The following is a 57,292-nucleotide window of genomic DNA, read 5'->3' as shown; positions in this document are numbered from 1 at the left end:
CTAAGCCAACTCCTTTTTTCTACCCGAACGCTGCGTCTATCGGGTGAATTATCTGCTGAATCAGTCAGTGACTATCTCTCCGGTTTACTGATCGGATTGGAGTTTTCCACTGACAACATCAGTCCTGTCTGGCTGGTGGGTAGTGCGGCATTAACTCGCCGCTATCAGATGGCTGCCAACGCATTTGGTATTCAGACACGCTGCGTCGAGGGCGATCGCTGTTTTATCGCCGGAATGCAGTCTCTTCAACAACGTCTAACAGAGAAACGCTATGGATAGTTTTGACTTTGCCACGATGTGGCAGAAAACGCCGCTTCCGATGATCGCGATTTTACGCGGTCTGAGGCCAGAGGAAGCAGCGGAAATTGGTGATGTATTGCTGGAGGCGGGCTTTACCTGGCTGGAAGTACCGCTAAATTCACCGCGCGCGTTGGATTCTATCTCGCTGCTACGCGAACGCGTCGGCATGCGTGCTATCGTCGGCGCGGGTACGGTACTGACGACAGAGCAGGTTGATAGCGTCGTCGATGCGGGCGGGCAGGTAATTATCTCGCCAAATATGAATCCCTCGGTGATCCGCCGCAGCAGAGATCGAGGGGCTATCAGTTTACCGGGCGTCGCCACGCCGAGCGAAGCGTTTACTGCCCTGGACGCTGGGGCCAGCGGTCTGAAATTTTATCCTGCGGAAATGATCTCCCCGGACATACTGCGGGCTATGTGCGTGGTATTACCGCCTCACGTAGTTTGTATGCCGGTTGGTGGTGTTTCTGCCGAGGCGCAACAACTACAAAGATGGTGCGAGGCGGGCGCGAAAGGTTTTGGCTGCGGCGGAGGTTTATACCGCGCGGGCACAGAGTGCGAACAGGTTCGGCATAACGCGTTGGCCTATGCTCAGGCATGGCAACAGGTTAATAGCAGAGCGCAGCGCCAATAACAACTTAAGAGGCTGAAAGATGAATACGCGTACCCTCGATATTGAAAATAAAAATGCGGTTTATCGTAAAGTGACCCGACGGCTGATCCCGTTTTTAATCCTGTGTTATTTTTTCGCATATCTCGATCGTGTAAACGTGGGCTTCGCCAAACTCCACATGCAGGATGCGCTTAATCTTAGCGATACAGTGTATGGAATTGGCGCAGGTATCTTTTTTATCGGTTATTTTATTTTTGAAGTACCGAGCAACTTGTTGATGCAGCGTTTTGGTCCTCGTTTCTGGATTGCGCGCATCATGGCCAGTTGGGCAGTGTTGTCGGCACTGACGATGTTCGTTACCACGCCAACACAGTTCTACGTAGTGCGTTTTTTGCTTGGTGTAGCAGAGGCCGGTTTCTTCCCGGGTATTGTTTACTATTTAACCCTGTGGTTTCCCTCATGGCGTTCGGCGCGTACACTCGGGCTGTTTATTCTGGTGACGCCGTTATCCACTATTATCGGTAGTCCGCTCTCAGGACTGATCCTGAAAATGTTTGAAGGTGTCGGCCATCTGCATAACTGGCAGTGGTTATTCCTGGTAGAGGCAATCCCTTCATTCCTGTTGGCCTTCGTGGTGCTGCGTTATCTCGATAACGACGTGAAATCGGCGAAGTGGTTATCTGATGATGAAAAAGCGTTGATTGAGCAAGATCTACAAAAAGATCAGCTTGATAAAGTCGCCGCTAACGCGGGAATGCCGCAGCATAGTTTGTCCGCCATGTTCCGTAATCGCTTCGTCTGGCTGCTGGCGCTGATTTTCTTCAGTTTCAACATTGGCTATTACGGTATTAATTTCTGGCTTCCGTCGATTATCAAAAGCTCTGGCGTACAGGATGATTTTGCTATCGGTCTGCTGGCAGCGGTGCCCTATATCTTCGGTGCGGCCTGCATGTTGTGGAATAGCCGTCACTCCGATCTGAAACAAGAACGCCGCTGGCACATTGCGATTCCGGCGATAGTCGGGGCCATTGGTCTGACGTTCAGCGCGCTAAATGAAGGCTCCACGTTCTGGATGATGGCATGGATTTGCGTAGCAATGTCCGGCACGTTATCGCTGATTCCCACCTATATAAGCCTGCCAGGTACATTGCTTTCCGGTACGGCAGCGGCGGCAGGTATCGCGTTAGTGAACTCTATTGGCAATCTGGCTGGCTTCTTTGGCCCAACCGTTCTTGGCTGGCTGAAAGACACTACCGGCAGCACCAGCAGCGGACTGTATATTCTGGCGGGGTTTCTGGTGCTTTGCGCACCGCTTATTTTCCTCATTCCGGCACGGTTGATTAACCCTCGCGATCGTCAAGCCATGAAACCGGCAGAAAATAACGTATTAACGAAAAGAGGTCATATATGAGCAGTTGTGGCAGCGGGTGCGCAGGTTGCGGTGGCGAACACTTCAATCCGATCCTCAGTGGTGATGACGGTGCTTTAAAGCGCGCCTTGTATAAATCGATGGGTCATACGGACGAGCAGTTGCGTCGTCCCGTAATTGCTGTAGTGAATAGCTATACCAATGCGACGGCAGGACACGCCAATTTGAATGAACTGACCGCGCATGTGTTAAAAGGCATTGATGAAGCAGGCGGAGTGGGGATGGTGTTTGGCACCATTGCCCCTTGCGACGGTATTGCCGAAGGACACCTGGGTATGCGCTATATTCTGGCGGCACGCGAAATCATCGCCAGTTCGATCGAAGTAATGATGCGGGCCCACCGCTTCGATGGCATGGTGTTGCTGGGATCGTGCGACAAAATTGTCCCCGCTATGCTGATGGCTGCTGCGCGCCTTGATCTTCCGGCTATTCTGGTGAACGGTGGGCCAATGTATCCTGCCGAATACAAAGGTAAACACTGGGATGGCAATATCGTCACCGAAGCGATTGGCTGGAAACGTCGCGGTGAAATTGATGAGGCCGAGTTCCGTCATATTGAAGATATCGCCGAGCCGGGGCACGGCTCCTGTACCATGTACGGTACCGCTAATACGATGTGCTGTATTGCGGAAGTGCTGGGTATGAGCTTGCCTGGGAGTAGTATGCTGCCCGCAATTTCACGCGAACGCCGCGAGTGCGCCTTTGCGACAGGAATGACCGCGGTGGATCTGGTAAAGCGCGGTGTGAATGCGCGACAAATTATTACACGCGAATCAATCCGCAATGCGATGGCCTATCTGTTGGCGACGGGCGGCTCCACCAACGCCATTCTACATCTGCAGGCTATTTATTATGAAGCCGAGCTGGGTCATCTGCCGCTGGCTGAATTTGATGCGCTGAGTCATCAGGTACCACTGGTTGCTTCGCTCTATCCGGCATCGGAATACGATATGATCGATTTTTGGGAGGCTGGGGGGGTTGCGGCAGTTGAAAAAGAGATCGCTAATTTACTGGATCTCAATTGCCTGACGGTTAACGGACAGAAAAAAGGGGAATGGCTGATGAATGTTCCCTCTACTCGACGCCCGGAAGTTATCCATACTCTGGCCATTCCGGTACGTAATGAGTCAGGGGTTGCTGTCCTACACGGCAACCTGTCACCGATGGGTTGTGTAGTGAAACCCGCTGCTGTTCCGGACCATTTAATGATCTTCACCGGGCCTGCGGTGGTGTTTAACAGCGAAGATGAGGCCGTTGAGTCAATTCTCTCCGGTGATATTCAACCGGGTAGCGTATTGGTTCTGCGCTATGAAGGACCAAAGGGCGGACCGGGTATGCCGGAGATGTACAAGCCGATGAAATTCCTTGAAGGAATGAATCTCTCTGACTCCTGTGCGTTGATCACCGATGGGCGTTTTTCCGGTTCGAACCGCGGGTTGTTTGTGGGACATATCTCTCCAGAAGCCAGCGACGGAGGCGTTCTGGCACTGGTGGAAACAGGTGACTCAATCAGTATTAATATTCCGCAGCGAACATTGACGTTGAATGTAGCGGATGCCGTGCTGGATGAGCGTCAAAAAGGCTGTCATCTGGTGCATAAAGAGGTACCTCGTGGATTCTTGCGACTTTATCGTCGTTGGGCGTTACCGGCGGCGCAAGGCGCGGTACTGGCAGACAGAGAGGATTTGTCATGACAACGGTTACAAAGATTCAGGGCGTTAATCCCATTGTTGCAATGCCGTTTACGCCACAGGGTAAAGTCGATTTTACGAGTTTTCGCCGTCTGCTGGCCCACCTTTCGGACGTGGGTGTTAACGGACTGACGCTGTTTGGTATTGCCAGTGAGTTTCCGAAGCTCGACGACAGCGAACGGTTGCAGTTGGCGGAAATTTTTATTGCTGAATTAGCGAATAAAAGTGTATTTCGTGCACTGTCGGTCACCGATCACAGCACCGATCTGGCTGTTCGCCGTGCGCGGCGCTATCAGAGTATGGGGGCCGACGCACTGATGCTGCTTCCGCCATTCTTCCTGCAGCCGTCTCTTGCCAGCGTACAGGCGCATATCGCGGCGGTGCTGGAGGCTGTGACCATTCCTGTAATGGTGCAGTACGCGCCGGGAGAAACTGGATTTCCGGTCACTGCAGTTCAACTAGCCGAGATGGCTAAACGCTATCCACATGCAGTGTTTAAGATTGAATGCAATCCGCCAGTGGAGTACACCCGTGAGTTTCTACAGTACGCACCAGAGGCTCATGTGCTAAACGGTTATGCCGGTTTGTATATGCTTCAGATGCTTGAGGTAGGGGGCAAAGGTGTAATGCCTGGCTGCTCGTTTAGCGAAATTTATGTGCGAATTTATCGTCACTGGCTGGCAGGGGAACATCAACAGGCGGTGCAATTACATGAGGCGTTATTACCATACATTCAGCGCTGGATGCAGCACTGTGAGTATATTATCCAGGTTGAAAAGACAATATTACAACGACGCGGGATTATTGCTGATGATTATTGCCGCAAGCCGGGGTGGTCATTAACGAATGACGATGTAAACCACATTGATAGTTTTATTTCACAGTTCAATTTGTCGGCATGAGTAATTTGCAATAGAGGTATGAGCAAAACGTTTTAACCGTATGCTATGCACCGGATCGAACATCTTGATCCGGTGCAACTGTACTATGCCTTAAAGCATCATTTCTGTGTCTTCACCGCCACTCACATCAAATTTAATTGTTAATCATCTGTTTCTGTTATCTCGTAACCATCCGATTTTGTAGCAATGTGATGCGCGATCATTTTTAACAAATCTGCGACAAATTCACTATACATATAACTTAATATCTTTTATACATTAATTGTTCAACCCTGCGACTATTCCACAAAAGAGAAAGCAATATGGAACAGACACCTGATAAGAAAAACGATAATTTTCAAAAAGATGGCAAAGAACAGTTCAATCGCTCGATCGGTCTTATTTCAAACTTTGCGTTGGGTTTTACCTACCTGTCGCCGCTTACCGCCGTCTATTCGCTGTTTGCGCTGGCCGTAACGCTGGCGGGGCCGCCCGCAGTATGGTGGATTTTAATCGTCGCATGTGGGCAACTTTTGGTTGCATTGGTGTTTGGTGAGGTCGCTTCCCAGTATCCGATAACCGGCGGGCTTTACCCCTGGGCCAGAAGGTTGTGGGGCAAGAAGTATGCGTGGATCGCCGCCTGGATCTACCTGTGGGCTCTGGTGGTCACCATTACGTCGATCGCGGAATATACATCAACGTTTGTTGAATCACTCTTCCACTATGGTCAGACGCCGGCCACGATGTTGGTGACTTCCGTCCTGCTGCTGCTGTTGATGATGGCCGTTAATATGTCCGGGACTAAAAATCTGGCCCGGGTGGCAAAAATTGGTTTCTGGTGTGAAATTGTCAGCGTGATCGCGCTGGGGATTTATCTGCTGATTTTCCACCGTTCGCAGCCGTTCTCTGTGATTTTTGACTCGATGGGCGTGCTGGCTCATGACGGCAGCTACTCCACCGCATTTATGTCTGCTGCGCTGATGGGGCTGTTTATGTTCTTTGGCTTTGAGGCCTGCGGTAACGTTGCGGAAGAGGTGCAGAATCCGAGTAAAAAGATCCCGGTGGCGATGATTTTAAGCATCGTATTCGGCGCGATTTCCGCCATTATTTCTGTTATGGGTTATTTGCTGGCATCACCGAATCTGGTCAGCATCGTGAATGGCAAAACGTCCGATCCGATCCCGGCAATCCTTAATGAAGCTCTGGGCGAAACTGGCGCGACTGTCTTTATCGTCGTTGCAATTATCGCCATGTTGTCGTGCATTTTGTCTCTGCAGGCTGCGTTAAGCCGTCTTATCTTTTCTTTCTCCCGCGACAGAATGCTGCCGGGAAGTGAATGGATGGCCAAAATCTCTAAAAATGGTGTTCCGGATAATGCCATGGTCGTCAGTTGCCTGCTGCCAGTGATCATCTGCGTTTGGGTTTATTTCCAGCCAGATAACCTGTCGCGTATCACCGCGTTTGCTGTTATCGGGATTTACATCTCGTTCCAGATGGTTGTGCTGGCCGCGCTGCGTCAGCGTCTGAAAGGCTGGAAACCGGCGGGAGAGTGGACCATTGGCGGTTGGGGCGTAATCGTGAATGTGCTGGCGTTAGCTTACGGATTGTGCGGGATCTGGTTACTGGCGCAACCGGCAGACAGCAGCGACTTCATCGATCGTTGGACGGTTCTGTTCGGCCTTGCGATTGTTGTTGGCTCGGGGCTTATTTATATGTTCCTGACCCGTCCGTTTGGTCGTTCAGCGGCGCCGGAAAACGACGCCATTGCCTACGCCAATAAGCTCAATATGGGGCAGGATAACTAAAAACTCAGGGCCTTCGGGCCCTTAGTTTTGATAGTGATAAAGGATAAAGTAGTCGCTCTGATACACAACGGTACTGTTTGCAGGTGACAGCAATTCACCCACGCGAAAACGTGGCCAACTGGAGAAAATGATCCTGTTTTCCAGATTAGTCAGAATCACATAGTCAGGATGGGCATAGGAAAGCAGTTCGGCTTCTATCTGACTGACCAGCAGATCGACCGCGGCAACACCGAGAAACTGATCGTTGTAGTAGACCGGGACGGCTGACGTTAGGGTATAGGAGATATTGCAAATATAGTCGACGTAGGGACCGTGGATATAGGCTTTGCCAGCCGGAGGAGAATGCTTAAACCACTCAAAGGTTCTGAAGTCCAGTCGTTGTTGCGTGGCCTGATCCAAATCCAGATGCGCCTGGCTTAAACCATTATCTTTCTTATACCACCACTCCAGCAACCAGTACTCTTTTGTGGTTGCGGTGCTCTCAATATGGCTGGCGAATCCCGCCCCTGAGCAGTAATGGTTGTTATTGAGCGTGCGCTTGATGTGCTGTTGAACGGTGGATCTGACTGAGGGGTCGAGAACGACCTCGGCTGAGGCCTTTTGTACCCCTGAAATTGCCTCATGGATGCTCCTCGCCAGCGCAACGGTAGAATCTACGGTAGAAACAGTAATGTCATCAATTTTACGAATTAATGCGCTTAGGGATGTCGAAGAGCTCATTGTCTGTCCTGCCTTCACTGATTGTCAGTTCGAGTTATATTTCAGCTTTTTTTCAATAAGGTAGTAGGTAAACGTGTCGATGATCCGCGTGGCAAACTGTACTGACTCTGCCTCGTTGTGAGCAGCCAGCGCATCGGCCAGCGCCGAATAAAGCGCGATAATTTCTGCATGAATACTGTCTGTGCGATAAAGTATCGCCACCAGCGATGCCCATTCAGCCTGAACCTGCAGCTCCTGATTGGCCAGTCGCGCTGAATGCGAACTGGCGGCAATCGCCAGCAGACAACGCATATCGGCCTGAGTCATCAGCTCAGGTGAGTTTGCCTTTCTGAGCACCTCGACAAACTCGCGAAATTTGGCGATATCCGCACCGGTCATCCGTCGGGAAGCCAGCCGCGCGCTATGGCTAATAATGGCGCAATGCATTTCACCCAGATCAGACAGATAATCCGTACTGATCGCCTTGAACGGATGCAGGGTGCTATTTTTGCCATCAATATTTTCGCAAACGAAACTCCCACCATTACGACCACGAACCGTATGGATAAGATTATTAGCCCGAAGCGTGTTTAGCGCTTCTCTGATAGTGATATGTGAGACACCCATCATCTTTGCCAAATCAGTTTCGTTGGGGAGCTGTTCTTTTGGCTCCAGCAACCCCGTGATAATGGCATTTGAAAGGCGTTGGACTATCTGGTCTGAACGACTGACCTGCCCGATAGGCGCAAATATGACCGCGTGAGTAATCATAATCTTTTCTGTACTCAATTCCCTGAAACAACGACCATTTTTAACACATGCCCGTCGGGCAAGGAAGGTAAGAATGGCCGAGTTATTTTACATGCCTGGGCGCAACGTCACTGCACAAGCGGATGTGTGTCCCGATAACCTTATGATGAGCTGGGCGTAACGCGTCAGCTGGCAATAAAAAGCCTCATCCTGCAAATGTAAAAATTAAGTTAAAAATGCGAGGCTTATCATAGTGTCAATGTTGCGCATTTGAAAAAATTTTACAATATATATATTACATAAGATTCTTTATGTATTAATTGGCAGGAGACAAACGTGAAAACCCTGAAGCATTTTATTAATGGGCACTATGTAGCAGGCAGTAGCGAAGATAGCTTTGAACTGGTGAGTCCGGTTGACGGTGAAACGTACGCAATATCTCCCAACGCTAACGAGGCGGAGGTAGAGCAGGCTTACTCAGCAGCGGAGGCGGCGTTTAGCATCTGGCGAAAATCGACGCCGGCACAGCGGCAAAAGGCGTTATTGCGGCTGGCCGATGAGATTGAACGCAACGTTGAGCGACTGGTAACCGCGCAGAGCCAGGAAACCGGTCAGCTTCGCCATTTTATTGAGAAAGAGGAGATCGCGGCATCTTGCGATGCCATCCGCTTTTTTGCCGGTGCGGCGCGCTGTCTTGAAGGAAAGGCGGCCGGAGAATATTCCGCAGGATTTACTTCAACCATTCGTCGTGAACCGCTGGGTATTGTTGGGCAAGTGACGCCGTGGAACTACCCGTTCATGATGGCGGTGTGGAAGATTGCACCAGCGCTGGCGGCAGGCAACACGGTGGTGTTAAAACCAAGCGACACCACGCCAGTTAGTACGCTGCTGTTGGCTGAACTGGCCGCACCGTTGTTCCCGAGAGGGGCGTTTAACGTTGTGTTGGGCAAAGCCAGCACTGGTTCGCTGGTGGTTTCAAACCCGAAAGCCTCACTGGTCTCTATTACCGGTTCGGTCCGTGCGGGTTTGCAGGTTGCGGCTTCGGCGGCGGCAAATCTGACCAGAGCACACCTGGAATTGGGCGGGAAAGCGCCCGCAGTCGTGTTCGCCGATGCAGATATGGACAAGGCGATTGCGACGATTACCACAGCAGGCTTTTTCAATGCCGGGCAGGATTGCACAGCGGCTACGCGGATTCTGGTAGAGCAATCTATCTACGCTGAGTTTCTGGAAAAACTGATCCAGAAAACAAAAAGTATCAAATTTGGGCCGCCAGAAGATCAAAATGCACTGTACGGCGCATTGAATAGCCGGAATCAGCTGGAGCAGGTGAAAGGCTTTATTGAGCGTTTACCGGCACATGCAAAAATTGAAACCGGTGGGCGCGCAGGATCTGGTCCAGGTTTCTATTTTGAGCCGACGATCGTCTCCGGATTACATCAAAATGATGAAGCTATTCAGTATGAAGTATTTGGCCCACTAATGACTATTCAGTCGTTTTCTACTGACGAAGAGGTACTACACAAAGCGAATGATGTGGAGTATGGTCTTGCCGCCAGCGTCTGGACCAGTAACCATGGTCGCGCCCAACGCTTCAGCATTGACCTCGATTTTGGCACGGTGTGGATTAACAATCACATTCCTCTGTGCGCCGAAATGCCGCATGGCGGGTTCAAAAAATCGGGGTACGGCAAAGATCTCTCATCTTATTCACTCGAGGAATACACTCGGGTGAAACATATCATGTGCGACATTTCTGAATAGAGAGGATTACGATGAAAACATTAAAAATCGCGGTGCTTTCATTAGTGATGTTCTCGGGCTATAGCCTGGCAGAAAGTACATCGCTGAATACGGTAAAAGAGTATATGGCAGCGTGGAATGCGCATGATGCTTCACGAGCCGCTCAATTTCTTGCTGATGATGCGGTTTATTATGATGCCGCCGCGGGAGAACCGATAAACGGCAGGGAAAAAGCAGAAAAAGAGGTTATCGGCGCTTTTATTAAGGCGGTTCCAGATCTTAGCTGGAAAATGGTTGGAAAACCCGTCTACGACGAAGATACCGTGGCCTTTCGTTGGGAATTTTCAGGCAAAAATAGTGGTGAATGGGCAGGGAGTCCGCCGACAAATAATCCGATCAAATTTGAAGGCGTCAGCTATATTCATGTTAAAGCAGGAAAAATCACCTGGCAGGGTGATTATTATGATTCTAAAAAACTGGATGAAGAGTTAAAGCCAGTGAAGTAGTTGGCTGTACCCCTTTATTAATATGAAGGGGTATCTCTCTTATTTGTGTCGTATTAAAGGCAGTGTGTAGCAATAAGGAAAAAAGTTAATGGCAATTACCAGACGTGATTTTCTCAACGGCGTCGCGGTGACTATTGCGGCGGGACTTACCCCGCTGGAGTGGGTCAGGGCGGCAGGAAAGGGAAACGCATTTATAGATGGAAATTATTATCCTCCTGCGCTGACGGGGCTACGGGGTAATCATCCTGGATCGTTTGAAATGGCGCATGCGCTAGGTCGCGAGCATAAACATTTTGATTTAAACGCTCTGCCCGTTGAGGAAGAGTACGATCTGGTGATTGTGGGTGGCGGTATTAGCGGGTTAGCTGCCGGTTGTTTTTGGCGTCAAGTTGCCGGGCAAAATAGCCGGATCCTGATCCTCGATAACCATGACGACTTTGGTGGACACGCCAAACGTAATGAATTTACCAGCTCGGGTAAGAAATTACTCGGTTATGGTGGCAGCGAAGCATTCCAGTCACCTGCGCATAATTTCAGCCCTGAAGTACAAAAGTTGATGGAAACCGTGGGCGTCAGTGTCACGCGGTTAAAAGAGAGTTTTGACGTAAACTTCTACCCCGACTGGCAGCTCAGTCGCGGCGTTTTCTTCGACAAGAAGAATTTTGGCGAAACCAAAATCGTCAGCGGCGATCCGGGCCGCGCGGTATCTGATGATATTCCGCCGGACAGGCTCAATGGGCGTAAAATTGAAGACTTTATCAATGATTTTCCGCTAAGTGAGAACGACAGAAAAGCGCTGATCGACCTGCACGTCCGGCCCGGTGATTACCTGCCGGGGATGACGGTCGATGAGAAAATGGAATGGCTGGATACCCACAGCTACAGTGAATTTTTGGCAACAAAAGTTGGTTTGAGCAAAATGGCGCTGCTCTATTTCCAGCAGCGTTCCAACGACTTCTTTGCTATTGGTATTGAAGGTATTTCCTGTAGCGATGCCCGTGCGTGCGCCTTACCCGGCATGGAAGGGATGGGGTTACCGCCGCTGGACGGTGAGTCACTGGCCGACCTCGAAGAGCCGTATGTTTACCACTTCCCGGACGGTAACGCCGGGTTAGCCCGTCTGTTAGTCAGATATATGCTGCCGGATGCGCTACCGGGCAACACGATGGAAGACTCTGTCCTCGGCAGACTACATTACGAAAAGCTGGATCTGCCGGAAAACACCACGCGCCTGCGCCTGAACAGCACGGTGATTAATGCGGCCAACGTGCAGGATGGCGTGGCGGTGACCTATCTGCGTGACGGTAAAATGCACCGTGTGCGCGGTAAGAACACCATCATGGCAGGTTATAACATGATGATCCCGTATCTGGTGCCTGAGATGCCGGAACAGCAGCAGGCGGATCTTAAACTGAACGTGAAGGCACCGCTGGTGTACACCAACGTGGTGGTCAAAAACTGGCAGGCGTTCAAACAGCTTGGCGTACATGAGTTTTATTCTCCGGCGGCACCTTATAGCAGGGTCAAGCTCGACTATCCGGTCAGTATTGGTGGGTATCAACATCCGGCCTCCCCGGACGATCCGATGGTCATTCATATGGTCTATGTGCCGACCTATCCGGGTAGTAACCTGTCGGCCAGAGAGCAGTTCCGTCTGGGACGAGCCTATTTGCTGGGGACCACCTTTGCGGCGCATGAGGAGATGATTCGCTCCCAGTTGCAGGAGATGTTTGGCTCAACCGGATTTGATAATCAACGCGATATTGCCGCCATTACGGTTAACCGCTGGGCGCATGGCTATGCGTACTACGCCAACTCGCTGTTCGATGATATGGATAAGATGCCAGAAATTATCGAACGGGCGCGTAAGCCAGTCGGTCGCATTGCCATCGCTAACTCCGATTCTGACTGGAGTGCTTATGCCCATACGGCAATCGATCAGGCATGGCGTGCGGTTAATGAACTCAAGGATATGGGGTGATCTATGCGCAATGTAACCATTCTCGCCGCCTGTTTATTTACTGCTTCGGTTTCCGCTGCTGAATCTAACGGTGAATACATCGCGCGAATTTCAGACTGCGTCGCCTGTCACACCGCTGAAGGTGGTGCGGCGATGGCGGGGGGCAAAAAGTTTCCTACTCCGGTGGGGGATATTTATTCGACCAACATTACCCCAGACAAAACGCAGGGTATTGGAAATTATTCTTACGAGGATTTTGAAAAAGCCGTACGGCAGGGGATTGCCAAAGATGGTCATCCGCTCTATCCGGCTATGCCTTATCCCTCCTATGCAAAACTTTCTGACGAGGATGTTAAGGCGCTGTATAGCTATTTTATGCATGACGTCACGCCGTCAGCACAGCCCAATAAAGAGAATGCTATTCCGTGGCTACTCTCCGCCCGCTGGCCGCTGCATATCTGGAACTGGCTGTTTACCGACGCGCCAGTGTCGGCTGTAGAGGGCGCGAAAACGGATGATAATGCTGCCATGGTAAAACGGGGTGCTTATCTGGTGGAAGGCCCCGGACACTGCGGTTCATGCCATACCCCGAGAGGCATGGCGATGAACGAAAAAGCGTATACTAATGCTGATGCCGAATACCTGAGCGGCGCGATGATTGACGGCTGGTATGCACCGTCGCTGCGCGGCACCGGTATGTCTGAGCAGGAGTTAAAATCGCTGTTGCTGACCGGTAAAAGCAAGCATGCCGCGGTTTCAGGTTCGATGGCTGAAGTCGTCACGCAGAGTACACAGTATCTGACCGACGAAGATGCCACGGCGATCGCCCAATATCTGTTGAGCCTGAAAAGTGCGAAGCCTGAAACGGTACGTGCTGCGGCGACTACAGCATCCTGGTCGAATTCACCTGAGGCGGGCAAAGTGACCTATAACCGCTACTGTTCAACTTGTCACGGTCTGGAAGGGAAAGGTACGGATGATAACGCGCCTTCTTTAGTTAACAATCCACTGGTGATGGTTGATGACCCGACACCGCTGTTCAGAGTGATTGCCCACGGCGCAGAAACACCGACAACGCGTGGCAGCGTCTCCTTTAAGATGCCTGCCTACGGTGGCTTGTTAAGCGACAACGAAATGCGCGACGTGATTAACTACGTGCGTAAAAGTTGGGGTGAAGGGAATAGCGAAGTAAGCCAGGAAGACCTGGCTGGCGTTAAAAAAGCGTCACATTAAACAGTATGCCGGAGAAGGTGCTTGCACCTTCATCCGGCAGTGCTTACACGGTGTTTACCCTGATAATATCCACGAGTCGGGTAAACGCCGCCGTCATTTCATGCTCTTCAATACTGGCAAACCCCAGCAGCAGGCCGCTGCGTTTCCCTTCATTTACGTAATAGCGTGACAGCGGGCGCACCAGCAACCCTTGCGCATTCGCCTGTTGGGCAATGACCGCATCATCGCTCCCGGCGGGTAACTGTAAGATCATATGCAGCCCGGCGTTGCTGCTGAAGGAACCAAGAAAATGTTCACCAAGTTGGCGGCTGATAAGCTCTACCAGCATCTGGCGACGACGACTGTATAGCTGACGCATTTTCCGAATGTGTGCCGCGTAATAACCCTCGCGAATAAACTCCGCCAGTGCGGCCTGAATCAACAGATGCCCACCACGATAGAGGTCGTTATGAACCTTTTTCAGCGGAGCGGCTAACGATTTAGGTAGCACGACATACCCGAGTCGCAGTGCGGGATAGAGTGTCTTACTGAATGTCCCGATGTAAATGACCGGTGTCTCTTCTTCCAGCCCCTGCAAAGAGGGAATCGGCTGGCCGGAAAAGCGGAACTCACTGTCGTAATCATCTTCCACTATCCAGCTTCGCGTTTCACGTGCGCGAAAGAGAAGTTGCCGGCGGCGGCTCAGACTCATTACCGAACCGAGTGGGTATTGATGTGACGGTGTCACAAAAATAAGTTTTGGCGGTGTTTCACCTGCATCCGGCGGGACCATGCCTTGTTCATCAACCGGAATAGCCGAAAAATTAACGGCATTGATGCGAAGAATATTTTTGATTCCCCAGTAGCCCGGTTCCTCAATCCAGGCGTGATCGCCAGGGTTGCATAAAGTCCGGGTCACCAGATCCAGGGCCTGGTGAATACCTTCAGTAATCAGAATTTGCTCCGGTGAGCACCGTACGCCGCGAGCGGTGCGCAGATAGTCTGCCAGTGCTTCTTTTAGCTCATTCACGCCGCCTGTGGCATCGTAAGTGAGATACTCCGGGCGCAGTCGTCTTGCCAGCCTGTCCTGAATTTTCTTGAGTACCCGGTGCGGGAAATGCTCTACATCAGGTACGCCTGGAATAAATGCCCCCCACTGGCGGGGACTGGCGCTGGCATTACCTAACAGCTCAAGGCAGCGGGCGGATAAACGGGTGTGATCTTCCTGAGCGGCAGTAACAGGCTCTTTGTCAGGACGCAGGTCTAGATTGTCCAGCACGCTGTCGGTCACAAATGTGCCGCTGCTGGTACGCGCGGAAATATACCCTTCAGCTTGCAACTGTTCGTACACCCGCAGGACGGTATTGCGCGATAGCGTCAGCTCTCCTGCCAGGTCACGCGACGGAGGCATTCGGGTGGCCGGTTTCAGGCTACCTTCGAGGATGCAACTACAAATGGCGGCATACAGGCGGCGATGTAGTTTTTCGTCAGTCTGCTGATTAAATGCATGCTTGATCACATCTCCGGCAAGTGAACGCATTTGGATCCTTAAAATAAAACGATTTGGCTCTCGATTAAAGTACCAGACGGCGTCTAAATTTAAAGGGTAATTCAACCGAAATGTATTAATGGACAAGGTGTAGAGAATGAACAATAAAAACCTGCAACAACGTCGTCTGGATGCCACCCCGCGTGGCGTGGGTGTGATGTGTGATTTTTATGCTCAGTCGGCAGAAAACAGCACAATTACCGATATCGAAGGCAATCAGTACATCGATTTTGCCGCCGGGATTGCCGTGCTGAACACCGGACACCGCCATCCTCGCCTGGTGCAGGCAGTCGAAGCGCAACTTCAGGCTTTTACCCATACGGCTTATCAGATTGTCCCGTACGAAAGCTATGTGTCTTTGGCTGAGAAAATCAACGCCGTTGCGCCAATCGACGGCAAGCGTAAAACCACATTCTTCACTACCGGGGCTGAAGCGGTAGAAAACGCGGTGAAAATTGCGCGCGCGCATACCGGCCGTCCTGGCGTTATCGCATTTGGCGGTGGTTTTCATGGGCGTACTTACATGACGATGGCGTTAACCGGCAAGGTGGCACCCTATAAAAAAGGTTTCGGCCCGTTCCCAGGCTCTGTTTACCATGCGCCGTATCCTTCTGAATTGCAGGGTATTTCCACGGCGGATTCCCTAAAAGCGATTGAGCGTCTGTTTAAAGCCGATATCGATCCAACCCAGGTTGCGGCGATTATTTTCGAACCCGTCCAGGGCGAAGGGGGCTTCGTGGTGGCACCGCCAGAATTTGTGGCTGCCATCCGCCGTATTTGCGACGAGCATGGCATCGTGATGATCGCTGATGAAGTACAAAGCGGGTTTGCCCGTACGGGTCAGCTGTTTGCGATGGATCATTACGCCGATAAAGCGGACCTGATGACCATGGCGAAAAGCCTTGCGGGCGGCATGCCGTTGTCAGGCGTCGTGGGCAAAGCCGAAATTATGGATGCGCCTGCGCCAGGTGGTCTGGGTGGAACCTACGCCGGAAACCCGCTGTCGATCGCGGCGGCCCATGCGGTGCTGGATATCATTCGTGATGAGCAGTTATGCCAGCGTGCGGCGGCTCTCGGTGAACAGCTGCGCGCCGCTCTGACAGATGCACAAGCAGGGTGTCCTGAACTGGCCGAAGTGCGAGGTTTAGGCTCTATGATTGCTGCTGAATTCTGTGATGCAGCGACAGGAGAACCCAACGCTGCCGCCGCACAACGCGTGCAGAAGAAAGCCCTTGAGCAAGGATTACTGCTGCTGACCTGCGGTCAGTATGGCAACGTTATTCGTTTCCTTTACCCGCTGACAATTCCGCAGGATCAGTTCGCCAAAGCGCTCGATATTATCAAAGCAGCAACCAAGTAATTCGTTAGTTGTCATTTACCCAAAGCCGACGGTCGTCATCACCGTCGGCTTTATTATTGTTGGCATAAATTGATCTTCCTCGTGTGTAGCGCGGTATTTATCGCGAATGGGTTGCCAGGCCTCTCGTTATATAATTTAATACATATCGTTTTTACTCCTCTATTCAGATGGTATCCCATGTTAACTTTCCGCTCTTTTGTGCTGGTTTGCGCCAGCATGTTGTTTGCGTTTTCTGCTCAGGCCGACCGAACGATCACCGATCAGCTTGGTCGACAGGTCACGATTCCTGACCACGTGGACAAAGTGGTCGTGCTGCAACACCAGACGTTGAATATTCTGGTCCAGCTCAATGCCCAGCAGGACATTGTTGGTGTGATGTCGAGCTGGAAAAAGCAGCTCGGGCCTGAATTTGCGCGCTTTATGCCGACGATTACTACATTGCCGACGCCAGGCGATCTCACCAGCGTGAACATCGAAAGCCTGTTGGCGATTCATCCGCAGGTGGTTTTTGTCGCCAACTATGCGCCCGCGGAGATGATCCAGCAGATTCAGAACGCCGGTATTCCGGTCGTGGCTATCTCGTTACGCAAGGATGCCACCGGGCAACAGAATAAAATGAACCCGACCATGGCCGATGAAGAGCAGGTCTACAATGAAGGGTTGAAGCAGGGTATTCGCCTGATCGCTGACGTGGTTGGGCGCAAACCGCAGGCCGAAACGTTAATCGACTACGTTTTTGCCGCGCGGGCAAAATTCAATGCGCCGGTTGCGACAATCCCGGATGAGCAAAAAGTCCGTATTTATATGGCTAACCCCGATCTGATGACTTACGGCTCCGGGAAGTACACGGGATTGATGATGCAGCACGCGGGGGGATTAAACGTGGCGGCTGCCAGTGTGAAAGGTGCCCGTCAGGTTGCGCTGGAGCAGGTATTAGCGTGGAACCCGCAGGTGATTTTTGTCCAGGATCGCTATCCGCAGGTGGTAACTCAGATCCAAAACGATCCGAACTGGCAGGGGATTGATGCGGTGAAAAATCATCGCGTCTGGTTGATGCCTGAATATGCCAAAGCCTGGGGCTATCCGATGCCGGAAGCGTTGGCGATCGGTGAACTTTGGATGGCCAAAAAACTGTATCCGGATGCCTATAAAAACGTGGACGTTGATGCGCAGGCCAGGGACTACTATCAACGTTTTTATCGTGTGAACTGGCAGTCTGATGCAGCTAAGTAACCGTATTTTGCCCCAGCAACCGCTCTTAATCGTTGTGGTCCTGTTGCTGGGCGTCAGTTCGCTATGCCTCGGACAGTATCCGCTGTCGTTAAGCGAGGTGTTTCACCACCTGACACACTATAGCGACGCTGAAGGAATAGGCAGCCAGGTTATCTGGACGGTCAGGCTACCGCGTATTTTGATGGCACTGCTGGCGGGGGGCGCGCTTGGGTTATGCGGCGCGACGCTGCAAGGGGTATTTCATAACCCTCTGGTCGACCCGCATATTATCGGCGTGACGTCGGGGGCGGCTTTTGGTGGAACACTGGCCATCCTGCTCGGTCTTTCGCCCTGGCTGATGATGGGATCAACGTTTTTCTTTGGTCTGACAGCGTTGATCCTGGTGTATGCCATTGCTGCGTTACAGGGGCTGGAGAATACGCTGGTATTGATTCTGTCGGGTATCATTTTGAGCGGTTTTTTTGCCGCGCTGGTGAGCCTGATCCAGTATCAGGCTGATACCGAAGAGACGTTACCTAATATTGTGTTCTGGTTGCTTGGCAGCTTTGCGACGGCCAACTGGCATAAAGTGCTGCTGTTGGCGGTTCCGGTCGGTATCGCCGCGACGGTTTTGTACCAGCTACGCTGGCGGATAAACCTGTTGTCGCTCAATGACAAAGATGCCAGAGCACTGGGTGTAGCGGTGGTTCCTCTGCGACGCAGTGTTTTGGTGTGCTGCGCATTTTTGGTCGCTGCTCAGGTGGCGGTCAGCGGCAGTATTGCCTGGGTTGGATTAGTGATTCCGCATCTGGCGCGTTTGCTGGTGGGGGTTGATCATCGTCGTTTACTACCGTGCGCCTTCTGGTTGGGGGGCGGATTTATGATTGTGGTGGACGATATTGCTCGCACCCTGATGCACGCGGAGATACCGTTGGGGATTATTACCGCATTGTTCGGCGCGCCGTTGTTTGCTTTCTTACTCATTCGTACCAGTCGTCGGGAGAAATCATGATACCTGCCGCACTGCGTGTAAATCAGCTTACTTATGGGTATCGTACACCGCTATTTGAGCCGCTAACGTTCTGTTGCCAGAAAGGTGAGATCTGGGCCGTGCTGGGACGCAACGGCTTGGGTAAAAGTACACTGCTCGATACGTTAACCGGCACGCTGCCTGCTTTAGGCGGGAATATTGAAAATAACGGTGGGATAGGGATTGTGGCACAGCATAGCCATCTGCCGTTTCCGTACACGGTCAGCGACGTGGTGCTGATGGGGCGAGCACAGCACGTGAAGCTGTTTGCGCAACCCAGTCCGCAGGATCAAAAAAGAGCAATGCAGGCGTTAGAGCAGTTGAATATCGCGCATCTCGCCTCCAGCTCATTTGGCTCACTTTCTGGCGGGCAGCAACAGTTGGTGATGATTGCCCGGGCTCTGGTGACGGAGTGTCAAACGCTGTTACTGGATGAACCGTGTTCCGCGCTGGATCTCGCCAATCAGCAGGTGGTGCTCCAGCTCATCAGCGATCTGGCCCATCAACAGGGATGCAGCATTCTCTTTTCGACCCACGATCCGCTTCATGCGTTACAGGTTGCTTCCCATACTTTGCTGCTACTCCCTGAAGGAAAATGGCGGGCAGGGCCCACGAACAGCATTGTGACGGAGGAGAATTTATTCCTGGCCTATGGCTTAACGCTGAGAAAACTCAGCGTGGAGAACTACCAGACGCCGTTTATCGCACCGTTGTTTTTTATTCGTCGTTAAGCGTTAAGAATCCGGCGGCGCTAAGAAATTCCTGCCCGCCGCGGGAGAGTATGAATTCAACCAGCGCCATGACTTCATTGGATGCATCAAGCACCGCCAGTTGGTATTCGCAGCGAATATTGTGCTCATCGGGAATAGCCACGTAATGTACGTCGGGCATCGCGCGCAGCGCGTGTGCGTAATGCGCGTAACCGATAAACAGATCGGCCAGTCCCTGGCGCAGTATCCAGGCACTCGCCAGTTCACCTTGCGGGATTTTTATCGTATCACGACCACCCACCAGCGGGATTGCCCGTGCGCGAAGCTGTTGCCCGAGTCCTGCTTCCAGTACATCCATATTGTCGAAAAATGCCCAGGTATAGTCTCCGGAAGGGTCGCAGCCGGGCGTTGATGTACCTGGTCGCAGCGTTGGGTCGCGGAGTAAATCCAGCCAGACACCGGTTCGGTTGCTGACAAGGCTCAGTTTGTTCCAGCAAAAAGTGTGCGTAGAGAAGGCAATATTACGTGCTAACAGGTTCTGCGGATGTTCCCGGTTAGCGGAGGCAAAGAGCGCACACGGTTCTCCCGCTTCAATACGTTCACGCAATAAACCGGCCGGACCATATTCAACCTTAACGTCTATTCCACTCATGCGCGTGAACTGGCTTATCAATGGCGTAAATGCAGGGCGCAAACTGCCTGCGGCTAACAGGAAGATGGAAGAGGGCATGGTATCCGATCTCTGGCGAATGACATTATGCGAAGAAGATGAATGATACGCGTTGAGCATGGAATTTAGAATGATTTAGCGCAGTGCTATTGAATCATCAAGGGAAATGATAAAACTGACGGATACAAACTGAAGATAAAAAAATAGTTTTGAAGTTAAATAGCACCAAATCAAAGGGATATGATTTGGTGCGTCCGAGTGGACTCGAACCACCGACCCCCACCATGTCAAGGTGGTGCTCTAACCAACTGAGCTACGGACGCAAAATGGTGCGTTCAATTGGACTCGAACCAACGACCCCCACCATGTCAAGGTGGTGCTCTAACCAACTGAGCTATGAACGCAACGTTGTAGGTGACAACGGGGACGAATATTAGCGGCACAGACCGAATGAGGCAAGAGGGAAATAGCATTTTTCTTCCTGATCTCACGCGATTGCAGAGTAATTAAGCAAGTTGATTATATTTTGTTGATTTTGCAGCGTGTTTTTTATTCAGACAGCGAACTGGGGCATACCAGGGACGGTTTGAATTACAGAGGCGCTCAGACTTTAAGCAATGTAAGGATGGTGGTTTCTATTTTCTCTGGGGTAGTGAAGGGGGCAAATCGCTTAAGCGGCTTGCCGTCACGCCCGATCAGGAACTTAGTAAAATTCCACTTGATCCGCCCACCCAGCACGCCGGGTAATTCGTCTTTCAGGTAACGAAATACCGGGTGCGTAGCGGCACCGTTGACTTCCACTTTCTCAAACATCGGGAAGCTCACACCGTAGTTGATGTGACAGGTTTGCGCGATTTCGTCGGCTCCACCGGGCTCCTGGTTACCGAACTGGTTGCAGGGAAAACCAAGCACCACCAGACCCTGCGCGGCGTACTTCTTGTAGAGCGCTTCGAGGCCTGCATATTGTGGAGTGAAACCACAATGGCTGGCGGTATTAACCACCAGAACCAGTTTGCCAGCGTAGTCAGTCATACAGATGGGCTGGCCATGCAAACTGGTGGCAGTCAGTTGATGAAAGGGGGCCATGCCAGAATCCTCAAATAAGATAGCATTACTCATGTTGCCCGCGAGTGACAGGCTTAGCTGCGTATCTATTTATTATGATCGCAACTGCAGGATTAATAAACTTGCCATTGGTGCAGGGCAAAAATAGAAATTCTCTGCGGTTCGGTTATGGACATTCCATAATTTATATTAACCAACCTGACGAGCGTTCCATTCGTCGCGCGTGATTTCCCAAAGTTCAGAATCCAGCAAACCGCTGACATACTCTTTCTTTTCCGTCTTGATAAGCCGCATGCCGCTACTGTCTGAAATACGTTTGGAACGGATATTGAGAGAGGCTTTCGGCGCACGCAATACCGTCTTATTTAACGTATTAAACCAGTAATCCGTAGCGACATTACTGGCCTCACGCATAAAACCCTGCCCCTGATATTCCGGAGCTAACCAAAATCCACGGTTATTATCCTCAACGTCATAAAGGCAAATTAAACCTATGAGAGCGTCAGGGGCCTCACGGAGTCTGATAGTCCAGATCCACGCAATCCCTTTTTCCATATCAGGCAGGGCAACGTTATTGACGTAATTCTCCGCACCGTTATCAGGATAGGGCCAGGGTACTGAGGAGACCATATAGCGAACTATCTCCCAGCGGGGATAAAGCACCTGAATCTGCGAGGCATCTTCGGCTTCTAATGGTTTTAACAGCAAGCGTTCCGTATGGAGTATTGGTATTTTCATATGCACTTTTCCTACTCGATCAAGATAAGAGGATCAATGTGGGGAGGATTTTGAAAAAATATTAATAACCAGAACCCCAGCACAAATAAGAAGCATACCTGCGATCGCCGGAAAATCTAGCTTTTGCCCACTTACCAACCAGCCCAAAAGGCTGATTAATACGATTCCAGCACCTGACCAAATTGCGTATGCAATACCCGTTGGAATGGTCGACAGGGTCTGGGAGAGAAGATAAAAGGCTGTGCAGTAGCACACAATAGTCGCTACAGATGGCCATAGGCGTGTGAATCCGTCAGAGAACTTCATCAGAGTTGTACCTATGACTTCAGCTACGATGGCCCCGGCAAGGAAAATGTATGAATTCAAAATCTGACCCCATGTGACAATCTAAAGCAAATATCGTATCACAAAGGGTTGGGGGAGTTTGAACACAGCAGTTATCCGCCCAAGACTTCGAAGCTGCCGTACTTAACTCATAGCGATTAGATTTCCGTTGGTGAGTTCTCCTGCCAAGAGCAAAAGAAAACTCCGGCTGATAATGCGATGGACATATCCATACAACGCAGATCTGTTTGGGCAAGTCTTGATGGGGATGTCGTTTCCTTGATAAACATAAAACCATGCTTTTCGTAGAAAGTTTGCGCGTTTGGTGTTGAGGTCAAGGTTAACTGTTTCAGCCCTCTTTTAATCGCCTCATTACATTTATAGATTTATCATGAAACGGTTTCGTTTCAACATCGTTGTTTTACAAAAGAGGGAAGTCCATTACTGGCACGGAGTTGACAAGTTACCATTATGAGCAGTGAGCAGATAATCGACTCTTGATGAGTCGATTATTCAATGCAAACGGGGCATAGTAATTCATTCAGTACAGGATTATGCAGCTCAATCAATCGACACAAAATAATTGTAAGGTCACAAATATGACGCCTACATTGCAAGGATCTCTTGTCACGCTCCGTCCTCTGCTTGAGACAGATGCTCAGCTATTGATTGATGCGGCAGCGGATGGGGAACTCTGGTCTCTGCCATTTACGGTAGTTCCGTCTGCTGACACCGCAGATTTGTACATTCAGAAAGCCCTCAAGGGGCAGATCGAAGGCACAGTCATGCCGTTTGCTGTAACGCTTTTGTCCGATCAACGTGTCATTGGATCAACACGTTTCTGGAAGATTGATAGAGAAAACCGAAAGCTCGAAATTGGTCATACCTGGTATTCACAAAGCTGGCAAAAAACAGCTGCAAATACCGAGAGTAAACTGTTATTGCTGCGGTACGCCTTTGAGCAACTGAAGTGTGTTCGCGTTCAGTTTACGACTGATGTATTGAATGAGCGCTCGCAGGCTGCCATTCTCCGTATTGGTGCGATCCAGGAAAGCATCATCAGAAATGAACGAATTATGCCTGATGGTCGAAAACGTACTTCCATACGGTACAGCATAATTGATGATGAGTGGCCGCAGGTTCGGACCAACCTTGAGCACCGCCTTTCCAGCTACAGGAAAGAGAAATAACTCGAGGTTTTGCGGACAGAAGGTCTGCTGTGAGCGAACAGCGGTCGTTACCGACACCAGCGGATTTTCATTAATGTAGCACTTCAAATTGGTAGATAACTTGAATCAGGTTCGATTTCGTCACTACATATGGAAAATAAAGAGTTGATGTATAATTATTTTTTCTGATGTTAATTCATTCTAACCTGAGCTCCAGAAATCATTCTTAACGACGAAAGGCCATACAATGAATATCGAAGCATTTGCTTTTGGCACCACCAACTGGGGTGAAGTCGAAAAAACAGAACATCCTGGGGAAACAGGCATAGCCTACTGGCGCACACAATTTTTTGGCCACAAGCCGAACCAAATCCGTGTGCGAATGGTTGAATATACCCCAGGCTACCTTGCGGATCATTGGTGCAGTAAAGGTCATGTCCTTTTATGCCTGGAGGGAGAACTCGAAACACTGCTCGCAGATGGCCGCAAATTCACTTTAACTGCGGGGATGAGTTATCAGGTTGGTGATAACGCAGAACCACATCAGTCCAGAACGGAGACAGGAGCAAAACTCTTTATTGTGGACTGACGGATTCGTCGTTGTTGCGTTTGCGATGTCCGCTCCTGGTTCTGAGCAGTCGTATGAGGAGGTACTGTTTTTCACGTGAGATTTGAATAGTTGAAGGCCATAAGTACTGATGATGAGAGGCTTGAATAACCTGTGTGGTTTTGGAGTGGTTTTACCCCACTTGAAGCGTGATTTTGGGGGCATCTTTAGGAGCAGGGACATAAAAAGGGACACATTAATAGCTGCTATAACCCGCTATCAACTGTCCCTGAGGTTGTTTATCGCACTGATTTATAAGTATTTTTAGTTTTTAAATGATTATATTTTGTTAATTTTGCAGAATGCTATTTACTCAGGCTGTGCGCCGGGCGAGTCGCACCTGATTGTTAAACTGCGTGATGTTTTGCATTCCTACGTGCTGGAGTCACTTAAATAATTACACAGCAACTTCCATAAGTAATGAGCAGCCGGTGTAAAACGATGATCGGAGCTACGCAATATATGCCACTGACACTCTCTGGCAATATGATGATCAATCGGTATTGCCGTCAATTCCCCAGGATAAGAATTTGCATTAGCGGTTTGTTCTGTCATAAAAGCAATCCCCAGTCCCGCACGGCACAGAGCTATTGCGCTGGTAAACAGATTACAGCAGTAGGATGGCCTGAACATAATCGCTTCATCGCGAAACATCGCAGTGAGATATCGCTGAAGCCCAAAATTGTCATGCATAGCAATCAGGCGATGCCGGGAAAGTTCCTGAAGCGTTACTTTCTTTAAACCAGAAATAACATGATCCTTCCTGACAATGGCACAAATGGCTCCCCGGTTATAGCTATATCGTTTAAGTGCCGGTTGCCCAACGGGACCAAATCCCACGGCCATATCCACTTCACCTCTTGCAATGAGTTCCATCGACGTTTCCATGTTGCCAGAAGTGATATCTACAAACACATTCGGGTAGATTTGGGCAAAATCGCTCACGACGTGGGTAATGATTTCCTGGACCATCCCTTGTCCAACGCGCAGCGTAACTGTCCCTCCACGCATATGGCGCATATCGCTGAGTTGCCGCTCAAGTTCATTGCGTTTTTGTTGAGTAATAGCGTAGTCATCAGCCAGTAATCTTCCCGCCTCGGTGAGGACAACGTTACGTCCTCTTTTCTCCAATAATGGCAGCTGTATTGTTCTTTCCAGAAGAGAGATTTGGCGACTGACAACCGAAGGGTTAAAGCCAAGGATGTCGGCGGCTCTGCGGATCCCACCGTACAATCCGACCATATATAAATAACGGATCGCTTTTTCTGGATAGGTGCTCAATGTCATGTTTTTGCCATTATTGTTGACCTGAAAGCAACAATAATAGCATAGGAGCCTGATTCTTTTTCAACCGGGATTCATCACATACTAATGCTAAATACCTATGCGGAGAGTGTGGCAATGAAGAGCGTTGTTAATTACTTACAGAAACATACTGACCTTATCATGGAAGATATCAGCGATTTGGTACTGGCTGAGTCTCCTTCAACTGATAAAGCTGCTGTTGACCACTGTGGTGACGTTTTAAAAGCTATTTTCGAAAAGCGTCTGGGTATACAGGCTGAAACTGAAAAACAGACACATTACGGTAACCAGTTAAAATTTGTTCTGGGAAAAGAGGGCCCGCAAACCACAATTTTGGGGCATTTTGATACGGTCTGGGATAAAGGGGTACTCTCACTTCGCGAAGAAGAGGGGAAATGGTATGGCCCGGGGATCCTCGATATGAAAGCCGGGATGATTCAGTCTATCTGGGCGGTTCGTGCGTTAAAAGAGAGCGGGCAGCTCGGTGGTAAGCGCATTGTTTTCCTGTGCAATAGTGATGAAGAACTCGGAAGTCCAAGTTCGAAGGAATGGATTATCCGTAATGCTACAGGATCTGAGCAAGTATTGGTTGTTGAACCGGCGACAACTCATGGTGATTTAAAAATTGCCCGTAAAGGCACTGGCCGCTACCGCATTGCTATCACAGGTCTTGCTGCGCATGCAGGCAATAATCCTGGTGAGGGGGTTAGTGCTATTGAGGAAATGGCTTTTCAGATCCTCAAATTGCGAGAGTTGAATGATCCTGAGCGCGGTACCACCGTTAACGTTGGTATTGTACGGGGTGGCAGTAGGGTCAATGTCGTCGCGGATTATGCCGAATTAGAAATTGATACCAGAGTGGAAAATCAGTCAGAAGCTGCACGGATCCATAATGCTATCACCCGTTTGACACCTCATTTGCAGGGTAGCCAACTCAGGATTGAAGGAGGGCAAACTCGCCCACCGATGGAACGTTCTTCAGCTTCCGAACAGCTATTTGAAAAAGCGCAAAAGATTGCGGAAATACTGGGCATTACGATTACCGCGAAATCGGCTGGAGGTGGTAGTGATGGAAACTTCACCGCGGCGTTAGGTATTCCTACATTAGATGGCCTTGGTGCGACAGGAGCCGGTATTCATGCGCTCCATGAGCATATATTACCCGAAAATATCGTTACCAGAACCGCACTGGTTGCTGGAATGATGCTTAACGATATTAATTCTGATGATGGGGCATGATTTTAGCTAAATACATCATGCACACTCAACGACATTATTGTTTGTTATCCTCATGTAACCACTGTGGCTATATGGATTATTAATATCTTGACGAATAAATAACAGGACATATCCATGAGTGCTTTTATTATTGCGATAGTTATTACTGTCGTTGCGGCTTGGTTAATTATCAAGAATTACCAGCCGCAAACTATTTTGCTGTTAGCGGGGCTTTCCTTGTTAACAATTACAGCCATTTTCTACCCTGAAAAAAGTATCTTATATGGAAATGCAAAATCCACAGGGTCTGTCTGGATTGATATATTTGCTTTTGTAAAAGGTTCATTATCAACGCAGGTAGCAGGGATCGGTTTGATTATTATGGCGGCCGGTGGTTTCGCCAGCTATATGGATCATATTAAAGCTTCAAAGGCCATGGTTGATGTCTGCATTCAGCCGCTGGAGGCTTTAAAGGCACCTTACCTGATCCTTGCCATCGGCTACATTTTTGCGCAATTGCTCCATGTTGCCATCTCCAGTGCTGCGGGCCTTGCAATGTTATTACTGGTGACATTTTTCCCGGTCTTGGTTCGACTTGGGGTAAGTAAGGCTGCTGCCGCGGCCATGATTGGCATGTGTGCCTTTATGGATCTTGGGCCGGCCGTTGGCACCGCGAACTTAGCTGCTGAATATGCTGGCATGGAAACAGCACTGTATTTTGCTCATTATCAGATGCCGGTAGCTGCGGCGGTGATGGTTGTCGTTTCTATATTAATCTATTTTACGGCGAAATATTTTGACAAAAAAGATGGACATGTTGTTGCGTCACAACGTGCTGTGCCTCCCGAGATTGCTGAAAAAGATGACGCGTCAGCACCTAAGTTCTACGGGTTATTGCCCATTTTTCCTGTCGTTCTGGTATTGGTGTTCAGTCCGTTGGTTGTTGATACCATTAAAGTCGATGTCGTGACTGCAATGGTTATCGGAACTATTGTCGCCTTTATTTTTGAGCTATGTGTAAAACGAAACTTTAAAGAGTGCTGCAAGGGAGTACAAGTCTTCTTTAAAGGTATGGGGAGTATGTTTACCAGTATCGTTTCATTACTGGTATGCGCCGAAATTTTCGCACAGGGATTACAAAAAATTGGTGCAGTGGATTATTTACTCGATGCGACACATAACGCTGGCTTTGGTTTCACCAGCATGACGATTGTAATGGCATGTTTGGTCGGGGTAACGGCCGTACTGACAGGGTCGGGGGTTGCAGCCTTCTTTTCATTTGCCGGTATGGCGCAGTCTATTGCAACAAAATTTGGTATGAACGCCGTACATATGCTTCTGCCAATGCAACTGATGGCTGGGATGGGACGCGCAATGTCGCCTGTTGCCGGTATTATTATTGCCGTCAGTAAATCGGGTGAGTGTTCCCCATTTATGATCGTGCGCAGAACGGTCATTCCGGCACTTGGTGGAATCATAACTATGCTAATCGCTAATACGCTAATTTCCAGTATGTAAGAGTAACTGAATACGGAAGGTTTTTATCTGGATGAACACTATGTTAAATGAAAATGTAGATAATTTGCTCTATATTCCTTACTCAGGTTCTGTTCTACTCGAATCTCCTCTTCTTAATAAAGGAAGTGGTTTTAGCGAAGAGGAACGATTGATATTCAATCTGGAAGGGTTGCTACCCAATTCAGTTGAAACAATTGAAGAGCAATCCCATCGAGCATATCGCCAGTTTAGCGATTTTAAGTCTGCTATTGCACAGCATATCTACCTTAGGAACATTCAGGACACTAACGAAACACTATTCTATTATCTGGTGAATAAACATTTAGCAGAAATGCTACCTATTATTTATACACCTGTTGTTGGCCATGCATGCGAACATTTTTCTGATATTTACCGTAGGGCCAGAGGGTTATTTATCGCATGGCCGGATCGCCATAAAATCGATGATATATTGCACAATGCCACGAAACAGCATATTCGTGTCATCGTCGTCACCGATGGTGAACGGATCCTGGGACTTGGGGATCAAGGTATTGGCGGCATGGGGATTCCAATCGGCAAACTGTCTTTGTATACCGTCTGCGGTGGTATAAATCCGGCAAATACATTACCCATTCTGCTGGATGTTGGAACCAATAATTCTCAACTGCTAAATGATCCTCTTTATATGGGATGGCGTCACCCAAGAATTACCGGGGAAGAATATTTTGAGTTTGTGGATATGTTCATAAACGCGGTTAAACGTCGATGGCCTGAGGTCCTACTGCAATTCGAGGATTTTGCTCAGCAAACGGCACTTCCTCTTCTGGAGCGATACAGAGATGAGATGTGCTGTTTTAATGACGACATCCAGGGAACTGCTGCCGTCGCGCTAGGATGTTTAATGGCGGCAAGCTCAGTCTCCGGTCGTTCATTATGCGAGCAAACAGTTGTATTTCTGGGGGCCGGATCGGCTGGTTGCGGTATTGCGGAGCATATTATTCAGCAGATGATCGCTGAAGGCTTGTCTGAAGTGGAAGCTCGCGCCAGAATTTATATGGTGGATCGGTTCGGATTGTTGACTGATGACCAGGCAAACCTTCCACCTTTTCAGCGACAACTGTCACAGCCTCGAACGATCGTCGAAAGCTGGGGTGTGGAAAGCGAAAAAATGACGCTGATGGATGTTGTTTGTCACGCACATCCTACGGTGTTGATAGGTGTTACCGGCCAACCAGGCTTGTTTAGCGAAGCTATTATTAGGGAAATGTACAAGTACTGTAAGCTCCCAATAATCATGCCGTTATCCAACCCAACTTCGCGGGTCGAGGCGAGGCCGGAAGATATTATTGAATGGACAGATGGAAACGCCATTGTTGCAACGGGAAGTCCATTTAATCCCGTAATATACAAAGGGAAGGAGTATCCCGTTGCACAATGTAATAATGTTTACATCTTCCCTGGTATTGGTCTAGGGTGTCTGGCAAGCCGCGCCACACGAATTACAGAAAATATGTTAATAACGGCAAGCCGAACGTTAGCCTCTTTTTCGCCAATGAAAAGCAATAAAGATTCTCCATTATTACCGGATATAAATAATATTCAGGAGGTAACAAAGGCCATTGCCTTTAGTGTTGGTATTGCAGCGCAACGCGATGGCGTAGCCATTCGTATACCGGAGGAATCATTACGAGGCAAAATTGACGAGATTTTTTGGCATCCGCAGTATCGTCAATACAGACGGACCTCATACTGACGCTAATCAACCTCCTCTCTGGAGGGGGATTGACGCCACTCATCGATAGGGAGGTTGGATTTTGACACAATGCATCTTATTCTCAACGCAAGACACCCTTGCTGACCGATGGCGAAGGTCATGGGATATTAACCCGTTACTCAGGGAAGGCAGCAATGACAGATTATTGGTGGAAAGACTTGATTGATCGTAATAACCAGTGGCAAGGGTTGGAACTGATCTTCAAAGAAAATCAAAGAACTGAGCCAGCGATGGAAATGCTCAGTGGCCATTTTGGGCGTATGGCATTGCAGCTCGCCGGAGAGCCGTTATTCTGGGCTTCAATGCTTGAAGATCATTCCGGCGTTTGGCTGGTTTTTAATGCAGATCATCCACGGAGCCAGGAGATATTACCTGCGGTAACTTCTGAAGATATTGAACGGATAAAAGCCAAAGGCGAGCAGGTGCGGATCGGCGAATGGTGCCGGTATTTTGTTCGTCAGTTAATGAATGCGCCAACACCATTACTCTCACCGCAGCGTTGGTTGATAAGACCGATGTTACCGATTCAATGTTCATCGCGCTATTCCAGTCCCCAACCCATTGCGTTAGAAAACTGGCGTTTCTCAGCGCCAGAAAGCACTGAAAATATTAACTGCCAATGGACGCTGTACGTTGAAGATTTCCCTGATCTGACGCAGCCGGAAAACGTCAGATTGGTTGACTGGTGGTGGGGCGGTTATTTGCTGCGGGGGCGTTATGCCATTCAACCCAATACGGGGAGATTAAAATGGTGGCGTAAAAAATGCCGAGAGGGGACGTTGCCGCCGATACTGGTCTGGTATATCGCCGGATTAGGATCTTATGTGATCCTTGATGGGCATTATCGATTACAGGCGGCGATCGAAGAGCAGATCCCCCCTTTATTTCTGGTGTTGAGCGAGCTAAATGAAACGGAATATCCTGCCGATGCTGCCCATCAGGCGCGTATCGTTCAGTCGCTGGAAAAGCAGCTGGCTAACAACCCCAATTACAGTGTCAATGCGGTAAATCAGACGCTGATTAGTCTCTATGACAGACGATATCTTTACGCGTCAACGCATAGCCGCGCTACTCTCGGTGAGGGAACCCAATGGGCTACGGAGGTGGAATGTTATCTGCAAAAACATCATCTTGATGCGTATCGGGACAAGATTTTTCAGCGGGTTAAAGGAGATTGATTTTTACCCTTAATTTTTTCGATAAAACGCGAGCCAGCTTCTGATAACTCCCGGCGGTGGCATTCAGACGGGAGTCATCGTTACTTATCGCTCTTGTTGCAACTCGATATCAGAACACCGGCAAACCCAGTCCTTGCTTCACTTCTCTTAATGTCTGCTGCGTAATCTCGTGCGCCTGCTCGCTTCCTTTTTTGAGCATCGCCATCAGCATGCCTTTATCCTGAATGTAGGTTGCACGCCGCTCGCGCATTGGCGCGATGAGTTCTTGCAAGCACACTTCCAGCTCGTTTTTGCATGTCCGGTCACCCAGTCCACCCCGTTGGTAATGCGTTTTCATTTCCGCCACTTTTGCTTTATCCGGATGAAAAGCATCGAGGTAAGTGAATACCATATTGCCGTCTATTTGCCCTGGGTCGGACACTTTCAGATGATTAGGGTCGGTGTACATTGCGCTGACCGCGCGGTGAATGGTTTCTTCGCTGGCTGACAGGAGCAATGTGTTACCAAGCGATTTTGACATTTTGGCATTTCCGTCGATCCCTGGAAGGCGGCTGGTTTCACTCAGCAGCGCTTTGCAGTGCGATAGGACGGGGGTCGGTAACAGGCTATTCATCTTATGCACTATCTCATTAGTCTGTTCAATCATTGGCAACTGATCGTCGCCGACGGGAACGACTTCGGCTTTGAAGGCCGTAATATCTGCCGCCTGACTGATGGGATAAACCAGAAAACCAACCGGTAACGAGCGGGCGAACCCTTTCTGCGCAATTTCGTTTTTGACCGTAGGATTACGCTCCACGCGAGCCACGGTGACGATGTTCATATAAAGCGCGGTTAACTCTGCGAGAGCAGGCAGTGCAGATTGCAGACAGATGGTGGTAAGTGACGGGTCTATTCCTGCGGCAAGATAGTCGGCAAGTACTTCGGGAATATTGTTGCGGATCTTTTGCGGTGTGCTGCCGTTATCGGTTAACCCTTGTAGGTCAGCCACCAATATAAACTGCTGATAATCGTGTTGCAGCGTGGCGCGCTGGCGCAATGACCCCACATAATGGCCAAGATGCAGCGGGCCGGTGGGACGATCGCCAGTGAGGATGATGGTTTTATTGTTCATGTAAGACTCCTTAGTCATAAAACCGAAAGGGGTCTCTAAATGCAAATAACCGCCTTTCGGCGGTTATTTAAAATGAGGAAAACACATTCTGACCGCCTTTAAGAAGGCAGCCACCACAGGTTGTGATTAAAACCGTTGATATCGTGTTTTGTGTTCATCCAATTAACATACCACCTGGCGTAGAGGTAAAGCAATGCCCGAAGTGCTGGCTCATATCAGCTCGCTTCCAGCATGCCAAAGCTCACAATGCGCGAACGACCTAACTCTTTCGCGCGGTACAGTGCGACATCTGCGGCGCGTAACAGGTTGTCGCTCTGGGCATGCTGCGGGTAACTGGCGACACCTATAGAGACATCCACGTGTCCAATATCGGAAACGCCAAAGCGCAGCGACAGTTCGCGTACGCCGTTGTAGATTTCCGTAGCAAAGCGGTTAGCGGCCTGTTCATCCGTATTGGCCAGCAGTACCAGAAACTCTTCACCGCCGTAGCGGAAGGCCATGCCGCTGTCGTGGACAACGCGCTGAATAGTCGCAGCGATACTTTTGATTACGCTATCGCCTGCCTCATGGCCAAAGCGGTCATTAATACTTTTAAAATGATCGATATCGATCATCAGGCAACTGATCGGTTCTTTGTTACGCACTGCCTGGCTCATCTGGGTACGCAGTGTATCTTCAAGATGATGACGGTTGCGCAGTCCGGTTAGCGGATCGTAGAGCGCTTTCTCCAGCAGGGCGTCACGCAGACGCTGGTTGGCTAATGCGAGGCCGAGTGCTTCTGCCATCAGCTCCAGATATGCACGGGAGGGGGCGGAATCATCGCTAAGGTTCTGGAATGAGAGCAGGCCGATGGCTTCGCCCTGGGCAATCAGCGGGACGCACAGAGTATGGTGCTGGCATGACTCTGGCAGATGGTAGCAGGCGATATCGGGTTCACCTTGTACCGGAGGATGACTCTGGCCGCGGCGCACAGCCCAGCATTCGTCCGGGTGGAACGCATCCGCTTTACCCTGCGGAGAAAGCCATTGTGCAACGCAGCGCATTTGCCAAGGTTCCTGGTCCAGTATGTAAAGCCGCCCGGCAATACCTGGAGCAATATTCGGTGCAAACAGCTCTGCCACATTGATGACATCGGCAAAACTCTCGCAACCCTGCAGACGTTGCGTCATGCGCGCCAGCAGATCGCGGATTGCCCAGTCGGCATCTCGCTCTTTCTCCAGTCTCTGACGCGCCAGACCGTTCTCGCGAAATATCCGGATCGCCTGTGCCATGTCGCCTATTTCATCTATCTGGTTAAAACTGGGCGTCTCAACGGCATAATCCTGCGATGCGAGACGGTTTACGACATCGCTCAAACGCACGACGGGGCGCAGGACGCGACGCTTTAAAATGAAACCGAGAACGAATAAAAACAGCAGCGCCGTCAGACCGACCATCACTTCAGAGGCCGTCCGCAGCATGCGGGATGACTGGGTTGCATCTTCAATCGTATTACGTACGCGGTTATCGAGCAGTTGGCGGAAATGATCTATCCGGTCCTGGGCACGTTCCAGTTCCTGTTCATAGCTTTTCCCATAGAGCAGGGCAATAGCCTGCGACTCTTCTGCGCGCGCGATGCTGGCAAGCGCCGCAGCTTGCTCGTCCTGCAGGGCATCAACAATCTGCAGCCCTTCGTGCAATAGCGCCAGCTCTTCATCCGTTGCTCCAAGGTCCTTGAGCTTCGACAGACGATGCTCAACAGCTTTCAGCGACGTTTCTTTTTGACGATAGGCGTCAAGCACCTCAGGATCTTTTGCAATAACATAGTCGCGTGCCAGGTCTGACAGCGACCAGGCATCGAGTTCGACTTCTTCGGTAAGTTGATCGAACTGATAACGCTGTTCTACCACCTGGCGTTCTGTGTTATCGGCGCTGGATGCCATCAGCATGACAACGCCTGAAGCGATGGTCAGGCATACCGTCGCGCTATAGGCCCAGTTGGTGATTGTGGCAATTCGCACTGATTAGTTCCTTCTGCGACGATTAATGAATACGCATGATTGCAATTATAGGAAACGCATGATTTTGCGTGAAAATAAAAAAGGCGGTCCCGAAACCGCCTTCTGTTATCGTCCTGCAATCATAAATCTGGAGGATTTTTTCCTTCTTCCATAAAGGCTTCGTCGATTCCTTCCACGTTACCTTCATGGTCACGCCCGGAAAACAGGTTCCAGCAGGTTATGAATAGTGCAGCAATCAGGGGGCCAATCACAAAGCCGTTAATGCCGTAGATCTCCATGCCGCCGAGAGTGGTAATCAAAATCAGATAGTCCGGCATTTTGGTGTCTTTACCTACCAGCAGCGGGCGCAGGATATTGTCCACCAGCCCAACGATAATCACGAAGAAGCCAACGATAAACAGCCCTTGCCATAGCTGGTGGGTGGCGAACAGGAATATTGCTGCAGGTACCCAGACGATCGCTGAGCCCACGGCAGGCACGAGGGAGAGAAACGCCATCAACGCCCCCCACAGAACGCTGCCGTCGATATCCACAATTTCAAACGCGATGCCGCCAAGAATACCCTGAACCAAAGCGACGACCGCCGTGCCCTTAACGGTTGCCCGCGTCACGCCGACGAATTTGGCAAACAGGTGCTGTTTGGCAAAATCAGAAAGGGGTAATGAGTCCAGAATCTGGCGCACCAGATACGGTCCATCCTTCAGTAAGAAGAACAGCAGATACAGCATGATGCCAAAACTGATAGCAAAGCCGAATGTGCCTTTCCCGATCAGAAATGCACTGCCAGCAAGGTACTGCCCGCCTTGCAGCACGACATCGGACAGTTTTTTCTGGATCTGCGCGACATCATCCAGATTGTGTTCTGCCAGAAATCCTCTGGCCCAATCAGGAAGGTACGAAAGAATAGAAGTGACGACTTCCGGGAACTGCGTGTCATTCTGTTGCAGTTTGGTGTATACCACATTCAGTTCAATGGCCAGCGATGACAGGATTACCATCAGCGGGATAAAGACAATCAGACAGATAATGGCGATGGTAATCAATGATGCCAGCCCGTTGCGTTCGCCAAGCGCGCTACGCAGTCTGTTTTTTACCGGGTTAAAGATAGTCGTTAATATCGCGGCCCACAAAATGGCGGAAAAGTAGGGGGACAATACATCGAAGAACGCCCAGGTCACGAGGGCAAGTATGAAAATGAAGAAACCTTTAGTTAGTCCGTTAAATCGCATTAGTGAACCCTGTAATGAGAAGCAGTCCCGACTATAGAACCGTTCAGGGGATTTACCAACTTTAGCTGCAGATATTTAGAATAAAGATGTTGCACTAAGGCTACATTCTTATTGTCCTTGCTTCACTGGCGGGAGAGCTATCCTCGCCTCCGAAATCAATTTCTCCACTGCTTCAAGAGGGATGCTCTCTTCGTAGCAGGTCAAAAAGAAATCTTGTGTAACGTCAGAATAGAAAACTTCAGCCACTTGCCGTAAAGGAGATGTCTCACTGACAGATAATTCCAGATACATGCCATCACGTAGCACATCGCTTCCTCGCCTCAGTTCAAACTTAATCTTAGACATATACGAATTCCTTCTTTTCAACGATACTCTTATGTCTTGACTTCAAATAAGCAGCGTTATTACAGCTCTTCAGACAGATTCAATATCAACGTCGAATAATTTTTCGATATCCAAACTGCACCTTAATCAGTCCGGCGCATGGCAGACCGCCTCAATATTATGGCCATCAGGAGCAATGACAAATGCGGCATAGTAGTTTTCGCTATAGGAACGTAAGCCAGGTGCTCCGTTATCCTGGGCTCCCGTGCGCAAAGCAGCATTGTAAAATTCATCAACTTGCTGCCGGGTTTTTGCGACAAACGCCAGATGCAGAGGAGCCGGCTTGTCATTCGTCTGGAACAGACAAAGTGAAACATTCTCGGAGCCCATTTCAACACCGTAGCTTGGTGTGCCTTCATCGATGAGTTCTACGCCAAGCGGCTGAAGCGCGTTGAGAAAGAAAATTTTACTTTTTTCGTAATCACTTACACCGATTTTCACATGATCGAACATTCTTTATTCCTCATGAAGATATGAACAAATAAAGAGTATATAAAGAGATTGAAGTCGCATTCACGTAAGAACCTGTCAATGTGATGAACATCAATTTAGAGATCTATATATCTACAGTACCTGCCTTTGCTGTTTTAATTGGATTCTTTGATTGCCTGGTTTGTATCCCGCCTAAATATTCATTAGGAATGGCACGATTATGGGGGATACTTACACTTGCATCTATCAGTTCAACTCACAGCAGATAACTTACGCTATGATTTAATAGTGAAACCGTCATTTTTTCCCGAAAAGGGTCGTCAATTAACGAGGGGGTCGCTATGAACACTCAGCCTGTCATCGGGATTAGTGGATGTTTAACTGGTTCAGCCGTGCGATTCGACGGTGGGCATAAACGGATGGGGTTTGTGATGGACGAACTGGCTCAGTGGGTGACTTTCAAACCTGTCTGCCCAGAGATGTCCATCGGTTTGCCTGTACCACGTCCCGCGTTGCGTCTGGTTCAAACCGCCCAAGGGAATGTCCGCATCTGTTTTAGCCATGCGCCTGGTGAGGATGTAACCGATAAAATGTCCGATTTCACCAACTCATATCTTCAGGGACTTGGTGGCCTCTCGGGTTTTATCGTCTGTGCTAAATCACCGAGTTGCGGTATGGAAAGAGTGAGACTGTATGACGAGAAGGGAAATCGTGGGCGAAAAGAAGGGACTGGTCTGTTTACTGGCGCGTTAATGGAAACCTACCCGTGGTTGCCAGTCGAAGAAGATGGCCGCTTGCACGATCCAGTGCTGAGGGAGAACTTTGTCGAACGCGTGTTCGCATTGCATGAGCTTAATAGGCTGCGGGCCAATGGTCTTACTCGCCATGGCTTACTCAACTTTCACAGTCGCTATAAGCTCCAGCTTCTGGCTCATCACCAGGCCGGTTACCGGGAAATCGGCCCATTCGTTGCCTCGCTTCACCAGTGGGATGATTTGGACGCTTTTTTTGTTGTCTATCGTGAAAAGCTCATGACGATCCTCAAAAAGCCCGCCTCACGGAAAAATCACACCAACGTACTGATGCATATTCAGGGCTACTTCCGCGAACAGTTGAACACCCGCCAGCGCGGAGAGTTACGTGACGTTATCCTCAACTATAGCGGTGGGCTGCTGCCAATATTGGCGCCTCTGACGCTACTCAAGCACTATCTGGCTGAATACCCAGACAGCTATCTGCTTACCCAGAACTATTTTGATCCTTATCCGAATGATTTAGCGCTACGGTTGATGATCAAATAGTCTGAGAGCGATTCAACCGTTTCTGATTTTCTCATCGATACAAGGCTGAGGTTTACCAAACAGATATCCTTGGGCGAAATCGCAGCCCAGCGCCTGAAGGCTTTTTAGTTGTTCCTGCGTTTCAACACCTTCAGCAACAGCCTTCATATTGAGGGATTTCGCCATGCCGGTGATCAGTTTGATGATATTAAGCGCATCTTCCTGTGTGGATATTGAATGGACAAACGACTTGTCTATTTTAATTTTATCGAAGGCAAGCCTGCTCAGGCGCGAAAGGGAAGAATATCCGGTACCAAAATCATCGATGGAGATTTTTACACCCATGGCTCTGAGTTTATTAAGTGTATTCATCGGCGTCGTACTCTCAGTGAAGAGAGAGGATTCTGTTACTTCCAGTTCAAGACGATCGGCTGGGAGTCCAGTTTCTTTCAGAATAGACAGTACGATACCGACAAAGGCTTTGCTGCTTAGCTGGACAGGAGAGACATTCACTGAAATTTTAGCCGGAACCGCCCAACAAGCCGCTTCCCGGCAGGCAATTTCAAGCACAGCTTTCCCCATCTCATTAATCATTCCGGTTTTTTCAGCAACAGGAATAAAGTTATCCGGCGACAGGAGGCCCTTTAGAGGATGGAGCCAACGAATTAGGGCTTCATAGCTATAAATTTCCTGGCTGAAGGAGTCAACAATGGGCTGATAATAAACCACGAATTCTTTGTTCACTATTGCCAATGCCATATCATGCTCAAGCGTTCTGCTTTCTTGTAGCTTTTCTAACATTCGTTGTCGGAAGACTTTTATCTTACCAGAGCCTTCACCTTTGGCTTCATAAAGGGCCAGATCGGCAAATTTATAAAGATAGTCGGAACGACGTTCAGTGTCTGAGATAACAATGCCAACACAGGTGGTTATGTTGATAATCGTGTTATAAATAGTGTAGGGCTGGCTGATAAAGTCACATATTTTCTGGGCGCGCGAAACGGCGTGGCTTTCTGTCAGGCCGCTTGAGAGAAACGCAAATTCATCTCCACCCAGGCGATACAGCGTATCCGAGGTAAGGCTCATCGAAACCAGTCGGTCTGATATCTGGCGTAGCAACATATCACCGGCATCATGACCATACGTATCATTTACCTCTTTGAATCGATCTAAATCAAACAACATCACAGTCACAGAATCGTGATTTTTTTCTGCTCTCTCAATTGTTTTATTTAAATCGCTCCAGAATAGCTGACGGTTATTCATCTCGGTAAGAGAGTCATGGTAGACGTCATATTCTAGTTTAGCATTCTGCATTTGCAGTTTTTCTTTAGATTTCTGCAGTTCTTCGGCAAGACTCTTGACCTGCAGGTGCGCCCGCAGAATATTTCTGTTTTGATAGAAAATGAGCACGCCCAGAATCGCACTCAGTATTATCAGCAGCACAGAGGTTGCAGAATAAATATAGTACAGCGTCTGAATTTTTTGGTTGGCGTTATTGATCGAGTTAACATCTTTGTTTAACGCACCAGATGAAAGACGACCCAGTGGCGCATCCAGAGTATGCATTTTTTTCAGATAAGCCTGGAGTGCTGAACGGTTCATTTTTTCTAGATTAACATCCAGAAAATTAAGGGTATTTTCAAGTTTTACCGCCAGTTCACGGTGAGCTATATTGCTTTCGATGTAGCGCCCCAGGTCACCTTCTTTTATCAAATCACTCTGGCTAAGCATAATGTCGAGGCGCATGCGTACATCATCGAGATTCATCGTATCATCGATAGTGTAAAGACCAAGCAACGATTCAAATCGGTAATATTGTGATACCAGCTGAGCAGCAGACCAGGAATCGGTGTAGTGAGTCAGTTTCTGTAACTCTTGTTGCCGTTCATGCACGAGGAAAGAGATATACCCGGTAGATATAAAAAGAAAAAAGATTATGCCAGCCAGTATTCTGTTCATGATGTTCCTCTGAACGCTTACTCAATATCCATACTACTGACCTGCCATGCAGACCTTGAATAATAAATCTGATTATTCAGTTCTGGCATGCTGTCATAGGGGTACACAATGAATAACGGGCCTTTGTCACGGATGCGCATATATTTTCCGTTGATTTTTAACGCAAGGATAGCATTGTATTTTTTGAAATCACTAAGAGGGATAACGGTGGTGTAGTCATTGAGCGCAGTGACCTTAACAACAGAGCCGTTCGCCCCGACATAATCCATGAGCTTTTGTAGCGGAATACCCGTAAAGGTAGTGCGTCCATTATACCAGGGGGAAGTGGTCTGGAAACTGACCATGCCCAGCTTCTCAAGGCTGGCGGTATCAAAAATGGCTTTCCCGTCTGCATTTGTATTTTCAATATTACCCGACAGCGTTAAAAGCACTTTACCGGTGGGCCTGGAAAGTTCACCTGCCCATAGCTGGGTGGAGAGTACAAAGCTTACCAACATGATCATTAACCGCATTCTTACCTCACCAATCAGCCGGATGTTAAAGAATTATAATTTAGATATCACGCTATTTATATATATTGCATGGGTATTATTGGTGTAATAACTTCAATGGCTTTTTAACTCTTTTAAATCAGTGAGTTAGTTGTTGCTTGTTCTGCTGTGGTGCATTAAAAATGCTGGTGTGTTATTTGAGTAAAGCTAAATTTCACTATGTATGTACAAAAATAAATCATCTATTTACTCAGTGCCAATAAATACGCACGAAAATAAAGGTTTATTTTTTCACTGCAGCTGGATTTGGTTGTTTACTGGTGGGTAACTATATCGGGCACGAAGCCACCTTTAGTGGAGCGGGAGCGCTTCGTGTCGGGAATCAAGGACAGAAATTCTATACGCGGCAAGTGTGGTCTATCTGAACCTGTTTATTCACCCGCCTGAGCTGGCTGGCGGGCATACAGATAGGCGGTGGCCCTCGATACGCCCAGATGCTGTGCAACCGTATCCATAGATTTGCGTACGTTCAGCAAACCGTCCTGGCGTAATTGTTGAATCAGCAGCTTACGGTCTTGAGGTTTAAGGGCTCGGGCCGTCGTCGCGCGTTTAGCGGCAAAGTCATCAATACGCTGGCGGATGACTTCATTACTGCCGGGATCGATATGTTCCTTAATGGGGGAATTTTCAGTTTCAGTAAAACGCGCAAGAGCACTCTGCATACCACGGAACAGCGTCATATCGACATTCAGGCAAAGTGCCGCTACGTATTTGCCGTCTTCGTCCTTGATGCCAATGGAAGTACTTTTCACCGGACGGCCATCGGCAAACTGATTACTGTAGTTCGCAATGATGCTGGGAAAGTCAGGTGATGCGATTCTCGCCAGGCCAAGCTCGGTTGCTGGCTGGCCAGGTTGACGTCCGGAAAGATTATTATGGATGGACAAAATGGCATGTTCTGGATTTTTGAGGTCATGAACCACCACTTCGCAAAACGGAGAGAAGGTCTCACTCAATCCCCTGGCGATAGTATCAATTTGGCTGAGAAGCGAGTTATTGTCGGTTTTTGGCATGCCAGTCTCCTGCGGTGATGTCTGTTGCCATGATTGCGAGCAGTTTACAGTGACCTGGGAGCGTTTTTCCAGACAGGAGTGTAAAGACAGTAAAAGTAGGGTATCTGCATGGCAGATACCCTGTTTATCATCCGGCCAGAAATTCACTGTAGCGACTGATATCCACGTTTCCACCGCTGATGATAATGCCGATTTTCTTGCCGCGAAGCTCAGCTTTACGCGCTCTGGCGGCAGCAAAACCCAAACACCCGGTCGGCTCAACGACGATTTTCATGCGTTCAGCGATAAATTTCATTGAGGCGATTAACTCAGCGTCTGAAACAGTCAGAATATCGTTCACGTTTTGCTTGATAATCTGAAACGTATAGTTCCCGAGATGTTGAGTCTGGGCACCGTCAGCAATGGTTTTGGGCGTATCGATATGAACTATTTTGCCGCTACGAAACGACTGTTGACCATCGTTACCCGCCTCAGGTTCGACACCATAGATGATGCAGTCAGGAGACAGATGTCTGGCCGCCAGGGCGGATCCTGAGAGCAGGCCGCCACCGCCCAGACACACGAAAAGGGCGTCTAACTGACCCACCTCTTCAATTAGCTCTTTTGTGGCGGTGCCCTGGCCTGCGATCACGTGCGGATGGTCGTAAGGGGGGATCAGCGTTAACCCCTGTTTCTCTGCCAGGTCCCGACCAATTTTTTCACGATCTTCAGTATAGCGATCGTAAGTTACCACTTTTCCGCCATAGCCTTTCGTCGCCGCAACTTTGGCCGCCGGGGCATCATGCGGCATGATAATTGTTGCTGGAATACCCAACAACTTTGCTGACAGGGCAATGGCTTGCGCATGGTTGCCGGAAGAAAATGTCACGACGCCCGCAGCGCGTTGTTGTGGCGTGAACTGGCGTAGCGCATTCATAGCGCCGCGAAATTTGAAGGCGCCCATTCTCTGGAAGTTTTCGCACTTAAAGAAGACTTCCGCGCCAAATTCTTCATTTACCGTTCGGGAGGTCATCACCGGCGTTTTGTTGGCATAATCTGCGATGCGCTCTGCCGCAGCGGCAACATCGTTATAATCAGGCAGTGTCATTTCAGTCATTGTTGTTCACCTGTATGTTGTTAAACGTCACGCTTGCGGGGCCAACGCAATAGCTTCAACTTCCAGCGCAAAACCATAATGAAGTTCCGCAACACCTGCTACTGCACGGGATGGACGGAAATCACCGATCCACTCTCCATAGATTTTGTTAAACGTCGGCCACTGGTTCATATCCGTCACATAGACGCGAAAAGACACCAGATGCTGACGCGATACCCCAGCACCAGCCAGACAAGCATCAATATTCTTGAGTACCAGCCGGGTTTGATCTTCAAAAGAAGCATCCGCTTTTTTCTCGCCGTCGAAAGTGACCGGCAACTGCCCGGAAATGAAGACGAATCCGCCAGCCGTTGTACTGTGCGAGTAATGACCTGCTGGCGGGAAGCTTCCAGCAGATGAGTTCAGTGTAATGTCCGCGGTCATATGAGAATCTCCAGTCGCAGTTTGTGATTCATTTTGTATAAAATAATACTGTTTGTATTATTTTATACTCCTTCATAGTTCGTTCGGCCAGCGATAGTTTTCGCTAACGCTGATTTTGTGAACTACTGCAAACGTGGCACAGGCTAAATCACTGTCCTGGAGCGGTGACGGGGATATCGCTGTTGAAAGGGGAAAGCAGGGGGAAATGAAGAAACGCCCCGGGAGGGGGCGTCTAAGGCAAAAGTTTAGCTGATATGACCGTGGTTAATTTTACTTAGCGGTTCATTGATATCGAAGATTTTGAACGTTACTTCCTCCACACCCAGGTGCTTCAGGCGGGCGGTATGCTTTTTGATATAGGTCTGAGCGGTGTCTTCGTCCTGGAACAGGTAGATGCCTCCCGCTTCGTGATTTGCTTCGTTCTCGGTCCAGATTTTCCAGATGAACCCCGGCTCCTGGTTGATTGATTCTGCCAGTTCAACGAGCTGATTCGACATCTCAGCCCCAAACGGACCATGAAAATCAAAGTGTATCTGCACGAGTTTGTTCGACATAAATCCTCCATGGATTGGTTATTGCGGGTAAGGCTGCTAGCGCAGCAGCACTTTACCGGTCAGATAAGTTATCGCCTGGCCACTGATATAAACACGCGTTCCTGCTAACTGACAGCGTAAATCCCCGCCGCGTTCAGAGACCTGGCGCGCCAGCATCTGTATTTTATTCAGTTTTGCAGCCCAGTATGGGATCAGCATGCTATGTGCCGAGCCTGTGACTGGGTCTTCCGCGACGGCTTCACCCGGGCAGAAGAAACGGCTGACAAAATCGTATTTCCCGTCACCCGGCGCGGTGATACACACCATTTTCCCCAGCGGAAGCATGGCGTGGATGTTCGGGCGCACAGCCTCAACCTGCTGTTGATTTTCCAGCACCACCATGCAGTCGCGTGCCACGCGCACCTCTTTGTATTCGGTGATGCCTAATGTTTCCAGCAGTAAAGCAGGTGGCACGACAGATTCGCTTTGCCAGGCCGGAAAATCAAGCGTCAGCCATTCACCGCTGCGCGTGACCGTCAGCGGTCCCACAAAGCGGGTGGCAAATTGGATTTTCGTTTCCGGGTAATTCAGATGTTCAAAGATGACATGCGCGGCGGCAAGCGTGGCATGTCCACAAAGATTGATTTCTCCCTGAGTGGTAAACCAACGCAGCTCAAAACCATTCTCATTGGCGACAAAAAAAGCGGTTTCTGACTGGTTATGCTGCTGCGCCATCTTTAATAATGTTTCATCGGGCAACCAGTCCGTGAGCGGACAGACTGCTGCGGCATTACCGCTAAACGTCGTGGTGGTAAAGGCATCCACCATGTAAAAATCGATTTGTTGCACAGAGTAACCCTCTCATCGCACTCAGGATAAATCACACTCTACCATGCCAGTCATTGTGTCAGCGCCCCGATTCGCCACTGCGGTGAAAATTCGTTATCATCCGTGCCCACACTTCATTCTGGCCGCCTGATGTCTACGATCCTCGATACCTTTATTGCCCCGCCTTGCCATGACGAGATAGAGACCCTCTATCAGGACGAGCATCTGGTGCTCATCAATAAACCCAGCGGACTGCTTAGCTTGTCGGGGAGAAATCCGCAGAATCTCGATTCGGTACATCACCGCCTGGTACAGATTTACCCTGGCTGCACGCTGGTACATCGGCTAGATTTCGGCACTTCTGGGCTGATGGTAGTCGCTCGTAACAAGGCTATCAACGCTGCGCTTTGCCAGCAGTTCAGCCAGCGTACGGTCACTAAGGTGTACAGCGCGCTGTTATGCGGGCATCTGGAGAACGACGAAGGGGTTATCGACGCCGCGATTGCCAAAGACCCGGCGCTGTTTCCATTGATGTCGATTTGTGCTCTCAACGGCAAACCCGCGCGCTCGCGCTATCAGGTTGTCGAGCGTTTTTATCATCGTCAGGAAGAGGGGACGTTGCTCCCCTTGACGCGGGTGCAACTGACCCCTGAAACCGGGCGCACCCATCAACTACGGATCCATTGTCAGCAGTTGGGACATCCTATTTTGGGGTGCGATCTGTACGGTGGGCGTCTGCTGCCGGGGACTGAACAAACGTCACGGCTGATGCTACATGCCAGTGAACTGCATTTCAGGCATCCCATTAGTGAAGCGTGGATGAACGCCAAAAACGCCAGCCCCTTTTGAGGCGAAAAAAGCCGCCTGGCGGCGGCTTTTATGAGGTTATCGCGCAGCGCGTTGTAAAATAACCGCTGACGGCTGGCGTTGCAGAAACCGCATCCGCAGCATCATCAGTATCGCCGCAGAGGTCAGGCCGATAATAAAGCCCATCCAGAATCCCGCCGGTCCCATCCGGTCAACTACCAGATCGGTAAGCGCCAGAATATAACCGCTCGGCAGACCCAGCACCCAGTATGCCGTAAAGGTAATAAAGAAAATGGAACGCGTATCTTTATAACCACGCAGGATCCCGCTGCCAATAACCTGGATAGAGTCCGAAATTTGATACACAGCGGCCAGTAACATGAGCTGAGCCGCCAGGGCGACAACTTCCGGGTTATTGTTATAGAGCAGGGCAATATGCTCGCGGAATGTCACGGTGAAAATTGCCGTTACGACCGCCATGCACACACCAACACCCAGACCCGTTCTGGCTGCGGTTTGCGCATCCAGCGTGGAACCCTGGCCCAGACGATAACCGACACGAATGGTGACGGCGGCAGCCAGAGACATTGGCAGGACGAACATTAACGAGCTGAAGTTCAGTGCGATTTGGTGTCCGGCTACGTCGACAATCCCCAGTGGAGAAACCAGCAGCGCGACCACCGCAAACAACGTCACTTCGAAAAATAACGCCAGCGCGATAGGTAAACCCAGCTGTACCAGACGCTTCATTACTGCGGTGTCAGGTTTCTGGAAACCACGCTCATTACGGATATCGCGCATTGAACGCGCACGTTTGATGTAAGAGAGCATGGCGATAAACATCACCCAGTAAACCGCTGCTGTTGCCACACCACAACCCACGCCACCCAGTTCCGGCATGCCTAAATGCCCATAGATGAAAACATAGTTAACCGGAATGTTCACCAGCAGGCCGAGAAATCCCATCACCATCGCCGGTTTAGTCTTGGCTAATCCTTCGCACTGGTTACGGGCTACCTGGAAGAACAGATAACCCGGTGCGCCCCACAGCAGGGCACGCAGGTAGCCAACGGCTTTATCCGCCAGTGCCGGGTCGATGTTATGCATGGAGCGAATAATGTACCCCGCATTCCATAGCACAACCATAATCAGCACGGAGACGCTGCCCGCCAGCCAGAATCCCTGACGTATTTGATGGGCGATACGGTCGCGGCGTCCGGAACCATTGAGTTGCGCAATTACCGGCGTCAACGCCAGCAGTAGTCCGTGACCAAACAGAATGGCCGGTAGCCAGATGGACGTACCAATGGCGACTGCCGCCATATCCGTCGCGCTGTATCCGCCCGCCATGACGGTATCAACGAATCCCATTGCGGTTTGAGCGATTTGCGCAAGAATCACCGGAATTGCCAGAGCTAATAACTGACGCGCTTCACTTACATACTTTTGCACGTGTACACCACTATATTGTTGTTATTTGAGAGACTAAAAAAGCCGCCTTATATGGCAGCAAGGAGAAAAAGCAGGGGAAATTTCAGTCTATTGTAGCGAGGAATACGTAATTCTCCAGTGAAAAAACAGGCGCTGGTGGCGCATTGCTGGCAACCTGAATTTCCACCTGCTATTGTGCTGTGCAGAGATGTCTTAATTGAGTTCAGGAGTAGGAAGTATGTTTACGGGTATTGTGCAGGGCACCGCAAAATTGGTGTCCATTGATGAAAAACCAAATTTTCGTACGCATGTTGTGGAGTTGCCTGAATATATGCTGGATGCGCTGGAGACCGGTGCATCGGTTGCCCACAATGGGTGCTGCCTGACGGTCACCGAAATTAACGGTAACCAGATAAGCTTCGACCTGATGAAAGAAACGCTGCGTATCACCAACCTGGGCGATCTGAAGGTTGGAGATTTGGTTAACGTTGAACGTGCGGCAAAATTCAGTGATGAGATTGGCGGACATTTAATGTCGGGCCATATTATGACCACTGCCGAAGTGTCGAAAATTCTGACCTCGGAGAATAACCGTCAGGTGTGGTTTAAAGTCCAGGATCCGTCGCTGATGAAATATATCCTGTACAAAGGATTTATTGGTATTGACGGTATCAGTCTGACGGTCGGTGAAGTGACGCCGACACGTTTCTGTGTGCATTTGATCCCGGAAACGCTGGAGCGTACGACGCTTGGCAAGAAAAAGCTGGGCGCACGGGTTAATATCGAAATCGATCCCCAAACGCAGGCGGTGGTTGATACCGTTGAGCGTGTCCTGGCGGCGCGTGAAAGCGCCATCAGCAACATAACGGGCGAAGCGGGAGCCTAAGCCTGAGAGTAAAGCCCCCGTTGCTACGGGGGCGAAAAAGATTAGCGGGGAACGCGCAGACCGTGTTCAACACCGCGGGAAAATACCACCTGCCATAGCTGAATATCTCGAGCACGAAACGCCCCGGCGCAGGCGTTCAGATAATAGCTGAACATCCGTTTGAAACGTTCGGTATAGTTATCGGCGATTTCAGGCCAGGATCTCATGAAACGCTCGTGCCATGCCATCAGCGTCGTGTCGTAATCCGCGCCAAAATTATGCCAGTCTTCCATCACAAAATGCGGTTCGCTGGCGTTGGCAATTTGGCGAACTGACGGCAAACACCCGTTTGGGAAGATATACTTATTGATCCACGGATCAACGTTATTGTCGGTTTTTTTGGAGCCGATGCTGTGCAGTAAAAAGAGACCATCCGGTTTTAAATTACGATCGACCACCTCAAAATAGGTGGCGTAGTTCTTCGGTCCAACATGTTCAAACATGCCGACGGAGACAATGCGGTCGAATTTGTCGTTCAGGTCGCGATAATCCTGCAGCAAAATGGTGACATCCAGCCCCGCACAACGTTCCTGTGCCATTTTCTGCTGTTCTGCCGAAATGGTCACACCCACCACGCTCACGCCATATTGCGATGCCATAAACTGGGATAAACCACCCCAGCCACAGCCAATATCAAGCACCCGCATTCCTGGCTTCAGTTGCAATTTTTCAGCAATCATTTTGAGCTTCGCCTGCTGGGCAGATTCCAGAGTGTTGGCATCTTTCCAGTAGGCGCAGGAATACTGCATATAGGGGTCAAGCATGCGGGTAAAGAGATCGTTGCCCAAATCGTAATGTTCTTTGCCGACCATCCACGCACGTTTTTTGGTCTGTAAATTGAACAGGCGAGCCGTGGCGATACGTAGCGTATCTTTAAAGTGGCGGGGGAGTTGGTTTTCAAGACCGGCGCGCAAGACTTTACTAAAAAACATGTCCAGCCGGTCGCATTCCCACCAGCCATCCATATAACTTTCACCCAACCCTAACGATCCTTCCTGCAATACGCGTTTGAAAAAATCGGGGTTCTTTACTCGAATATCAGCCGGTGCAGGGCCATTAATAGCAATACCTGCACGGCTCAATAATTCATTGGTAATGCGGTACCAGTCATCATCCGGTACGCTGACGTCTTCTATACATGATGAACTCATAGCTTCTCCATCACTGGTCGGTGATCAGAACCTTAAAACAGCGTAGACGCTTTTTTGGGCTTTGTGAGAAATCTCACGGAATTAATCCGCGAATCTATAATCCGACGTAGAACAGAGGAAGGGAGAAACCCTTGCCGAAAAGGCCATCCGTGGTAAAACGGGAACGTTCTTGTCCCCGTTAACGCATTAAAATTATCGTTTTTTTAACAACTGTAAATCAGTATATGCCTGAATTTTTGACGATTCAACCGATAATTGTTAGCGGGCTAACTAAGTGCCCGCAACCATTATTAGTGCGACTCTCCGTGGGCAACTTGCGCACGATCATCTGTTTGCGGGGCGTCAGTTTTCTGCGATTGCATTTTGTAACCCACTGCAGCCAGCAATACTGTTGTCAGCATAACGCTGGTGGTGGTGAGCAGCGGGGTGGCAATCAACCAAGAAACGACAAGGCTTGCCAGGAAGCATAAACCCAGTTGCAGCGTATTCTGCAATGCGGCTGCGCGTCCCGTGGCCTGTGGGAAAGGGCGTAATGCCTGCGCGACAACGATAGGGTAGATCGCGCCGTTCGCAATCGCCATAACGCAGAATGGGATCAGGATTTCAGCCAATGCAACATGATGAATAAAGCCGGTCGCCCAGGTGCCTACAACGCTGAAGGCATACAGAATGAGTAACCAGGGCAGCAGCTGACGACCCTGCCATTTTTGCAGCGCTGCACGACAGCCGTAACCACCAATTAAGAAGGCGATAGTTTGCGGAACATAGCTCAGACCAATTACCGCTGGGCTATAACCCATTTCGCTGAGGATGAACGGGGAACCCGTCAGCCATGCGAAAAAGCTCGCGGAACAGGCGGCATAAATCAGCACGTTTCCACGGTAAGTTTTCGAGCGCAGCAAGGTGGCGAAAGTCAGTTTATCCTGGCTGTCATCGCGCGCTTTAGCCGTTGGCTTTAGACGCAGAGCCGGAAGCATCAGAATCAGAGTAATGGCAAACAGAGTGGCAAAAATGGCCTGCCAGGAAAAATGTACCAGGATCCAACTACCTAATAGCGGGGCGAGTGCAGGAGATAACCCGACCAGCGGCATAATAGTGGCAAAGATGCGGTTTACTTTTTGTGAAGGATAATAATCGGTAACCAGCGCTTGCCAGATAACCGATGCCGCACAGACGCCAACGGCCTGAACAAATCGCAGTACCAGCAGACCAGTGGCGTTTTCAACCCATAGCATGCCCAGACTGCCCAGTGCGAAGATAGATAAACCCAGCAGCAAAATAGGCTTGCGGCCATAGTGGTCAGAAAGCGGCCCCCACAGCAGTTGCGCGACGGCAAACCCCGCTAAGAACAAGCTCAGGCTGGCGCTGACGGCAGATGCAGGTGTTTGCAGATCGGACTGAATAGCAGCAAAGGCGGGTAGATACATATCCGTTGCCAGAAAACCGAGCACGCTAAGACCTGCCAGCCAGACTAAAAACCCTTTCCCAGGTTGCATCATCATTTCTCTTTTTTAGCAGTAGAACAATGCCGCTGAGTGTAGTGAGTGTAATTCTCGCTGTGAAACGCTAATATTTGCTTACTGATTTCAAATTTTTTGCAGGCAGAATATGTGGTCGGAATATTCACTTGAAGTGGTTGATGCGGTTGCGCGTAACGGCAGTTTTAGTTCGGCCGCGCAGGAGCTGCACCGTGTACCTTCGGCGGTAAGCTACACCGTGCGCCAGCTGGAAGAGTGGCTGGCGGTGCCACTTTTTGAGCGACGCCATCGGGATGTGGAATTAACGCCTGCCGGGGCATGGTTTTTAAAAGAAGGCCGCTCTGTTATCAAAAAAATGCAGATCACGCGCCAGCAATGTCAGCAAATTGCCAACGGCTGGCGCGGACAGCTGGCGATCGCCGTCGATAACATTGTCCGCCCGGATCGTACCCGACAGATGATCGTGGATTTCTACCGTCACTTTGATGATGTGGAGTTGTTAGTTTTTCAGGAAGTGTTTAACGGCGTGTGGGACGCACTGTCTGATGGGCGTGTGGAGCTGGCCATCGGGGCCACACAGGCCATTCCGGTCGGGGGGCGCTATACCTTCCGCGATATGGGAATGCTGAGCTGGAGCTGCGTGGTAGCCAGCCATCATCCACTAGCGTCAATGCCTGGACCGTTAAGTGATGACACGTTGCGCAACTGGCCGTCACTGGTGCGCGAAGATACCTCCCGAACATTGCCGAAGCGTATTACCTGGCTGCTGGACAACCAAAAGCGCGTCGTCGTGCCGGACTGGGAATCTTCTGCGACCTGTTTGTCCGCGGGATTGTGCGTGGGCATGGTACCGACGCATTTTGCCAAGCCGTGGATCGATAGCGGTAAATGGGTTGCGCTGCAACTGGAGAACCCTTTTCCTGATGCCGCATGCTGCCTGACATGGCAGCAGAACGATACGTCACCGGCATTGAGTTGGCTGCTGGACTATTTAGGAGATAGTGAAACGTTGAACAAGGAATGGCTGCGGGAGCCAGATGAGACTCCCGCACAACAGGCTTAACGGCGGTAATCGCGGAACGGACCGTCGGCAACGGAGCGACGCTCAACCAGGCGTGGATGCACTTCGATAGACTGTGACTCTTCACGTTTATTCACGATACGGTCTAACAGCATGTTGAAGGCCGTTTCACCCAGTGAATCCTTCGGCTGGTGAATGGTCGTCAAGGCCGGCGTGAAGAAGCGGGCGTTGCGCACGTTGTCGTAGCCGATGAGTGAGACATCCTGCGGTACGCGCAGTCCCATTTCGTCAGCGGCGCACAGCGCACCCATTGCCATAATATCGCCACCGCAGAAGACCGCGGTCGGACGATGAGACTGCGACAGAATTTGCTGCATGGCGCGGTAGCCGGATTCAGGCTCAAAATCGCCCTGGACAATCCAGTTTTCAGGCACTTTAATCAGCGCTTCTTCCATCGCTTTCATAAAGCCAGCCAGACGCCCGGCCCCGGTGTTACGTTCCATTGGGCCAGGGATCACGCCAATCTCACGATGACCGCGTTCTACCAGATACCGGCCCGCCATGTAACCGCCTTCGAAGGCGTTATCAATGACCGTATCAGTAAAGTCGGCTTTTGCTTCGCCCCAGTCCATGACGACCATCGGGATATGGCGATACTCTCCGAGCATCGAAAGCAGCGACTCCGGATACTCAGAACACATCACCAGCAGACCATCAACGCGCTTTTGCGCCATCATCGACAGATAAGCCTGCTGTTTTTCGAGACTGTTCCATGCGTTACCCAGGATCAGGGTATAGCCTTTCTGGAAACAGTTTTTCTCAACGGCTTCGATAATTTCGGCGAAATAGGCCGCTTCGCTGCTGGTCGCCAGCAAGCCGATAGACTTGGTGTGATTTACCTTCAGGCTGCGGGCAACTGCGCTCGGAGAATAGTGCAGTTCTTTGATTGCTGCCCAGACAGCATTACGTGTTTCTTCCGCGACAAAGCGCGTCTTGTTAATTACGTGTGATACGGTTGTAGTGGAAACGTTTGCTCGCTTCGCTACATCTTTAATTGTTGCCATTACATCTCACTCCAGACCATATCCTAAGCTCCTGAGAATACTCCAGGTAAACGTTTGCCTTTACACACCCTTATCGCAACGTAAGGGTTGCGGCACGCCGGGAAAACGACACGGAACGTCAGGAAGGGGTCAATGGCCGGTACGCTAATCAAGTAAGCGTGGAATTTTGTCTGATCTTAACGAAAAGGGGAAGAGTTAAAAGCAGTTATCAATATAAATCGTGAGAGATTTTTGCTTTCAAGTGTGTAAAAATGCGCAATATCACTTTTTGTGTGGGAATAAAAAGGAGAAAACTTGATGAGCACCGATCTGAAATTTTCGTTAGTGACTACCATTATTGTTCTGGGTTTGATCGTCGCGGGTGGTCTGACCGCAGCGCTGCATTGATTTCCCCGAGGGAGTTAGCTCTCCCTCATCCCTTCGACTCGTTTTTCCCCGCTATTGTTTGCGAATAAGCAAAAGTCTTTTGCAGTTTTGTTAACTTTATTAATTTTGCGATCAATGTCATGCTTTTGACTCTTATTTTATGTCGTGCCACGGCTCGACGATATGGAGTCGAAATATGAAAATCAATTACCCTTTACTGGCGCTGGCAATCGGGGCGTTTGGTATTGGCACCACCGAGTTTTCGCCAATGGGGTTGTTGCCCGTCATTGCCAAAGGTGTGGACGTCTCGATTCCGGCGGCTGGCATGCTGATCAGCGCTTATGCGGTAGGTGTGATGGTAGGTGCACCGCTGATGACATTGCTGCTGTCTCATCGTGCGCGACGTAATGCTTTGATATTCCTGATGGCGATTTTCACGCTGGGTAATGTTCTTTCGGCTATCTCGCCGGATTACACCACGCTGATGCTATCGCGTATTTTGACCAGTCTTAACCATGGAGCCTTTTTTGGTCTCGGTTCTGTGGTTGCAGCCAGTGTGGTACCCAAACATAAGCAGGCCAGCGCCGTGGCAACGATGTTTATGGGGTTAACCATCGCCAATATTGGCGGCGTTCCGGCGGCGACCTGGCTTGGTGAAACCATCGGCTGGCGCATGTCGTTTATGGCCACTGCGGGGCTGGGCGTCATTGCGATGGTCAGCCTGTTCTTCTCATTACCCAAGGGTGGAGCAGGAGAGCGCCCGGATGTCCGAAGCGAACTGGCGGTGTTGATGCGCCCACAGGTGTTGTCGGCGTTACTGACTACCGTACTGGGTGCAGGGGCGATGTTCACGCTGTATACCTACATCTCGCCGGTTCTGCATACTATCACTCATGCTACACCGGCATTTGTTACCGGGATGCTGGTGTTGATAGGCGTTGGCTTCTCGATCGGTAACTATTTTGGCGGCAAACTGGCTGACCGTTCAGTCAACGGTACGCTGAAAGGCTTTTTACTGCTGCTGATGGTTATTATGCTGGCCATTCCTTTCCTTGCGCGTAATGAGCTGGGAGCGGCGGTCAGTATGGTGGTCTGGGGCGCGGCGACGTTTGCGGTCGTTCCACCGTTGCAGATGCGTGTGATGCGCGTTGCCAGCGAAGCGCCTGGATTATCATCGTCAGTCAATATTGGCGCGTTTAATCTGGGGAACGCTCTGGGGGCTGCGGCCGGTGGGGCGGTGATATCTGGCGGCCTGGGCTACAGTTTTGTACCGGTGATGGGGGCGATTGTGGCGGGTCTTGCGCTGCTACTGGTGTTCATTTCCGCAAGAAGACAGCCTGAAGAGGCTTTCACTACCGCGAATTAATGCAAAAACGCAGAAGGAAGTCCTTCTGCGTTATCTTTTTTATGCTGCGAAGTTCTTCGCAACAAATTCCCAGTTCACCAGTGCCCAGAAATGTTCCAGGTAGCCAGGACGGGCATTGCGATAATCGATGTAGTAGGCGTGTTCCCATACGTCAACGGTCATCAGCGGCGTCGCGTCGGTAGTCAGCGGAGTACCTGCGTTGGAGGTGGAGACGATAGCCAGTTTGCCATCCGTTCCTTTTACCAGCCAGGTCCAGCCAGAACCGAAGTTTTTGATAGCGGCATCGGTGAACTGCGCTTTGAAATCTGCAAAGCTGCCAAAGGAGGCGGCAATTGCATCAGCCAGTTTACCGGTCGGTTCACCACCTGCGTTTGGTGCCAGGCAGTTCCAGTAGAACGTGTGGTTCCATACTTGTGCTGCGTTATTGAATACACCGCCTTCAGAGCTACGAACGATCTCTTCCAGTGATTTGCCTTCAAACGCCGTGCCTTTAATCAGATTGTTCAGATTGGTCACGTAGGTTTGATGGTGTTTGCCATAGTGATATTCCAGCGTTTCGGCAGAAATGTGCGGTGCCAGAGCATCTTTGGCATACGGTAATGCAGGTAATTCAAACGACATTGCTTCTCTCCTTATTATTTATATTGAGTACACACAATAGCCTCATTGTGAGTAAGGATAGGGTAGCAAATTGAAAGGTTATGCAAAAGAAGAACTTACCCTACAGCATGTTCTGTAGGGTAAGTTTTTAGCGAATTGTTTTTGGCGTCATTACCCGACGAGCGCCCACATAGTGGCGCTGCCAGTAATCTTCGCTCAGAGAGGTGATTTGAATTTCCTGCCCGCTGCGCGGTGACTGAATAAACTTACCGTTGCCGACGTAGACGCCGACGTGATCGGCTGTTCCGCGACCCTGGGTACGAAAGAATACCAGATCACCATTTTTCAGTTCGCCACGTTCAATTGGTGCGGCATCACGCAGATGGTACATTTCATTCGCGGTACGCGGAATGCGGAACTTCACCAGATCTTTATAGGCGTAATAAACCAGACCGCTGCAGTCAAACCCGGTTCTTGGCGAGGAGCCGCCCCAACGATAAGGTTTGCCGATTTGGTTCATCAAGGTGGACATAGCGGTTTTAGTCGCTTTCTGCACTTTCACTTTATGTGCGTCAGCAAGCGTAGTCGGTGCAGTGGTTTTCACCTTCACGCAGCGTGGTTTATGACCTTTGCGCGGTGTGCATTTTTCCGTCCAGGTAACGGCTGCGGTTTGTGCTGCGGCAGTTTTACCACGGCGATTTGCAGTTTTAGTCGACTTTGCCGGAGCGGCTGTGCGTTTTTTAGAAGAGGAAGCGGTTTTGGTGCTGGTTTTGCTGGTGGTCTTTGTCGCCGTTTTCTTGCTGGTCTTTGTTGTTTTTTGGCTGGTTGTTGCGCTTTTCTTTTTATCTACCGTCTTGAGTGGGTGAGTACTGGTAGGTGTCGTCCTGGCCTGCTTGGAAGCATGAGCCATAGGCGTAAAAGGCAGTGTAGTAAAAAGCAAAGCACAGAGCGTGATCGAGATTCGGTTTATCCGCGCCACTGAGCAGTCCTCTGGTAAGGCAGGTCTATCGTGCCTGCGTGTGATTTTCAAAACTTGACGATTCTAATCTATAGAAAGAGGGAAAGTTAATAGCTTTTTTTGTTTAAAACTATGTTTCGTAACCGACCGCAAAAAAAAACAGCAATTAACGTTTGAGTTGGTGAACGGATAATCAAATCCACATGTTTGAAGGGGATAAGTGAGATTGTGAATGCAACTTTTAGCGTCAGGGGATAAAATAATAACGCGTAATGAAAATGTTATTTTCCGTTGCCTGTCTGACCCGTTACAATGTCAGACTACTGCCGTAAAAGAAGTTTAAGGAAGCAAGATAATGAGCACCACTATCGAAAAAATCCAGCGCCAGATCGCTGAAAACCCGATTCTCCTGTACATGAAAGGTTCCCCTAAACTGCCAAGCTGCGGTTTCTCCGCACAGGCTGTGCAGGCGCTGTCAGCCTGTGGTGAACGCTTTGCTTACGTTGATATTCTGCAGAACCCGGATATTCGCGCCGAACTGCCGAAATACGCAAACTGGCCGACCTTCCCGCAACTGTGGGTTGATGGTGAACTGGTTGGCGGTTGTGACATTTTGATCGAAATGTACCAGCGCGGTGAGTTGCAGCAGCTGATTAAAGAAACAGCAGCGAAATACAAAACCGAAGAGCCGGACGCTGAGTAATACCAGCAGAAGTAAAAAAGCGACCTGAAATGGTCGCTTTTTTTATGTCGCCGTTACGCTTCTTCAGGCACGGGAAGAGGCCAACCGCCGAGACGTTTCCAGCGGTTAACGATTTCGCAAAACAGCACGGCCGTACGTTCGGTGTCATACAGCGCCGAGTGCGCCTGATTCCCGTCAAACTCCATTCCCGCCGCCAGGCACGCTTTTGACAACACAGTCTGCCCCAGTGACAGGCCGCTTAATGCCGCCGTATCAAAGGTGACAAATGGATGGAACGGATTACGTTTGAGCGAGGCGCGTTCTGCCGCCGCCATCATAAAACCGTGGTCGAACGTAGCGTTATGCGCCACCATGATTGCCCGATTGCAGCCGCTGTCTTTAATGCCTTTACGCACCATTTTGAAGATGGCATGCAAAGCATCATATTCGCTGACCGCACCGCGTAGCGGATTGTTAGGGTCAATACCGTTAAAGGCGAGCGCTTCCGGTTGCAAATTGGCACCTTCAAACGGCTCTACGTGGAAATGTAACGTCGTGTCCGGCATCAGCCAGCCTTGTTCATCCATTTTCAGTGTGATGGCGGCAATCTCAAGCAGCGCATCGGTTTTGGCATTGAACCCTGCGGTTTCGACATCAATGACGACAGGATAAAAACCACGAAAACGGTCACACAGACCGGAAAGTTGAGCGTTATCGGACATCTGGGTCTCTTAATACGGGAAAATTGCAGCGCGTATTATGGCAAAATGATGAGTATAAAACTATGGGCACAGACGATCTGCGCCCGAGGGGGTGATTAATCGCCCAAGCCGCGCCCGGCGTCTTTCTCTTCGATCAACTCAATTTTGTAGCCGTCCGGATCGTCAACGAACGCAATCACTGTGGTGCCGCCTTTTACTGGACCTGCTTCACGCGTTACGTTACCGCCATTCTGGCGAATACGTTCACAGGCTTCAGCCGCGTTGTCTACGCTCAGGGCGATATGGCCATAGGCAGTACCCAGATCATACTTGTCGACACCCCAGTTATAGGTCAGTTCGATTACTGCTTCACTGGTTTCAGGACCGTAGCCGACAAAAGCCAGAGAGTACTTGTATTCAGGGTTTTCGCTGGTACGCAGCAGCTTCATGCCCAGCACGTTGGTATAAAACTCGATGGAACGCTGCAGGTCACCCACGCGCAGCATGGTATGGAGTAAACGCATCTTTTTCCCCTTCGAAAATGGCTAATACATTCAAAATGTTGTTTTAGTATAGCGGCGTTGTTACGCCGCTATCAATGGCAGAACGGAGATTGTGACGTTAGAGGGTAGGATAGTCGGTGTAACCTTCCGCGCCGCCGCCGTAGAAGCTCTCGGCACGTTGCGGATTCAGTTCTGCTTTGCGTTGCAGACGCGCCACCAGATCCGGGTTAGCAATATAGGCGCGACCAAAAGCAACGGCGTCGATCAGACCTTTCTCGATCAGCGCTTCTGCTTTTTCTGGGGTGTAAGCACCAGCACCAATGATAGGGCCGTGGAAGCGCGCGCGCACTTTTTCGCGGAACGCATCGGAATACGGCTCGCCACCGGCCCAGTCCG

57 protein-coding genes and 2 tRNA genes (2 of these 59 running past the window's edge) are annotated in these 57,292 nt (G+C 49.9%); 27 read left to right on the top strand and 32 right to left on the bottom strand.

Annotated features, from left to right (window positions below):
• The 6 genes from LY264_RS13720 to LY264_RS13695 all read left to right on the top strand — a co-directional run.
• Window positions 1-279, top strand: partial view of a 2-dehydro-3-deoxygalactonokinase gene (locus LY264_RS13720; protein WP_048226680.1) — the final stretch only. Its footprint begins 621 nt before the window's first position; the window shows 279 of its 900 coding nt (coding positions 622-900); its start codon lies off the left edge, out of view; it ends in the stop codon at window positions 277-279.
• Window positions 272-934, top strand: coding sequence for a 2-dehydro-3-deoxy-6-phosphogalactonate aldolase (locus LY264_RS13715; protein WP_048226678.1), 663 nt, complete (start codon window positions 272-274; stop codon window positions 932-934). Before LY264_RS13720 ends, LY264_RS13715 begins: the two co-directional genes overlap by 8 nt.
• A gap of 19 nt (window positions 935-953) precedes the next feature.
• Window positions 954-2,324 (top strand): MFS transporter, encoded by a 1,371-nt coding sequence (locus LY264_RS13710; protein WP_122984009.1) that lies wholly within the window; start codon window positions 954-956, stop codon window positions 2,322-2,324.
• Complete coding sequence (ilvD, locus tag LY264_RS13705; RefSeq protein ID WP_048226676.1) at window positions 2,321-4,036, top strand: dihydroxy-acid dehydratase; 1,716 nt, start codon at window positions 2,321-2,323, stop codon at window positions 4,034-4,036. The genes LY264_RS13710 and ilvD overlap by 4 nt, the downstream gene beginning before the upstream one ends.
• On the top strand, window positions 4,033-4,935 hold the full coding sequence (locus tag LY264_RS13700; RefSeq protein WP_048226674.1) for a dihydrodipicolinate synthase family protein: 903 nt from the start codon (window positions 4,033-4,035) through the stop codon (window positions 4,933-4,935). Before ilvD ends, LY264_RS13700 begins: the two co-directional genes overlap by 4 nt.
• Window positions 4,936-5,237: 302 nt before the next feature.
• Window positions 5,238-6,719, top strand: a complete 1,482-nt coding sequence (locus LY264_RS13695) for an APC family permease (protein WP_003832697.1) — start codon at window positions 5,238-5,240, stop codon at window positions 6,717-6,719.
• A 21-nt stretch (window positions 6,720-6,740) separates the two neighbouring features.
• Here the strand turns inward: LY264_RS13695 and LY264_RS13690 are convergent, their stop codons facing one another.
• The gene (locus LY264_RS13690; protein WP_048226673.1) at window positions 6,741-7,439 is read right to left on the bottom strand and encodes a cache domain-containing protein; all 699 of its coding nucleotides are present in this window, start codon (window positions 7,437-7,439) and stop codon (window positions 6,741-6,743) included.
• 24 nt (window positions 7,440-7,463) lie between these two features.
• The gene (locus tag LY264_RS13685) at window positions 7,464-8,189 is read right to left on the bottom strand and encodes a FadR/GntR family transcriptional regulator (RefSeq protein ID WP_048226671.1); all 726 of its coding nucleotides are present in this window, start codon (window positions 8,187-8,189) and stop codon (window positions 7,464-7,466) included.
• A gap of 315 nt (window positions 8,190-8,504) precedes the next feature.
• Between LY264_RS13685 and LY264_RS13680 the strand changes: the two genes are divergently transcribed.
• The 4 genes from LY264_RS13680 to LY264_RS13665 all read left to right on the top strand — a co-directional run bounded on the left by LY264_RS13680 (window position 8,505) and on the right by LY264_RS13665 (window position 13,610).
• Window positions 8,505-9,932, top strand: coding sequence for a gamma-aminobutyraldehyde dehydrogenase (locus LY264_RS13680; protein WP_048226670.1), 1,428 nt, complete (start codon window positions 8,505-8,507; stop codon window positions 9,930-9,932).
• Window positions 9,933-9,943: 11 nt separating this feature from the next.
• Complete coding sequence (locus LY264_RS13675) at window positions 9,944-10,417, top strand: ester cyclase (protein WP_032943249.1); 474 nt, start codon at window positions 9,944-9,946, stop codon at window positions 10,415-10,417.
• A gap of 88 nt (window positions 10,418-10,505) precedes the next feature.
• Window positions 10,506-12,398 (top strand): NAD(P)-binding protein, encoded by a 1,893-nt coding sequence (locus LY264_RS13670; RefSeq protein ID WP_048226668.1) that lies wholly within the window; start codon window positions 10,506-10,508, stop codon window positions 12,396-12,398.
• Between the two features lie 3 nt (window positions 12,399-12,401).
• Window positions 12,402-13,610, top strand: a complete 1,209-nt coding sequence (locus LY264_RS13665; protein ID WP_048226666.1) for a c-type cytochrome — start codon at window positions 12,402-12,404, stop codon at window positions 13,608-13,610.
• Window positions 13,611-13,653: 43 nt separating this feature from the next.
• Here the strand turns inward: LY264_RS13665 and pdxR are convergent, their stop codons facing one another.
• Window positions 13,654-15,129, bottom strand: coding sequence for a MocR-like pyridoxine biosynthesis transcription factor PdxR (pdxR, locus tag LY264_RS13660; RefSeq protein ID WP_048226664.1), 1,476 nt, complete (start codon window positions 15,127-15,129; stop codon window positions 13,654-13,656).
• A 106-nt stretch (window positions 15,130-15,235) separates the two neighbouring features.
• On the opposite strand from pdxR, the gene puuE reads away from it, so the two are divergent.
• The 4 genes from puuE (at window position 15,236) to LY264_RS13640 (ending at window position 19,471) form a co-directional block, all read left to right on the top strand.
• Window positions 15,236-16,498, top strand: a complete 1,263-nt coding sequence (gene puuE, locus LY264_RS13655) for a 4-aminobutyrate transaminase (protein WP_003832711.1) — start codon at window positions 15,236-15,238, stop codon at window positions 16,496-16,498.
• Window positions 16,499-16,675: 177 nt separating this feature from the next.
• Window positions 16,676-17,731 carry an ABC transporter substrate-binding protein gene (locus LY264_RS13650; protein WP_048226662.1) on the top strand — a complete coding sequence of 352 codons (1,056 nt, stop codon included), beginning with the start codon at window positions 16,676-16,678 and terminating at the stop codon, window positions 17,729-17,731.
• The gene (locus tag LY264_RS13645) at window positions 17,718-18,722 is read left to right on the top strand and encodes a FecCD family ABC transporter permease (RefSeq protein ID WP_048226658.1); all 1,005 of its coding nucleotides are present in this window, start codon (window positions 17,718-17,720) and stop codon (window positions 18,720-18,722) included. Before LY264_RS13650 ends, LY264_RS13645 begins: the two co-directional genes overlap by 14 nt.
• The gene (locus tag LY264_RS13640) at window positions 18,719-19,471 is read left to right on the top strand and encodes an ABC transporter ATP-binding protein (RefSeq protein ID WP_048226656.1); all 753 of its coding nucleotides are present in this window, start codon (window positions 18,719-18,721) and stop codon (window positions 19,469-19,471) included. Before LY264_RS13645 ends, LY264_RS13640 begins: the two co-directional genes overlap by 4 nt.
• Here LY264_RS13640 and LY264_RS13635 read toward each other — a convergent pair.
• The 7 genes from LY264_RS13635 to LY264_RS26075 all read right to left on the bottom strand — a co-directional run bounded on the left by LY264_RS13635 (window position 19,458) and on the right by LY264_RS26075 (window position 22,585).
• Window positions 19,458-20,180 carry a substrate-binding domain-containing protein gene (locus LY264_RS13635; protein ID WP_048226654.1) on the bottom strand — a complete coding sequence of 241 codons (723 nt, stop codon included), beginning with the start codon at window positions 20,178-20,180 and terminating at the stop codon, window positions 19,458-19,460. The genes LY264_RS13640 and LY264_RS13635 overlap by 14 nt on opposite strands.
• Before the next feature lie 186 nt (window positions 20,181-20,366).
• A tRNA-Val gene (locus LY264_RS13630) sits at window positions 20,367-20,443 on the bottom strand.
• A 4-nt stretch (window positions 20,444-20,447) separates the two neighbouring features.
• Window positions 20,448-20,524, bottom strand: a tRNA-Val gene (locus LY264_RS13625).
• 199 nt (window positions 20,525-20,723) lie between these two features.
• Window positions 20,724-21,206 (bottom strand): glutathione peroxidase, encoded by a 483-nt coding sequence (locus tag LY264_RS13620; RefSeq protein WP_008784641.1) that lies wholly within the window; start codon window positions 21,204-21,206, stop codon window positions 20,724-20,726.
• A gap of 168 nt (window positions 21,207-21,374) precedes the next feature.
• The gene (locus LY264_RS13615) at window positions 21,375-21,923 is read right to left on the bottom strand and encodes a GNAT family N-acetyltransferase (RefSeq protein WP_048214290.1); all 549 of its coding nucleotides are present in this window, start codon (window positions 21,921-21,923) and stop codon (window positions 21,375-21,377) included.
• Window positions 21,924-21,956: 33 nt separating this feature from the next.
• Entirely contained in the window at window positions 21,957-22,289 is a 333-nt protein-coding gene (locus LY264_RS13610; RefSeq protein ID WP_063941528.1) for an EmrE family multidrug efflux SMR transporter, read from the bottom strand.
• A 116-nt stretch (window positions 22,290-22,405) separates the two neighbouring features.
• Complete coding sequence (locus LY264_RS26075) at window positions 22,406-22,585, bottom strand: hypothetical protein (protein WP_479690931.1); 180 nt, start codon at window positions 22,583-22,585, stop codon at window positions 22,406-22,408.
• Window positions 22,586-22,846: 261 nt separating this feature from the next.
• On the opposite strand from LY264_RS26075, the gene LY264_RS13605 reads away from it, so the two are divergent.
• A complete protein-coding gene (locus tag LY264_RS13605; protein ID WP_048227035.1) occupies window positions 22,847-23,437 on the top strand; it encodes a GNAT family N-acetyltransferase in 591 nt (196 codons plus the stop codon).
• A gap of 226 nt (window positions 23,438-23,663) precedes the next feature.
• Window positions 23,664-24,005 carry a DHCW motif cupin fold protein gene (locus tag LY264_RS13600; protein ID WP_048226653.1) on the top strand — a complete coding sequence of 114 codons (342 nt, stop codon included), beginning with the start codon at window positions 23,664-23,666 and terminating at the stop codon, window positions 24,003-24,005.
• 390 nt (window positions 24,006-24,395) lie between these two features.
• Here LY264_RS13600 and LY264_RS13595 read toward each other — a convergent pair whose 3' ends face one another.
• Entirely contained in the window at window positions 24,396-25,310 is a 915-nt protein-coding gene (locus LY264_RS13595) for a LysR family transcriptional regulator (protein WP_048226651.1), read from the bottom strand.
• Window positions 25,311-25,424: 114 nt separating this feature from the next.
• Here LY264_RS13595 and LY264_RS13590 point away from each other — a divergent pair, with 114 nt between their 5' ends.
• The 4 genes from LY264_RS13590 (at window position 25,425) to LY264_RS13575 (ending at window position 30,998) form a co-directional block, all read left to right on the top strand.
• Complete coding sequence (locus LY264_RS13590) at window positions 25,425-26,567, top strand: M20 family metallopeptidase (RefSeq protein ID WP_048226650.1); 1,143 nt, start codon at window positions 25,425-25,427, stop codon at window positions 26,565-26,567.
• Between the two features lie 114 nt (window positions 26,568-26,681).
• Window positions 26,682-28,064, top strand: coding sequence for a C4-dicarboxylate transporter DcuC (gene dcuC / locus LY264_RS13585; RefSeq protein ID WP_048226648.1), 1,383 nt, complete (start codon window positions 26,682-26,684; stop codon window positions 28,062-28,064).
• Window positions 28,065-28,104: 40 nt separating this feature from the next.
• Window positions 28,105-29,799: an NAD-dependent malic enzyme gene (locus LY264_RS13580; protein ID WP_071692388.1), complete on the top strand. Its 1,695-nt coding sequence runs from the start codon at window positions 28,105-28,107 to the stop codon at window positions 29,797-29,799.
• A 155-nt stretch (window positions 29,800-29,954) separates the two neighbouring features.
• Window positions 29,955-30,998, top strand: a complete 1,044-nt coding sequence (locus LY264_RS13575; protein WP_048226644.1) for a ParB/Srx family N-terminal domain-containing protein — start codon at window positions 29,955-29,957, stop codon at window positions 30,996-30,998.
• Between the two features lie 109 nt (window positions 30,999-31,107).
• Here the strand turns inward: LY264_RS13575 and trpS are convergent, their stop codons facing one another.
• From trpS to LY264_RS13550, 5 genes are all read right to left on the bottom strand, one after another.
• Complete coding sequence (gene trpS / locus LY264_RS13570; RefSeq protein WP_048226642.1) at window positions 31,108-32,112, bottom strand: tryptophan--tRNA ligase; 1,005 nt, start codon at window positions 32,110-32,112, stop codon at window positions 31,108-31,110.
• Between the two features lie 215 nt (window positions 32,113-32,327).
• Window positions 32,328-34,112: a diguanylate cyclase gene (locus tag LY264_RS13565; protein WP_048214281.1), complete on the bottom strand. Its 1,785-nt coding sequence runs from the start codon at window positions 34,110-34,112 to the stop codon at window positions 32,328-32,330.
• A 119-nt stretch (window positions 34,113-34,231) separates the two neighbouring features.
• Entirely contained in the window at window positions 34,232-35,341 is a 1,110-nt protein-coding gene (locus tag LY264_RS13560) for an AI-2E family transporter (protein ID WP_048226640.1), read from the bottom strand.
• 108 nt (window positions 35,342-35,449) lie between these two features.
• Window positions 35,450-35,686, bottom strand: a complete 237-nt coding sequence (locus tag LY264_RS13555) for a hypothetical protein (protein WP_048226638.1) — start codon at window positions 35,684-35,686, stop codon at window positions 35,450-35,452.
• Window positions 35,687-35,812: 126 nt separating this feature from the next.
• On the bottom strand, window positions 35,813-36,178 hold the full coding sequence (locus tag LY264_RS13550) for a VOC family protein (RefSeq protein ID WP_048214280.1): 366 nt from the start codon (window positions 36,176-36,178) through the stop codon (window positions 35,813-35,815).
• A gap of 320 nt (window positions 36,179-36,498) precedes the next feature.
• On the opposite strand from LY264_RS13550, the gene LY264_RS13545 reads away from it, so the two are divergent.
• The gene (locus LY264_RS13545) at window positions 36,499-37,458 is read left to right on the top strand and encodes a YbgA family protein (protein ID WP_048226636.1); all 960 of its coding nucleotides are present in this window, start codon (window positions 36,499-36,501) and stop codon (window positions 37,456-37,458) included.
• Window positions 37,459-37,470: 12 nt separating this feature from the next.
• Here the strand turns inward: LY264_RS13545 and LY264_RS13540 are convergent, their stop codons facing one another.
• From LY264_RS13540 to LY264_RS13510, 7 genes are all read right to left on the bottom strand, one after another.
• Window positions 37,471-39,399 carry a putative bifunctional diguanylate cyclase/phosphodiesterase gene (locus tag LY264_RS13540; protein ID WP_048226634.1) on the bottom strand — a complete coding sequence of 643 codons (1,929 nt, stop codon included), beginning with the start codon at window positions 39,397-39,399 and terminating at the stop codon, window positions 37,471-37,473.
• Window positions 39,400-39,416: 17 nt separating this feature from the next.
• The gene (locus LY264_RS13535) at window positions 39,417-39,911 is read right to left on the bottom strand and encodes a putative pterin-binding protein (protein WP_048226632.1); all 495 of its coding nucleotides are present in this window, start codon (window positions 39,909-39,911) and stop codon (window positions 39,417-39,419) included.
• Window positions 39,912-40,321: 410 nt separating this feature from the next.
• Entirely contained in the window at window positions 40,322-40,963 is a 642-nt protein-coding gene (locus LY264_RS13530) for a helix-turn-helix transcriptional regulator (protein WP_048226630.1), read from the bottom strand.
• A 127-nt stretch (window positions 40,964-41,090) separates the two neighbouring features.
• Window positions 41,091-42,059, bottom strand: coding sequence for a threo-3-hydroxy-L-aspartate ammonia-lyase (locus LY264_RS13525; RefSeq protein ID WP_048226628.1), 969 nt, complete (start codon window positions 42,057-42,059; stop codon window positions 41,091-41,093).
• Window positions 42,060-42,086: 27 nt separating this feature from the next.
• Window positions 42,087-42,482, bottom strand: coding sequence for a RidA family protein (locus LY264_RS13520; protein WP_048226626.1), 396 nt, complete (start codon window positions 42,480-42,482; stop codon window positions 42,087-42,089).
• A 245-nt stretch (window positions 42,483-42,727) separates the two neighbouring features.
• Window positions 42,728-43,036: a monooxygenase gene (locus tag LY264_RS13515; protein WP_008784658.1), complete on the bottom strand. Its 309-nt coding sequence runs from the start codon at window positions 43,034-43,036 to the stop codon at window positions 42,728-42,730.
• 36 nt (window positions 43,037-43,072) lie between these two features.
• On the bottom strand, window positions 43,073-43,864 hold the full coding sequence (locus tag LY264_RS13510) for a PhzF family phenazine biosynthesis protein (protein WP_048226625.1): 792 nt from the start codon (window positions 43,862-43,864) through the stop codon (window positions 43,073-43,075).
• 129 nt (window positions 43,865-43,993) lie between these two features.
• On the opposite strand from LY264_RS13510, the gene LY264_RS13505 reads away from it, so the two are divergent.
• Window positions 43,994-44,692, top strand: a complete 699-nt coding sequence (locus tag LY264_RS13505; protein ID WP_048226623.1) for an RluA family pseudouridine synthase — start codon at window positions 43,994-43,996, stop codon at window positions 44,690-44,692.
• Between the two features lie 36 nt (window positions 44,693-44,728).
• Here LY264_RS13505 and mdtK read toward each other — a convergent pair whose 3' ends face one another.
• On the bottom strand, window positions 44,729-46,102 hold the full coding sequence (gene mdtK / locus LY264_RS13500; RefSeq protein WP_008784661.1) for a multidrug efflux MATE transporter MdtK: 1,374 nt from the start codon (window positions 46,100-46,102) through the stop codon (window positions 44,729-44,731).
• Between the two features lie 217 nt (window positions 46,103-46,319).
• Between mdtK and LY264_RS13495 the strand changes: the two genes are divergently transcribed.
• Window positions 46,320-46,967 carry a riboflavin synthase gene (locus LY264_RS13495; RefSeq protein ID WP_003832752.1) on the top strand — a complete coding sequence of 216 codons (648 nt, stop codon included), beginning with the start codon at window positions 46,320-46,322 and terminating at the stop codon, window positions 46,965-46,967.
• Window positions 46,968-47,008: 41 nt separating this feature from the next.
• Here the strand turns inward: LY264_RS13495 and cfa are convergent, their stop codons facing one another.
• Both cfa and punC read right to left on the bottom strand, forming a co-directional pair.
• Window positions 47,009-48,157 (bottom strand): cyclopropane fatty acyl phospholipid synthase, encoded by a 1,149-nt coding sequence (gene cfa, locus LY264_RS13490; RefSeq protein ID WP_048226621.1) that lies wholly within the window; start codon window positions 48,155-48,157, stop codon window positions 47,009-47,011.
• 290 nt (window positions 48,158-48,447) lie between these two features.
• Window positions 48,448-49,653 carry a purine nucleoside transporter PunC gene (gene punC / locus LY264_RS13485; protein ID WP_032943314.1) on the bottom strand — a complete coding sequence of 402 codons (1,206 nt, stop codon included), beginning with the start codon at window positions 49,651-49,653 and terminating at the stop codon, window positions 48,448-48,450.
• Between the two features lie 112 nt (window positions 49,654-49,765).
• Between punC and punR the strand changes: the two genes are divergently transcribed.
• Window positions 49,766-50,698 (top strand): DNA-binding transcriptional activator PunR, encoded by a 933-nt coding sequence (punR, locus tag LY264_RS13480; RefSeq protein WP_003029215.1) that lies wholly within the window; start codon window positions 49,766-49,768, stop codon window positions 50,696-50,698.
• On the opposite strand, the gene purR is transcribed toward punR, so the two are convergent.
• Entirely contained in the window at window positions 50,695-51,720 is a 1,026-nt protein-coding gene (gene purR / locus LY264_RS13475) for an HTH-type transcriptional repressor PurR (RefSeq protein ID WP_048226619.1), read from the bottom strand. The two genes, punR and purR, sit on opposite strands and share 4 nt — an antisense overlap.
• A 297-nt stretch (window positions 51,721-52,017) precedes the next feature.
• Between purR and cydH the strand changes: the two genes are divergently transcribed.
• A complete protein-coding gene (gene cydH / locus LY264_RS13470; protein WP_003029209.1) occupies window positions 52,018-52,107 on the top strand; it encodes a cytochrome bd-I accessory subunit CydH in 90 nt (29 codons plus the stop codon).
• Window positions 52,108-52,282: 175 nt separating this feature from the next.
• On the top strand, window positions 52,283-53,452 hold the full coding sequence (locus LY264_RS13465; protein ID WP_008784665.1) for an MFS transporter: 1,170 nt from the start codon (window positions 52,283-52,285) through the stop codon (window positions 53,450-53,452).
• A gap of 39 nt (window positions 53,453-53,491) precedes the next feature.
• On the opposite strand, the gene sodB is transcribed toward LY264_RS13465, so the two are convergent.
• Window positions 53,492-54,073 carry a superoxide dismutase [Fe] gene (gene sodB, locus LY264_RS13460; RefSeq protein WP_003029205.1) on the bottom strand — a complete coding sequence of 194 codons (582 nt, stop codon included), beginning with the start codon at window positions 54,071-54,073 and terminating at the stop codon, window positions 53,492-53,494.
• 127 nt (window positions 54,074-54,200) lie between these two features.
• The gene (locus LY264_RS13455; RefSeq protein ID WP_048226617.1) at window positions 54,201-55,031 is read right to left on the bottom strand and encodes a C40 family peptidase; all 831 of its coding nucleotides are present in this window, start codon (window positions 55,029-55,031) and stop codon (window positions 54,201-54,203) included.
• 334 nt (window positions 55,032-55,365) lie between these two features.
• On the opposite strand from LY264_RS13455, the gene grxD reads away from it, so the two are divergent.
• Window positions 55,366-55,713 (top strand): monothiol glutaredoxin 4, encoded by a 348-nt coding sequence (gene grxD / locus LY264_RS13450; protein WP_003832760.1) that lies wholly within the window; start codon window positions 55,366-55,368, stop codon window positions 55,711-55,713.
• Between the two features lie 53 nt (window positions 55,714-55,766).
• Here grxD and rnt read toward each other — a convergent pair whose 3' ends face one another.
• From rnt to nemA, 3 genes are all read right to left on the bottom strand, one after another.
• Window positions 55,767-56,414, bottom strand: coding sequence for a ribonuclease T (rnt, locus tag LY264_RS13445; RefSeq protein WP_048226615.1), 648 nt, complete (start codon window positions 56,412-56,414; stop codon window positions 55,767-55,769).
• A 95-nt stretch (window positions 56,415-56,509) separates the two neighbouring features.
• On the bottom strand, window positions 56,510-56,917 hold the full coding sequence (gloA, locus tag LY264_RS13440; protein ID WP_048226613.1) for a lactoylglutathione lyase: 408 nt from the start codon (window positions 56,915-56,917) through the stop codon (window positions 56,510-56,512).
• A gap of 97 nt (window positions 56,918-57,014) precedes the next feature.
• Window positions 57,015-57,292, bottom strand: the 3' portion of a protein-coding gene (nemA, locus tag LY264_RS13435; protein WP_032943320.1) for an alkene reductase. It continues 820 nt past the right edge of the window; the window shows 278 of its 1,098 coding nt (coding positions 821-1,098); its start codon lies beyond the right edge, outside the window; it ends in the stop codon at window positions 57,015-57,017.

The sequence above is a fragment of the Citrobacter portucalensis genome (genome assembly GCF_023374935.1).
In the GTDB taxonomy this organism is placed as follows: domain Bacteria; phylum Pseudomonadota; class Gammaproteobacteria; order Enterobacterales; family Enterobacteriaceae; genus Citrobacter; species Citrobacter portucalensis.
This window is presented reverse-complemented; position numbering and strand designations above follow the sequence as displayed.

Coding starts and splice junctions, on each gene's coding strand:
- LY264_RS13465 (WP_008784665.1), top strand. CDS start 52,283: ATGAAAATCAATTACCCTTTACTGGCGCTGGCAATCGGGGCGTTTGGT.
- LY264_RS13670 (WP_048226668.1), top strand. CDS start 10,506: ATGGCAATTACCAGACGTGATTTTCTCAACGGCGTCGCGGTGACTATT.
- LY264_RS13580 (WP_071692388.1), top strand. CDS start 28,105: ATGTTAAATGAAAATGTAGATAATTTGCTCTATATTCCTTACTCAGGT.
- purR (WP_048226619.1), bottom strand. CDS start 51,720: ATGGCAACAATTAAAGATGTAGCGAAGCGAGCAAACGTTTCCACTACA.
- rnt (WP_048226615.1), bottom strand. CDS start 56,414: ATGTCCGATAACGCTCAACTTTCCGGTCTGTGTGACCGTTTTCGTGGT.
- LY264_RS13710 (WP_122984009.1), top strand. CDS start 954: ATGAATACGCGTACCCTCGATATTGAAAATAAAAATGCGGTTTATCGT.
- LY264_RS13620 (WP_008784641.1), bottom strand. CDS start 21,206: ATGGCCCCCTTTCATCAACTGACTGCCACCAGTTTGCATGGCCAGCCC.
- LY264_RS13535 (WP_048226632.1), bottom strand. CDS start 39,911: ATGCGGTTAATGATCATGTTGGTAAGCTTTGTACTCTCCACCCAGCTA.
- LY264_RS13675 (WP_032943249.1), top strand. CDS start 9,944: ATGAAAACATTAAAAATCGCGGTGCTTTCATTAGTGATGTTCTCGGGC.
- LY264_RS13545 (WP_048226636.1), top strand. CDS start 36,499: ATGAACACTCAGCCTGTCATCGGGATTAGTGGATGTTTAACTGGTTCA.
- LY264_RS13575 (WP_048226644.1), top strand. CDS start 29,955: ATGACAGATTATTGGTGGAAAGACTTGATTGATCGTAATAACCAGTGG.
- trpS (WP_048226642.1), bottom strand. CDS start 32,112: ATGAACAATAAAACCATCATCCTCACTGGCGATCGTCCCACCGGCCCG.
- LY264_RS13700 (WP_048226674.1), top strand. CDS start 4,033: ATGACAACGGTTACAAAGATTCAGGGCGTTAATCCCATTGTTGCAATG.
- LY264_RS13555 (WP_048226638.1), bottom strand. CDS start 35,686: ATGTCTAAGATTAAGTTTGAACTGAGGCGAGGAAGCGATGTGCTACGT.
- LY264_RS13635 (WP_048226654.1), bottom strand. CDS start 20,180: ATGCCCTCTTCCATCTTCCTGTTAGCCGCAGGCAGTTTGCGCCCTGCA.
- LY264_RS13645 (WP_048226658.1), top strand. CDS start 17,718: ATGCAGCTAAGTAACCGTATTTTGCCCCAGCAACCGCTCTTAATCGTT.
- LY264_RS13600 (WP_048226653.1), top strand. CDS start 23,664: ATGAATATCGAAGCATTTGCTTTTGGCACCACCAACTGGGGTGAAGTC.
- LY264_RS13650 (WP_048226662.1), top strand. CDS start 16,676: ATGTTAACTTTCCGCTCTTTTGTGCTGGTTTGCGCCAGCATGTTGTTT.
- LY264_RS13695 (WP_003832697.1), top strand. CDS start 5,238: ATGGAACAGACACCTGATAAGAAAAACGATAATTTTCAAAAAGATGGC.
- LY264_RS13605 (WP_048227035.1), top strand. CDS start 22,847: ATGACGCCTACATTGCAAGGATCTCTTGTCACGCTCCGTCCTCTGCTT.
- LY264_RS13495 (WP_003832752.1), top strand. CDS start 46,320: ATGTTTACGGGTATTGTGCAGGGCACCGCAAAATTGGTGTCCATTGAT.
- LY264_RS13590 (WP_048226650.1), top strand. CDS start 25,425: ATGAAGAGCGTTGTTAATTACTTACAGAAACATACTGACCTTATCATG.
- LY264_RS13595 (WP_048226651.1), bottom strand. CDS start 25,310: ATGACATTGAGCACCTATCCAGAAAAAGCGATCCGTTATTTATATATG.
- grxD (WP_003832760.1), top strand. CDS start 55,366: ATGAGCACCACTATCGAAAAAATCCAGCGCCAGATCGCTGAAAACCCG.
- gloA (WP_048226613.1), bottom strand. CDS start 56,917: ATGCGTTTACTCCATACCATGCTGCGCGTGGGTGACCTGCAGCGTTCC.
- LY264_RS13685 (WP_048226671.1), bottom strand. CDS start 8,189: ATGATTACTCACGCGGTCATATTTGCGCCTATCGGGCAGGTCAGTCGT.
- LY264_RS13715 (WP_048226678.1), top strand. CDS start 272: ATGGATAGTTTTGACTTTGCCACGATGTGGCAGAAAACGCCGCTTCCG.
- LY264_RS13525 (WP_048226628.1), bottom strand. CDS start 42,059: ATGACTGAAATGACACTGCCTGATTATAACGATGTTGCCGCTGCGGCA.
- cydH (WP_003029209.1), top strand. CDS start 52,018: ATGAGCACCGATCTGAAATTTTCGTTAGTGACTACCATTATTGTTCTG.
- LY264_RS13615 (WP_048214290.1), bottom strand. CDS start 21,923: ATGAAAATACCAATACTCCATACGGAACGCTTGCTGTTAAAACCATTA.
- LY264_RS13560 (WP_048226640.1), bottom strand. CDS start 35,341: ATGCGATTTAACGGACTAACTAAAGGTTTCTTCATTTTCATACTTGCC.
- dcuC (WP_048226648.1), top strand. CDS start 26,682: ATGAGTGCTTTTATTATTGCGATAGTTATTACTGTCGTTGCGGCTTGG.
- ilvD (WP_048226676.1), top strand. CDS start 2,321: ATGAGCAGTTGTGGCAGCGGGTGCGCAGGTTGCGGTGGCGAACACTTC.
- LY264_RS13665 (WP_048226666.1), top strand. CDS start 12,402: ATGCGCAATGTAACCATTCTCGCCGCCTGTTTATTTACTGCTTCGGTT.
- sodB (WP_003029205.1), bottom strand. CDS start 54,073: ATGTCGTTTGAATTACCTGCATTACCGTATGCCAAAGATGCTCTGGCA.
- LY264_RS13520 (WP_048226626.1), bottom strand. CDS start 42,482: ATGACCGCGGACATTACACTGAACTCATCTGCTGGAAGCTTCCCGCCA.
- pdxR (WP_048226664.1), bottom strand. CDS start 15,129: ATGCGTTCACTTGCCGGAGATGTGATCAAGCATGCATTTAATCAGCAG.
- cfa (WP_048226621.1), bottom strand. CDS start 48,157: ATGAGTTCATCATGTATAGAAGACGTCAGCGTACCGGATGATGACTGG.
- puuE (WP_003832711.1), top strand. CDS start 15,236: ATGAACAATAAAAACCTGCAACAACGTCGTCTGGATGCCACCCCGCGT.
- LY264_RS13530 (WP_048226630.1), bottom strand. CDS start 40,963: ATGCCAAAAACCGACAATAACTCGCTTCTCAGCCAAATTGATACTATC.
- punR (WP_003029215.1), top strand. CDS start 49,766: ATGTGGTCGGAATATTCACTTGAAGTGGTTGATGCGGTTGCGCGTAAC.
- LY264_RS13640 (WP_048226656.1), top strand. CDS start 18,719: ATGATACCTGCCGCACTGCGTGTAAATCAGCTTACTTATGGGTATCGT.
- LY264_RS13690 (WP_048226673.1), bottom strand. CDS start 7,439: ATGAGCTCTTCGACATCCCTAAGCGCATTAATTCGTAAAATTGATGAC.
- LY264_RS13515 (WP_008784658.1), bottom strand. CDS start 43,036: ATGTCGAACAAACTCGTGCAGATACACTTTGATTTTCATGGTCCGTTT.
- LY264_RS13505 (WP_048226623.1), top strand. CDS start 43,994: ATGTCTACGATCCTCGATACCTTTATTGCCCCGCCTTGCCATGACGAG.
- LY264_RS13540 (WP_048226634.1), bottom strand. CDS start 39,399: ATGAACAGAATACTGGCTGGCATAATCTTTTTTCTTTTTATATCTACC.
- punC (WP_032943314.1), bottom strand. CDS start 49,653: ATGCAACCTGGGAAAGGGTTTTTAGTCTGGCTGGCAGGTCTTAGCGTG.
- LY264_RS13550 (WP_048214280.1), bottom strand. CDS start 36,178: ATGTTCGATCATGTGAAAATCGGTGTAAGTGATTACGAAAAAAGTAAA.